At 67.8% G+C, this 56,837-nt stretch carries 53 protein-coding genes, 1 tRNA gene and 1 pseudogene (2 of these 55 cut by a window edge); 36 read left to right on the forward strand and 19 right to left on the reverse strand.

Features of this window, described 5'->3' with window-relative positions; all coding sequences use genetic code 11:
• The 3 genes from OHA70_RS23735 to OHA70_RS23745 form a co-directional block, all read left to right on the forward strand.
• Positions 1-834: the 3' portion of an alpha/beta hydrolase gene (locus OHA70_RS23735; protein WP_328321189.1), read on the forward strand. It extends 747 nt beyond the left edge of the window; only the last 834 of its 1,581 coding nucleotides appear in the window; its start codon lies beyond the left edge, outside the window; the stop codon is at positions 832-834.
• Between the two features lie 137 nt (positions 835-971).
• Positions 972-2,510 (forward strand): alkaline phosphatase D family protein, encoded by a 1,539-nt coding sequence (locus tag OHA70_RS23740; protein WP_328321191.1) that lies wholly within the window; start codon positions 972-974, stop codon positions 2,508-2,510.
• Positions 2,511-2,521: 11 nt separating this feature from the next.
• On the forward strand, positions 2,522-3,760 hold the full coding sequence (locus OHA70_RS23745) for a hypothetical protein (protein ID WP_328321193.1): 1,239 nt from the start codon (positions 2,522-2,524) through the stop codon (positions 3,758-3,760).
• Positions 3,761-3,808: 48 nt separating this feature from the next.
• Here the strand turns inward: OHA70_RS23745 and OHA70_RS23750 are convergent, their stop codons facing one another.
• Positions 3,809-5,110 (reverse strand): phosphodiester glycosidase family protein, encoded by a 1,302-nt coding sequence (locus OHA70_RS23750; RefSeq protein WP_328321195.1) that lies wholly within the window; start codon positions 5,108-5,110, stop codon positions 3,809-3,811.
• Positions 5,111-5,294: 184 nt separating this feature from the next.
• Between OHA70_RS23750 and OHA70_RS23755 the strand changes: the two genes are divergently transcribed.
• Complete coding sequence (locus OHA70_RS23755; protein ID WP_328321197.1) at positions 5,295-6,218, forward strand: AEC family transporter; 924 nt, start codon at positions 5,295-5,297, stop codon at positions 6,216-6,218.
• A 35-nt stretch (positions 6,219-6,253) separates the two neighbouring features.
• On the opposite strand, the gene OHA70_RS23760 is transcribed toward OHA70_RS23755, so the two are convergent.
• A complete protein-coding gene (locus OHA70_RS23760) occupies positions 6,254-6,754 on the reverse strand; it encodes a hypothetical protein (protein ID WP_328321199.1) in 501 nt (166 codons plus the stop codon).
• A 713-nt stretch (positions 6,755-7,467) separates the two neighbouring features.
• On the reverse strand, positions 7,468-10,008 hold the full coding sequence (valS, locus tag OHA70_RS23765) for a valine--tRNA ligase (protein WP_328321201.1): 2,541 nt from the start codon (positions 10,006-10,008) through the stop codon (positions 7,468-7,470).
• 71 nt (positions 10,009-10,079) lie between these two features.
• Here valS and OHA70_RS23770 point away from each other — a divergent pair, with 71 nt between their 5' ends.
• The 9 genes from OHA70_RS23770 to OHA70_RS23810 all read left to right on the forward strand — a co-directional run bounded on the left by OHA70_RS23770 (position 10,080) and on the right by OHA70_RS23810 (position 18,854).
• On the forward strand, positions 10,080-11,441 hold the full coding sequence (locus OHA70_RS23770) for a bifunctional folylpolyglutamate synthase/dihydrofolate synthase (protein WP_328321203.1): 1,362 nt from the start codon (positions 10,080-10,082) through the stop codon (positions 11,439-11,441).
• Positions 11,438-11,770 (forward strand): DUF4233 domain-containing protein, encoded by a 333-nt coding sequence (locus OHA70_RS23775; protein WP_328321205.1) that lies wholly within the window; start codon positions 11,438-11,440, stop codon positions 11,768-11,770. Before OHA70_RS23770 ends, OHA70_RS23775 begins: the two co-directional genes overlap by 4 nt.
• A 56-nt stretch (positions 11,771-11,826) precedes the next feature.
• Complete coding sequence (gene ndk / locus OHA70_RS23780) at positions 11,827-12,237, forward strand: nucleoside-diphosphate kinase (protein WP_328321207.1); 411 nt, start codon at positions 11,827-11,829, stop codon at positions 12,235-12,237.
• Between the two features lie 122 nt (positions 12,238-12,359).
• Complete coding sequence (locus OHA70_RS23785) at positions 12,360-13,385, forward strand: rod shape-determining protein (RefSeq protein ID WP_164603246.1); 1,026 nt, start codon at positions 12,360-12,362, stop codon at positions 13,383-13,385.
• 3 nt (positions 13,386-13,388) lie between these two features.
• Positions 13,389-14,315 (forward strand): rod shape-determining protein MreC, encoded by a 927-nt coding sequence (gene mreC / locus OHA70_RS23790; protein ID WP_328321209.1) that lies wholly within the window; start codon positions 13,389-13,391, stop codon positions 14,313-14,315.
• Position 14,316: 1 nt separating this feature from the next.
• On the forward strand, positions 14,317-14,850 hold the full coding sequence (mreD, locus tag OHA70_RS23795; protein ID WP_328321211.1) for a rod shape-determining protein MreD: 534 nt from the start codon (positions 14,317-14,319) through the stop codon (positions 14,848-14,850).
• Entirely contained in the window at positions 14,847-16,904 is a 2,058-nt protein-coding gene (mrdA, locus tag OHA70_RS23800) for a penicillin-binding protein 2 (protein WP_328321213.1), read from the forward strand. The genes mreD and mrdA overlap by 4 nt, the downstream gene beginning before the upstream one ends.
• Positions 16,901-18,067 (forward strand): rod shape-determining protein RodA, encoded by a 1,167-nt coding sequence (rodA, locus tag OHA70_RS23805; RefSeq protein WP_328321215.1) that lies wholly within the window; start codon positions 16,901-16,903, stop codon positions 18,065-18,067. Before mrdA ends, rodA begins: the two co-directional genes overlap by 4 nt.
• 49 nt (positions 18,068-18,116) lie before the next feature.
• On the forward strand, positions 18,117-18,854 hold the full coding sequence (locus tag OHA70_RS23810) for a hypothetical protein (RefSeq protein WP_328321217.1): 738 nt from the start codon (positions 18,117-18,119) through the stop codon (positions 18,852-18,854).
• A 9-nt stretch (positions 18,855-18,863) separates the two neighbouring features.
• Here the strand turns inward: OHA70_RS23810 and OHA70_RS23815 are convergent, their stop codons facing one another.
• The gene (locus OHA70_RS23815; RefSeq protein ID WP_328321219.1) at positions 18,864-19,322 is read right to left on the reverse strand and encodes an Lrp/AsnC family transcriptional regulator; all 459 of its coding nucleotides are present in this window, start codon (positions 19,320-19,322) and stop codon (positions 18,864-18,866) included.
• Positions 19,323-19,401: 79 nt separating this feature from the next.
• On the opposite strand from OHA70_RS23815, the gene OHA70_RS23820 reads away from it, so the two are divergent.
• Complete coding sequence (locus OHA70_RS23820) at positions 19,402-19,812, forward strand: DUF2000 domain-containing protein (RefSeq protein WP_328321221.1); 411 nt, start codon at positions 19,402-19,404, stop codon at positions 19,810-19,812.
• A gap of 5 nt (positions 19,813-19,817) precedes the next feature.
• On the opposite strand, the gene OHA70_RS23825 is transcribed toward OHA70_RS23820, so the two are convergent.
• Positions 19,818-20,783, reverse strand: a complete 966-nt coding sequence (locus tag OHA70_RS23825) for an asparaginase (protein ID WP_328321223.1) — start codon at positions 20,781-20,783, stop codon at positions 19,818-19,820.
• Positions 20,784-20,858: 75 nt separating this feature from the next.
• Here OHA70_RS23825 and pcaD point away from each other — a divergent pair, with 75 nt between their 5' ends.
• The 3 genes from pcaD to OHA70_RS23840 all read left to right on the forward strand — a co-directional run bounded on the left by pcaD (position 20,859) and on the right by OHA70_RS23840 (position 25,962).
• Positions 20,859-21,617: a 3-oxoadipate enol-lactonase gene (pcaD, locus tag OHA70_RS23830; protein WP_328321225.1), complete on the forward strand. Its 759-nt coding sequence runs from the start codon at positions 20,859-20,861 to the stop codon at positions 21,615-21,617.
• A 52-nt stretch (positions 21,618-21,669) separates the two neighbouring features.
• Positions 21,670-23,910, forward strand: a complete 2,241-nt coding sequence (locus tag OHA70_RS23835) for a KAP family P-loop NTPase fold protein (RefSeq protein WP_328321227.1) — start codon at positions 21,670-21,672, stop codon at positions 23,908-23,910.
• A 120-nt stretch (positions 23,911-24,030) separates the two neighbouring features.
• The gene (locus tag OHA70_RS23840) at positions 24,031-25,962 is read left to right on the forward strand and encodes a TIGR03960 family B12-binding radical SAM protein (protein ID WP_328321229.1); all 1,932 of its coding nucleotides are present in this window, start codon (positions 24,031-24,033) and stop codon (positions 25,960-25,962) included.
• On the opposite strand, the gene OHA70_RS23845 is transcribed toward OHA70_RS23840, so the two are convergent.
• The 5 genes from OHA70_RS23845 to OHA70_RS23865 form a co-directional block, all read right to left on the reverse strand.
• Entirely contained in the window at positions 25,951-26,385 is a 435-nt protein-coding gene (locus OHA70_RS23845) for a hypothetical protein (protein WP_328321231.1), read from the reverse strand. The two genes, OHA70_RS23840 and OHA70_RS23845, sit on opposite strands and share 12 nt — an antisense overlap.
• A gap of 119 nt (positions 26,386-26,504) precedes the next feature.
• Positions 26,505-27,863 carry an HAD-IA family hydrolase gene (locus OHA70_RS23850; protein ID WP_328321233.1) on the reverse strand — a complete coding sequence of 453 codons (1,359 nt, stop codon included), beginning with the start codon at positions 27,861-27,863 and terminating at the stop codon, positions 26,505-26,507.
• Positions 27,860-29,203, reverse strand: coding sequence for a M28 family metallopeptidase (locus tag OHA70_RS23855; protein ID WP_328321235.1), 1,344 nt, complete (start codon positions 29,201-29,203; stop codon positions 27,860-27,862). The genes OHA70_RS23850 and OHA70_RS23855 overlap by 4 nt, the downstream gene beginning before the upstream one ends.
• Position 29,204: 1 nt before the next feature.
• Positions 29,205-29,435 carry a hypothetical protein gene (locus tag OHA70_RS23860; RefSeq protein ID WP_328321237.1) on the reverse strand — a complete coding sequence of 77 codons (231 nt, stop codon included), beginning with the start codon at positions 29,433-29,435 and terminating at the stop codon, positions 29,205-29,207.
• Positions 29,436-29,491: 56 nt separating this feature from the next.
• Positions 29,492-31,591, reverse strand: a complete 2,100-nt coding sequence (locus OHA70_RS23865) for a M43 family zinc metalloprotease (RefSeq protein WP_328321239.1) — start codon at positions 31,589-31,591, stop codon at positions 29,492-29,494.
• Positions 31,592-31,765: 174 nt separating this feature from the next.
• On the opposite strand from OHA70_RS23865, the gene OHA70_RS23870 reads away from it, so the two are divergent.
• Positions 31,766-32,305 (forward strand): hypothetical protein, encoded by a 540-nt coding sequence (locus tag OHA70_RS23870; RefSeq protein WP_328321241.1) that lies wholly within the window; start codon positions 31,766-31,768, stop codon positions 32,303-32,305.
• Here the strand turns inward: OHA70_RS23870 and OHA70_RS23875 are convergent.
• Genes OHA70_RS23875 through OHA70_RS23885 form a run of 3 tightly spaced genes read right to left on the reverse strand, consistent with a single transcriptional unit; the run spans position 32,302 to position 35,049 of the window.
• On the reverse strand, positions 32,302-33,285 hold the full coding sequence (locus OHA70_RS23875; RefSeq protein WP_328321243.1) for a GNAT family N-acetyltransferase: 984 nt from the start codon (positions 33,283-33,285) through the stop codon (positions 32,302-32,304). The two genes, OHA70_RS23870 and OHA70_RS23875, sit on opposite strands and share 4 nt — an antisense overlap.
• 42 nt (positions 33,286-33,327) lie before the next feature.
• A complete protein-coding gene (locus OHA70_RS23880; RefSeq protein WP_328321245.1) occupies positions 33,328-34,206 on the reverse strand; it encodes a prephenate dehydratase in 879 nt (292 codons plus the stop codon).
• Positions 34,207-34,245: 39 nt separating this feature from the next.
• Positions 34,246-35,049: a lysophospholipid acyltransferase family protein gene (locus OHA70_RS23885; RefSeq protein WP_328321247.1), complete on the reverse strand. Its 804-nt coding sequence runs from the start codon at positions 35,047-35,049 to the stop codon at positions 34,246-34,248.
• 186 nt (positions 35,050-35,235) lie between these two features.
• Here OHA70_RS23885 and OHA70_RS23890 point away from each other — a divergent pair, with 186 nt between their 5' ends.
• Positions 35,236-37,554 (forward strand): M64 family metallopeptidase, encoded by a 2,319-nt coding sequence (locus tag OHA70_RS23890; protein WP_328321249.1) that lies wholly within the window; start codon positions 35,236-35,238, stop codon positions 37,552-37,554.
• On the opposite strand, the gene OHA70_RS23895 is transcribed toward OHA70_RS23890, so the two are convergent.
• Positions 37,549-38,547 carry a quinone oxidoreductase family protein gene (locus OHA70_RS23895; protein WP_328321250.1) on the reverse strand — a complete coding sequence of 333 codons (999 nt, stop codon included), beginning with the start codon at positions 38,545-38,547 and terminating at the stop codon, positions 37,549-37,551. The genes OHA70_RS23890 and OHA70_RS23895 overlap by 6 nt on opposite strands.
• Positions 38,548-38,626: 79 nt before the next feature.
• Here OHA70_RS23895 and OHA70_RS23900 point away from each other — a divergent pair, with 79 nt between their 5' ends.
• The 8 genes from OHA70_RS23900 to OHA70_RS23935 all read left to right on the forward strand — a co-directional run bounded on the left by OHA70_RS23900 (position 38,627) and on the right by OHA70_RS23935 (position 48,156).
• Positions 38,627-38,950: an ArsR/SmtB family transcription factor gene (locus tag OHA70_RS23900; RefSeq protein WP_328321253.1), complete on the forward strand. Its 324-nt coding sequence runs from the start codon at positions 38,627-38,629 to the stop codon at positions 38,948-38,950.
• Positions 38,951-39,010: 60 nt separating this feature from the next.
• Positions 39,011-39,838, forward strand: a complete 828-nt coding sequence (locus tag OHA70_RS23905; protein ID WP_328335200.1) for a TIGR03936 family radical SAM-associated protein — start codon at positions 39,011-39,013, stop codon at positions 39,836-39,838.
• Positions 39,839-39,984: 146 nt separating this feature from the next.
• Entirely contained in the window at positions 39,985-43,197 is a 3,213-nt protein-coding gene (locus OHA70_RS23910; protein WP_328321255.1) for an Rne/Rng family ribonuclease, read from the forward strand.
• Positions 43,198-43,333: 136 nt separating this feature from the next.
• Positions 43,334-43,651 (forward strand): 50S ribosomal protein L21, encoded by a 318-nt coding sequence (gene rplU / locus OHA70_RS23915; protein ID WP_328335202.1) that lies wholly within the window; start codon positions 43,334-43,336, stop codon positions 43,649-43,651.
• Positions 43,652-43,663: 12 nt separating this feature from the next.
• Positions 43,664-43,924 carry a 50S ribosomal protein L27 gene (gene rpmA, locus OHA70_RS23920; protein WP_020388387.1) on the forward strand — a complete coding sequence of 87 codons (261 nt, stop codon included), beginning with the start codon at positions 43,664-43,666 and terminating at the stop codon, positions 43,922-43,924.
• Between the two features lie 119 nt (positions 43,925-44,043).
• Positions 44,044-45,678: a GTPase ObgE gene (gene obgE, locus OHA70_RS23925; protein WP_328321259.1), complete on the forward strand. Its 1,635-nt coding sequence runs from the start codon at positions 44,044-44,046 to the stop codon at positions 45,676-45,678.
• 60 nt (positions 45,679-45,738) lie between these two features.
• The gene (gene proB / locus OHA70_RS23930; protein WP_328321261.1) at positions 45,739-46,851 is read left to right on the forward strand and encodes a glutamate 5-kinase; all 1,113 of its coding nucleotides are present in this window, start codon (positions 45,739-45,741) and stop codon (positions 46,849-46,851) included.
• Positions 46,852-46,911: 60 nt separating this feature from the next.
• Positions 46,912-48,156, forward strand: coding sequence for a glutamate-5-semialdehyde dehydrogenase (locus OHA70_RS23935; RefSeq protein ID WP_328321264.1), 1,245 nt, complete (start codon positions 46,912-46,914; stop codon positions 48,154-48,156).
• On the opposite strand, the gene OHA70_RS23940 is transcribed toward OHA70_RS23935, so the two are convergent.
• Positions 48,146-48,835 carry a 4'-phosphopantetheinyl transferase family protein gene (locus tag OHA70_RS23940; protein WP_328321266.1) on the reverse strand — a complete coding sequence of 230 codons (690 nt, stop codon included), beginning with the start codon at positions 48,833-48,835 and terminating at the stop codon, positions 48,146-48,148. The genes OHA70_RS23935 and OHA70_RS23940 overlap by 11 nt on opposite strands.
• Entirely contained in the window at positions 48,832-49,704 is an 873-nt protein-coding gene (locus OHA70_RS23945) for a winged helix-turn-helix transcriptional regulator (RefSeq protein WP_328321268.1), read from the reverse strand. Before OHA70_RS23945 ends, OHA70_RS23940 begins: the two co-directional genes overlap by 4 nt.
• Positions 49,705-49,783: 79 nt before the next feature.
• Between OHA70_RS23945 and OHA70_RS23950 the strand changes: the two genes are divergently transcribed.
• A complete protein-coding gene (locus OHA70_RS23950; protein WP_328321270.1) occupies positions 49,784-51,010 on the forward strand; it encodes an MFS transporter in 1,227 nt (408 codons plus the stop codon).
• On the opposite strand, the gene OHA70_RS23955 is transcribed toward OHA70_RS23950, so the two are convergent.
• Positions 50,946-51,398, reverse strand: coding sequence for an Lrp/AsnC family transcriptional regulator (locus OHA70_RS23955; RefSeq protein ID WP_328321272.1), 453 nt, complete (start codon positions 51,396-51,398; stop codon positions 50,946-50,948). The two genes, OHA70_RS23950 and OHA70_RS23955, sit on opposite strands and share 65 nt — an antisense overlap.
• 129 nt (positions 51,399-51,527) lie before the next feature.
• Between OHA70_RS23955 and OHA70_RS23960 the strand changes: the two genes are divergently transcribed.
• The 6 genes and pseudogenes from OHA70_RS23960 (at position 51,528) to OHA70_RS23985 (ending at position 54,372) form a co-directional block, all read left to right on the forward strand.
• Positions 51,528-51,656, forward strand: a complete 129-nt coding sequence (locus OHA70_RS23960; protein ID WP_328321274.1) for a hypothetical protein — start codon at positions 51,528-51,530, stop codon at positions 51,654-51,656.
• Positions 51,657-51,735: 79 nt separating this feature from the next.
• Positions 51,736-51,891, forward strand: a complete 156-nt coding sequence (locus tag OHA70_RS23965; protein WP_328321276.1) for a hypothetical protein — start codon at positions 51,736-51,738, stop codon at positions 51,889-51,891.
• An 18-nt stretch (positions 51,892-51,909) separates the two neighbouring features.
• On the forward strand, positions 51,910-52,527 hold the full coding sequence (gene nadD, locus OHA70_RS23970) for a nicotinate-nucleotide adenylyltransferase (RefSeq protein WP_328321278.1): 618 nt from the start codon (positions 51,910-51,912) through the stop codon (positions 52,525-52,527).
• Between the two features lie 10 nt (positions 52,528-52,537).
• A pseudogene (rsfS, locus tag OHA70_RS23975) lies at positions 52,538-52,888 on the forward strand (ribosome silencing factor); the annotation flags it as partial.
• Positions 52,889-53,034: 146 nt separating this feature from the next.
• On the forward strand, positions 53,035-53,679 hold the full coding sequence (locus OHA70_RS23980; RefSeq protein ID WP_328321282.1) for a histidine phosphatase family protein: 645 nt from the start codon (positions 53,035-53,037) through the stop codon (positions 53,677-53,679).
• A 620-nt stretch (positions 53,680-54,299) separates the two neighbouring features.
• Positions 54,300-54,372 (forward strand) — tRNA-Ala (locus tag OHA70_RS23985).
• Positions 54,373-54,699: 327 nt separating this feature from the next.
• On the opposite strand, the gene OHA70_RS23990 is transcribed toward OHA70_RS23985, so the two are convergent.
• The gene (locus OHA70_RS23990; RefSeq protein ID WP_328321284.1) at positions 54,700-55,023 is read right to left on the reverse strand and encodes a hypothetical protein; all 324 of its coding nucleotides are present in this window, start codon (positions 55,021-55,023) and stop codon (positions 54,700-54,702) included.
• An 85-nt stretch (positions 55,024-55,108) separates the two neighbouring features.
• A complete protein-coding gene (locus OHA70_RS23995) occupies positions 55,109-55,924 on the reverse strand; it encodes a hypothetical protein (protein WP_328321285.1) in 816 nt (271 codons plus the stop codon).
• A 128-nt stretch (positions 55,925-56,052) separates the two neighbouring features.
• Between OHA70_RS23995 and OHA70_RS24000 the strand changes: the two genes are divergently transcribed.
• Together OHA70_RS24000 and OHA70_RS24005 are read left to right on the forward strand one after the other, a co-directional pair.
• Positions 56,053-56,403 carry a DUF2200 domain-containing protein gene (locus OHA70_RS24000; protein ID WP_328321286.1) on the forward strand — a complete coding sequence of 117 codons (351 nt, stop codon included), beginning with the start codon at positions 56,053-56,055 and terminating at the stop codon, positions 56,401-56,403.
• 128 nt (positions 56,404-56,531) lie between these two features.
• Positions 56,532-56,837: the 5' portion of a GNAT family N-acetyltransferase gene (locus tag OHA70_RS24005; protein WP_328321288.1), read on the forward strand. Its footprint extends 177 nt past the window's final position; 306 of the gene's 483 nt are visible here — the first part of the coding sequence; the start codon lies at positions 56,532-56,534; the stop codon falls past the right edge of the window.

Consider the following 56,837-nt stretch of genomic DNA (forward strand, 5'->3'; position numbering starts at 1 on the left):
CGCCCGTTCGGCGTACGGATCGCTCAAGGCGACGGAGCTGCTGGGACCTTCGCGCAGTTCAAGGCTGAGTGCAAGAAGGCCGGGCCGGACAAGTGCTCGCTGGCCAAGCTCGGTGATCCGTCGACTGTCGTCGAGAATCTCTTCGAGCGGCTCAAGACCCACCCGGTCGTCGTGACGCTGCCCGATGGGACCACGACGACCGTGACCTACCAGATCGCTGTGGTGGTTGGCTTCCAGCACATGTACGACCCGGCCGGCTGGTCTGAGCTCGCCGACCTGTACAGCCAACTCGCGGCTCCCACCAAGAGCAAAAGCACAAAGGCGCCGGCCGCTCTGGTCGAGTGGACCAGGCACAAGGAGCTGTATCCCTCGCTCGCGCAGGGCATGCAGCCCTGCATCGAGACTGCGAAGGCGGGTCGTCCCTTCGACTACCCGGCGTACGCCGGTGCCGCCGACAAGACTGGTCCGCACTTCGGCCGCTTCCGTACCTGGGTCGGCCAGCCGTGCGAGTCCATGCCCGTCAAGGACACCGACGCGTTCAAGGGTCCGTGGCCGAACAAGGTGAAGCCGCCGGTACTGGTCATCGGCACCCGGTACGACCCGGCGACGCCGTACGCGGCCACCCGCCCGTACGCCGACCTCTTCCCGGACGCTCGGCTGCTCACGGTCGAGGGCTACGGCCATACGACGCTCTTCAAGAGCAGTTGCGCCGACTCCCGCATCACCAAGTACCTGACGACCCTGACCGCTCCGGCCGACGGAACGACCTGCGGGCAGGACTACAAGCCCTTCGATCCGGTACAGGCCGGGAGAAAGCGGGTCGTTGTCCAGTAGGACAAGGTGTAGGAAAGTTACCAAATCTTCGGGAGTATGGGCACGAACCGCCCCGATCGCTAGGTTCTCCGGACGGATCCGTCGTATTCATCCGTCCGGGGGGCCCTGCGCCATGTGCACCTCGGAAGGTGACGCCCATGAAACCCATCAGTCGTCGAACCCTTGTCCTCGGCGGACTGGCGGCGGCAGGTGCTACCGCACTGCCCGCCCGTTCCAGCATCATCACCGCCACTGCAGCTGTCCCCTACCCGTTCCAGCTAGGGGTTGCCTCCGGTGAGCCCGACGCGAGCAGCGTCGTGCTCTGGACCCGCCTGGCGCCGTCCCCGCTGAACGCCGACGGCCAGGGCGGCATGGCCAACGCCAATGTCGCCGTGGACTGGCAGGTCTCGACCACCGAGTCCTTCGCCACCCTGGTCACCTCGGGCACCGTCACTGCGACGTATGGAGCCGCCCACTCCGTCCACGCCATCGCCAACGGCCTCAACCCCGACTCGGACTACTTCTACCGCTTCCGCGCCCAGGGCCACGTCTCACCCGTCGGCCGGACCCGTACCGCACCAGCGGCCGGCACCAATGGCCGCGACCTCGTCATGGCGTTCACCTCCTGCGCACACTACGAGGAGGGCTACTACACGGCGTACCGGCGAATGGCTGAGGACAATCCGGGGCTCATCCTGTTCCTGGGCGACTACATCTACGAGTACCCGGCTACTGCAGGCCGGACGCGACTGCACCTGGGTGCTACCGAGATCACGACGCTGGCTGACTACCGGCGTCGCTATGCGCAGTACAAGGCGGACCCGGACCTGCAGGCGGCGCATGCGGTCGCGCCGTGGATCGTAGTACCGGACGACCATGAGGTGGAGAACAACTACGCCAACATGACTCGTGCGGACAGCACCCCGGCGCTGACGACTGCGCAGTGGACTGCCCGGCGTACCGCGGCCTACCAGGCGTACTACGAGAACATGCCGCTGCGGCCGGCACAGGCCAGCAACGGCAACTCCATCCAGCTGTACCGGCGGCTGCCGTGGGGCAAGCTCGCCACCTTCCACATGCTCGACACGAGGCAGTACCGCAACGACCAGGCGTGTGGTGACGGCTGGAAGATCTGCTCGGACGCAGACCTGGCCACCCGCAGCCTGCCCGGCAACGCCCAGGAGACCTGGTTGCTCAACGGCCTTGCCGAGAAGGCAGCCACCTGGGACATCATCGGGCAGCAGGTGTTCTTCGCCCGCCGCTTCAACTCCACCGGGGCGAGCATGGACTCCTGGGACGGGTACCGCGCGTCGCGGGCCCGGATCCAGCAGGGCTGGACCGACCGCGGTGTCGTCAACCCGGTAGTGCTCACCGGAGACGTACACCGGGCCTGGGGCAACAACCTGATGGCCGACTACAACAACGCGAACTCGGCCATCATCGGCACCGAACTCGTCACCAGCTCGGCCACCTCCACCGGTGACGGCGACGCGACCACGGCGATTCCGGATGTCGGGACCAACCCGTGGCTGAAGTTCTACAGCAACCGCCGCGGCTACATCCGCGCGACGGTGTCGCCGACGCAGATGAAGGCGGATTTCCGCGGCGTGGCGAAGGTGTCCGAGCACGACGCGCCGGTGTCGACCCTGAAGTCGTTCGTCATCCAAGAGGGCCAGCCCGGCCTTCAGGCAGTCTGAGGGGACCGGCTATGAAGAAGAAGCTTTTCGCCCTGGCGGTCGCCGTTCCCTCACTGCTGTTCACGATTCCCGCGCAGGCAGCGGTTGCGGCGCCGGTCTGGAGTACTGCGAACAGCGCGTCAACCGGCGATCAGGACACGGCCGCGATCGCGACCAACCGCAGCGGGTACGTGGCTGTCGTGTGGGAAGACGATCGGGATACGACCGATGCCGCCGACAACGCGCACAGCGAGATCTTCCTGCGGCTGTATCGCAACGGTACGGCCCTCTACGAGAAGAAACTGTCCGCAGCCGGCAGCAGTGGCGTCACCAACTGGCGCCACCTGCACCCGGATGTCGGCCTGGACGACAAGGGCAATGCCGTTGTCGTGTGGGCCGATGACCCGGACGGCAACGGCTACTACAACATCCCCTACCGCGTGGTGAACACGGCCGGGACGGTGACGGCCTCGGCCAACGCGAACACGTCGGCCGATGGTCAGCAGATCAACCCGCGCGTGGCAGTCGACCCGGATGGCGCGCCGTCGACTGCGGCGGTTGCCTTCACGGTGGTGTGGGAGGACATCCAGACAGGTACTCCGGCGACGGTGAAGGCGGCTGGATTCACTGGCCCGACGACTCGCGGCTATGAGGTGACCGCTTCGACGACGACGGGTCAGCACCACAATCCAGATGTGGCGGTGTCGGCCTCGGGCGACGCGGTCGTGGTCTGGGATGACGGGTCGACCGACGCGTCGTACAACGTCGGGCTGGTGGGGCTGGCCCGGACTAATGGCGCGGTCACGCTGTCCCGGCGTACGGCGAATGCCACCACCGCTGGGGCGCAGTTGCATGCTTCGGTCGCCGCCAACTTCAACGGCGACTTCGCGGTCGCGTGGGAGTCGGGTGCGGGGGTTTGGGCCCGCGGCTTCACCGGTACGGGCGCCGCGCGCACAGCCGATCTGGAAGTAGTTGCTAGTGGCAAGAATCCCTCGATCGGGATCGATGACCAGGCGAGCAGCGTGGTCGGCTGGACCGCGCAGGCCACGGACCTCGACGTGTGGGTGCGCGGCTTCAGCTCAGCCGGTACTACGGACGCGCCGCGGCTGTCGGCTCAGCAGTTGAGCCAGGTGCCGGCCGGGCGGCAGGAGCAGTTGGTGGTTGCCGTGTCGCCGTGGTCCGAGGTGGCGGTCGCGTACACGGACGACAACGACGGGAACACCTACGACCAGGTGATTCTCGGGCAGGGCATTTCGAACAACAACTTCTAAGTAGTGAAGGGCCCGGGACGTCCCGGGCCCTTCGTCGTTCTTGGCGTACTACTTCTTCGGGACCCAGATGAGCGCGTCGCCGACGGCCCGCTCGGCGCCGTTGGTGCCGCTCGGGTGGCTGACCAGGGCGCCGTTCACGGCCATCGCGGTCGAGCCGCCGCCGTCGAGGTTGATCGAGTCGTGCAGGCCGAGGGACTTGGCGACCGCGGCCGTCTCGTCCATCGTCGTACCGACGCTGGTGGTCTGCCGGCCGTCGAGCGCCGCCAGGGTGAGCTTGCCGTCGCTGGTGGTACCGACGATCGTGCGCGGGTTGCGGTCGAAGAAGCTGCCGGTACCGGCCGGGACGACGACCTCGCCGTTGGCTGTCAGACGGTACCGGCCCGTTACGGCGTACAGGTCCTTCTTCAGGCCGAGGCTGGTGCCGTTCTCGTCGGTGACGGCGACGTCGGTCTTCAAGCAGGTGTGCGAGACCATGCCGAGGAGTGCGTTCGAGTCGCTGCCGGTGGCCTGCAACGAGGTCTGGTTCTTCGTCAGGGTCGTACCGCGGGTGGCGGCGACCCGCTCGACGCAGCCGTCCCGGTCGAGGACGACCTCGATGCCCGCGCCGGCCGGGGTGGTGGCCGCGAACTCGGGGGTGAACAGCGTGACGTCGCCGGGGACAGTGCAGGCGGTCTGTGCCGGGAGGGTGGCGCAGGCGGTCGGGATCACCGGCGGGTGGTTGACGAATTCGAGCGGCAGGGTCGCGCCAGTCTTCGGGTTCTTGACCGAGCCGGTCCAGCGGAGGTGGCCCATCACGGCCTTGTTGGTCTTGGCGTTGACGATGAAGTTGGCCTCGGCCGGGTCGGTGAGCGGTTCGCTGAGTAGCTTGCCGTCGAAGATGCCGAGGCCGACCGGGTCGCCGGGGTAGAGGGCGCTGGCGGTGAAGGTGAAGAACGACGCGTTGACGCCGGCCAGGGCTCCCGAAGTACGGACCAGGTCGCTGGTCTTCTCGACCTTGGCGAGATCGGGTCCGTACGTCGTCCGCAGTTCGCCCCTCGCCTTGCGCGGGTCGATGGTGAGGACGTTGACGACCCAGGGGCCGCGGGTGGTGGTGTTGATCTGGTCCGCCGGGGCGGGGTCGGTGCCGCGGACGATGCGGGTCAGGGTGACGCCTTCGGCGAGGGTGGTGGAGGTGCGGGTCTCGGCGAGGTCCGCGTCGCCGAGGGGGAGGACGCCCGCGGCGTACTGGATCGGCGTGGGCTGCTGTTCGGGGTTGGGCTCGGCGGCGGTGGCGGTCGGGGCGACGAGCAGGGTCGCGAGCGCGGCCAGCGAGGCGGCTGCGGCGAGTTTGGAGCGGACGGGAGAGTTCATGGTTGCCATCCTTTGGGGTTTTGGTGGAATCTTTCCAGTCGGATGGCTGGCTGGTCAGTAACTTGCAGATGAAACGTTTCGTCTACGATCGCTGGCGTGATGACGATCCCGGGCCGGCCCGAGCGCGACGACGGCAAGCGGCGCCGACGGCGAGCAACCGCTGCGGCTGCCGGGTAGCTGACGCGTGTCCGCTGTCGTCGCCGCTTTCGTCGCCCTCGTCTCGGTCGCTGTGCTCGGGTACCTGGTCGGGCTGGCCGGCGTACTGCGGGCCGAGGACGAGCTGGTGTTGTCGCGGCTGGCGTTCTTCGTCGCGACGCCGGCGTTGCTGTTCACCACGGTTGCGCGGGCCGATCTCCATGCGATCTTCTCGCCGGTGCTGCTGACGAATCTGGCTGGGCTGTTCGTCGTACAGGTGCTGTATCTCGGCGTCGCGGTGCTGATCTGGCGCCGGAGTCGGGCGCAGGCGACGATCGGAGTACTGGCCGCGTCGTATGTGAACGCAGGCAATCTGGGGGTGCCGGTCGCCGCGTATGTGCTGGGCGACGGGGCGTTGGTGGCGCCGATCGTGTTGTTCCAGCTGCTGGTGATGGCGCCGGTGGCGTTCGCAGTACTGGATGCGGATCGGCACGGGGCCGGGCGGCGGGTGCCGTTGCGGGTGCTGCTGACGCGGCCGTTGCGGAATCCGTTGACGGTGGCGTCGCTGCTCGGGTTGCTCTTCGCGGCTGCTGGAATCGAGTTGCCGTCGTTGCTGATGCGGCCGATCGATCTCGTTGCTGCGGCGGCGGTACCGGTCGCTTTGATCGCGTACGGATTGAGCCTCGGCGGCGCGAAGGACTCGATCAGCCTCGACCGCGACGCAGTACTGGCCGTCCTGCTGAAAACCCTCGTCCAACCGCTCGTCGCATACTCCGTCGGCCGCTGGCTCTTAGACCTCTCGGGTCCCGCCTTGCTCGCCCCGGTCCTACTAGCCGCGTTGCCGACTGCCCAGAACGTCTACGTCTACGCCGTCCAGTACCGCGCGTCGCGGCGGCTTGCCCGAAGCGCAGTACTGCTCAGCACCCTGCTCTCAATCCCGATCATGATCGCCCTCAGCGGCCTACTCGCCTGACCCACTGCCCCTGCAGGTGAACGCTCCGCGAGCAGCTACTTCATCGCGTTGAACGCTTCGTCGGCCAGTGCGCCGACATCGTCGACGCCGACACCGTCGTTGGCCGCTTGCGCGATCACGGTGAGCGTGTTCGACCCGCGATAGCACTGCGTCGGAAGATTGCCGGCCGACTCCACGCAGGTGGACTGCCCAACCTTCTTCACCTGCTCCGGCGTCGCACCCGAATCCTTGATCGTCTTGTCGATATCCACCTTGCCGCGCAACGCGATCACCACATACAGCCGCTTCCCATCGAGATTCCCGTACGCCTCGACAGTCGCCTGCTTCCCGTCATTGATCCGGCTCAACGCAGCCCGCGTCTCCTCCAACTTCAACTGCTCCCGGATCTGAGCATCCGTCACCCGATCCAACCCTCCGAGCTTCGCCGGCGGCGTGATATCCCTCGCGGTGTTCAGCCGACTCATCGGCCCCAACCCGGCGAAGTACCCCACAGCAGCCACCACCACCAACGCCAAAACAACCCCACCCACAGTCACCCAAGGATTCCGCCGCCACTTAACCCTCTTAAGCCCCCGCCAAGCCCCCTTCCACCAAGCCGCCTTGCTCTCACCCGGGCTTGAATGCGTCGGCGTATCCGTAACAGTCCCGCCGGCAGTACCCGCCGAGCCGGCGCTCGCGCCGGGCGAAGAGCCGGCGGGGTTGCTCTTTCCGGACGGGTTGAGGCCGGCCGTCGAACCGGCGGGATTGCTCGTTCCGGACGGGTTGATGCCGGGCGTCGAACCGGCGGGGGTGCTCGTTCCGGGGGCGCCAGCGCCGCTGGGGGTGCTAGCGCCGGTTGTGCTCGTTCCGGGCGAGGTAGCTGCGGGGGAGCCTGTTCCTGGGGTACTCCCCGCGGCGGGGGTGCTTGCCGGGGAGTTCGCTGGAGCGTTTGTGGGGCTGGTGCTTGGCCGGCCGCCGGTACGGGCAGGCGGCTCGGACGGGGTGGGGCGGGGGGTCTGCTTGGGGCGGTCGTCCGGGCCGGGGGTGGTGGGGGTGCTCATGGGTGCTCCTCGGGGCGCGCGGACGGGGTCGCCGGGGGTTCGGGCTGGGGCTGTCCCGATCGTTTCATATCTGGACAAGGTGTTCCCGCCGACGGACAGCAGACCGGTTGAACCCGCAGGGTAGTCGGTCGGGTGAAAGCAGTAGCGCCCGCCTCCGAAGAAGCGGGCGCTACCGGTGCGCGTGGTCAGGCGCTACAAGTGCGGGTTGTTCAGAGGGCCGCGATGACGGAGACCTCAGTGGACTCGTCGGGGCTCCAGAGGATTTCGCCGGTGATTCGGCCAGCGGCTCGGAGGTCAACTTCGGCCTGGGCTGCCAGGGTCAGGCGGGCGGCGGGGCCGCTGACCTCGACCTTGGAGACCTCGGTCTTCATCGATACCTGAGCCGTCGACTTGGCGCCGCGGATGCCTGCGAGGACCTCGGCGACCGCGTCGAGGACCGCGGGGTCCTGCTCAGCAGAAGCGACATCGACAGACGGGACCGGCCAGGACGTTTGGTGGATCGAGCCTTCCTGCCACCAGGACCAGACCTCTTCGGTCGCGAATGGCAGGTACGGCGCGAGCAGCCGCAGCTGAACAGACAGCGCGACAGCGAGTGCCGCCTTTGCCGAGACAGCGCCCTCCTCGCCGTGCCCGCCGTACGCCCGCTCCTTGACCAGCTCGACGTAGTCGTCGCAGAAGCTCCAGAAGAACCGCTCGGCGATCTCCAGCGCACCGGTGTAGTCGTACCGCTCGAAAGCAGCCGTCGCCTCGTCGATGACCTGCCGCAGCTGCGCCAGCATCGCCAGGTCGACCGGCTCGGTGACAGCGCCTGCATCAACCGACGTCGCGCCGAAGGACAGAACGAACTTCGAAGCGTTCAGGACCTTGATCGCCAGTCGCCGGCCGACCTTCATCTGCGACTCGTCGAACGGTGAGTCCATCCCCGGTCGCGCCATCGCGGCCCGCCAGCGAACGGCGTCGGAGCCGAACTTCTCCAGGATCTCCGACGGGACGACCGCGTTGCCCTTGGACTTCGACATCTTCTTGCGGTCCGGGTCGACGACGAAGCCGGAGATCATCGACCGCGCCCACGGCAGCGTGCCGTTCTCGTAGTGCGCCCGGACGACGCGGGAGAACAGCCAGGTGCGGATGATCTCGTGCGCGTGCGTGTTCAGGTCCATCGGGAAGGTCCGCTGGAACAGGTCGTCGTCGCGCTCCCAGCCGCAGACGATGTGCGGAGTCAGCGACGAGGTCGCCCAGGTGTCCATCACATCCGGATCCGCGACGAAGCCGCCCGGCTTGCCGCGCTGGGACTCGTCGTACCCACCCGGGACCTGCGAGGTCGGGTCGATCGGCAGATCGGCCTCGCGCGGCATCAAGGGGTGCGCGTAGTCGGGCTCGCCCTCGTGGTCGAGTGGGTACCAGACCGGGAACGGGACGCCGAAGAAGCGCTGCCGGGAGATCAGCCAGTCGCCGTTCAGCCCGTCGACCCAGTTCTGGTAGCGGTGGTGCATGAACTCGGGAACCCACTCGAGCTCGTTTCCGCGCTCGAGGAACTCGGCCTTCAGCTCCTCGTCCCGGCCGCCGTTGCGGATGTACCACTGCCGGGTGGAGACGATCTCGAGCGGCTTGTCGCCCTTCTCGAAGAAGTTCGCCTTCCGCTGCGTCGGCTTCGGCTCGCCGTCCAGATCGCCGCTCTCGCGCAGCTTGGCGACAGTCAGCTCCCGTGCGCTGAAGGTGGTCTTGCCGGCCAGCTCGGCGTACAGCTCGGAACCTTCGAGCCACGGCGGGGTGTCGCGGAGCAGACGGCCGTCGCGCCCGATGACGGTCCGGACGGGGAGTTGCAGCTCGCGCCACCAGATGACGTCGGTCAGGTCACCGAAGGTGCAACACATCGCGATGCCCGCACCCTTGTCGGGCTCGGCCGCCTCGTGCGCCAGGACCGGGATCTCGACGTCGAACAGCGGCGAGCGGACCGTAGTACCGAACAGGTGCTTGTACCGCTCGTCGGACGGATGCGCGATCAGCGCGACACAGGCCGGCAGCAGCTCGGGACGTGTGGTCTCGATGTAGATCGGGCCATCGGCGCCGTGGAAGGCGATCTTGTGGAATGCGCCCGGGTAGTCCCGAGCCTCGAGCTCAGCTTGCGCGACAGCGGTCTGGAAGGTGACGTCCCAGAGTGTCGGAGCCTCGGACAGGTACGCCTCGCCGCGCGCGAAGTTGCGCAGGAAGGCGCGCTGCGACGTCCGGCGGGAGTCCTCGGAGATGGTCGTGTAGAGGTAGTTCCAGTCGACGCTCAGGCCGACCTGGCGCCACATCGCCTCGAACGCCTGCTCGTCGATGTGGGTCAGCTCGCCGCACAGGTCGACGAAGTTCTGCCGCGAGATCGGGATCTGCTTCTTCGGGTCAGGCTTCGCCGGCGGCTCGAAGGCAGGGTCGAAGGGCAGCGTCGGGTCGCACTTGACGCCGTAGTAGTTCTGGACCCGGCGCTCGGTCGGCAGGCCGTTGTCGTCCCAGCCGATCGGGTAGAAGACCTTCTTGCCCCGCATCCGCTGGAAGCGCGCGACCAGGTCGGTATGCGTGTAGCTGAAGATGTGTCCGACGTGCAGCGACCCGGAGACGGTCGGCGGCGGGGTGTCGATCGAGTAGACGTCGGCGCGCTCCGCAGTACGGTCGAACGCGTAGGTCTGTTGTTCCTTCCATACGGCAGCCCACTTCTCCTCAAGGCCATCGAGGGTGGGCTTGTCAGGAACACGGGACGCTTCGCTCATACGGCAATCCTAGTGGTTGTCAAGGGGTGCTCACGACGGGTTATCCACAGCCCACCTAGACTGGCGGTCTGATGAGCGCACTCTCTTATGCCGAGGTATCGGCGAAGCTTCAGGCCCGTTGGCCGGAGAACAAGATCGATCCCACGCTGGACCGGGTCCGGCGGCTCGTCGAGCTGCTCGGGGATCCGCAGAAGACCTACCCGGTCGTCCACCTGACCGGTACCAACGGCAAGACCTCCACCGCGCGGATGGTCGATGCCCTGCTGCGCGAGGCCGGACTGCGCACTGGGCGGTTCACCAGCCCGCATCTGGAGTCCGTCCGCGAGCGGATCACGCTGAACGGCGAGCCGATCGACGAGCAGCGGTTCGTCGAGGTCTATACCGAGATCGAGCCGTACGTCGATGTCGTCGACTCCGAGAACGAGCACCCGCTGTCGTTCTTCGAGGTGATGACCGCGATGGCGTTCGCCGCCTTCGCGGACTCGCCCGTCGACGTCGCGGTGGTCGAGGTCGGCCTCGGCGGCACCTGGGACTCCACCAACGTCGCCGACGGCACGGTCGCGGTGATCACCCCGGTCGCCGTCGATCACGCGCACATCCTCGGCGCCGATCCGGTCACCATCGCCCGGGACAAGTCCGGCATCATCAAGCCCGGCAGCACCGCGGTGATCTCGCAGCAGAGCCTCGACGTTGCCGAGGTCCTGGTACGCCGGGCCGCCGAGGTCGGCGCCCAGGTTGCCCGTGAGGGACTCGAGTTCGGAGTCCTCAGCCGTTCGGTCGCGGTCGGCGGCCAGCTGATCTCGTTCAAGGGTCTCGGCGGCGAGTACGAGGACATCTTCTTGCCGCTGCACGGTGAGTATCAAGCCCACAACGCCTCCACCGCGCTGGCGGCCGTCGAGGCGCTGCTCGGGGCGAGCGGGCAGAACGAGGGCCAGCGGATGACCCGCGAACTGGTCGAGGCAGCGTTCGCCGAGGTGACCAGCCCCGGCCGGATGGAGGTCGTCCGGACCAGCCCGACGGTCATCGTCGACGCGGCGCACAACCCGCACGGCGCGCAGGCGACCGCCGAGACGGTGTCCGAGGCCTTCGCGTTCCAGCCGCTGATCGGCGTACTGGGCTGTATGAAGGACAAGGACGTGTACGGCGTGCTCGAGGCGTTCGAGCCGATCATGGAGACCGTCGTCTGCACCCGGAACTCGTTCGAGCGGTCGATGCCGGCCGAGGAGCTCGGCGAGATCGCGGCCGAGATCTTCGGCGAGGACCGGGTGCTGGTCCGGCCCAAGCTGCTCGACGCGATCGACGACGCGATCCGGCTGGCCGAGGAGAACGCGCTCGCGATGGGCACCGGCGGCGTCCTGATCACCGGCTCGGTGATCACCGCGGGCGAGGCCCGGACCCTGCTGGTCCGCAAGCCGGCCGGGGAGAAGCGGTGAGATCGCTCGCCGGTATCGTCCTCGGCTTCGAGTTCATCGTGCTGGCGCTCGTCACGCCGGTGATGATCTCGGTCGCCGACGTGAAACCCGGTACTGCGATCCCGCTCTGCCTCGGCCTGGCGGTCCTCGCACTGGTTGCCGCCGGACTCCTGCGCAACCAACTCGGGTACATCCTGGGCTCGGTCATCCAGGTCGCCGCAGTCGGTCTCGGCTTCGTCGTACCGGTGATGTTCGTGCTCGGACTGGCCTTCGCCGCGTTCTGGGTGATGGCGATCGTGCTCGGCCGCCGGATCGACGAAGCCAAGGCCGCCCAAGCAGCCCAAGCCTGACAAACCACTAGGCTCAACCGCAGTACACCCGCCACAGCATCGGAGAGAGAACAGACATGTCGCAGCGCACCCTCGTCCTGCTCAAGCCCGACACGGTACGCCGTGGCCTGGTCGGGGAGGTCCTCGGACGGTTCGAGGCGAAGGGCCTCGCCGTCGTCGCGATGGACCTGCGCACGATCGACGGCGAGCTGGCTGACCAGCACTACGCCGAGCACGTCGAGCGGGACTTCTACCCGCCGCTGCGCGAGTTCGTCACCAGCGGCCCGCTGGTCGCGCTGGTGCTCGAGGGCGACGAGGCGGTCGAGGTGGTCCGCGCGCTGAACGGCGCCACCGACGGCCGCAAGGCCGCCCCGGGCACGATCCGCGGCGACCTTTCGCTGTCCAACCGGGAGAACCTCGTGCACGGTTCGGACTCGCCGGAGTCGGCCGACCGTGAGATCAAGATCTGGTTCCCGGACCTGCCTTAGTCGCTGTGTGAGTGGACCGATACGATGCGTCGTGGGCAGGCGGGACGTGTCGGTCCCCGGCTGGCGGTGGGTCCGCGCCTAGCCTGAGAACTCCGGGACCCGAGCAGGTGGAGGGCGCCGCAGTGGCGAACAGCATGCTGGGCCGCGATATGGCGGTCGACCTCGGTACAGCCAACACTCTCGTGTACGTGCGTGGACGTGGGGTCGTGCTCAACGAGCCGTCGGTGGTCGCGATCCGCACCGACGAGCCGCGCGAGGCCGTCGCGTTCGGCGCCGAGGCCAAGAAGATGATCGGCCGTACGCCCGGCAACATCACCGCCATCCGGCCGCTCAAGGACGGCGTGATCGCCGACTTCGACGCCGCCGAGCAGATGCTCCGGTACTTCATCCAGCGCGTGCACCGCCGCCGGTACTTCGCCAAGCCGCGCATCGTCGTCTGCGTCCCGTCGGGCATCACCGCCGTCGAGCAGCGCGCCGTCCGCGACGCCGGGTACATGGCCGGCGCCCGCAAGGTCTACATCATCGAGGAGCCGATGGCCGCCGCACTCGGCTCGAACCTCGAGGTCCGCGACGCGACCGGCAACATGGTGGTCGACATCGGCGGTGGTACGACCGAGGTGGCGGTGATCTCGTTCGGCGGGATCGTCACCAGCCAGTCGATCCGGGTGGCCGGCGACGCGATCGACAAGGCGGTCGTGAACTACTGCAAGAAGGAGTACTCGCTGATGCTCGGCGAGGCCACCTCCGAGCAGATCAAGATGACGATCGGCTCGGCTTTCCCGACCTCGGACGGGCCGGACTCGGAGATCCGCGGCCGGGACATGGTCTCCGGGCTGCCGCGCACCGTGAAGGTCTCGTCGGCGAGTATCCGGCAGGCGATCGAGGAGCCGATCACCGCGATCGTCGACGCGGTCAAGGCCACCCTGGACAAGACGCCGCCCGAGCTGGCCGGCGACATCGTCGACCGGGGCATCGTGCTGACCGGTGGTGGCGCGCTGCTGAAGGGCATGGACGAGCGGCTGCGGCACGAGACGGGGATCCCGATCCACGTCGCGGAGAACCCGCTGGACGCCGTCGTGCTCGGCGCGGGCAAGTGCGTCGACAACATCGAGACGCTGAACCGCATCCTCGTCACCGACCGCCGCTGACCGATGCTGAAAGATCTTGGTACGCCGGCGCGCGGGCTGGTCCGCTCGGCCGGGCTGCCCCGGGAGATCCGCCGCCGCCGGACCATCCTGGTGCTCGTCATCCTGGCCTCCTTCACCTTGATCGTGCTGGACGCGCGACGCTCGGCGGGCTCACCCGTCGAGCCGCTGCGGCATGCGGCGGCGACCGTCTTCGGCCCGCTGGAGTCGACGGCGACGAACGCCCGACAGCCTGTGGACAACCTTCGGGACCGGTTCGCCGAAGTGGATACATTGAAGGCAGAGAACGAAAAACTCCAAGCAGAGAACGAGAAACTCACCAGCGAGCTGCGGACCACGGACTACGCCCGCAATCGCGCCGACGAGCTGGACCGCCTGTTGAAGGTGGCTCCGACCTACACGGTGACGCCGGCCCGGGTGATCGGCCTGGGCAGCGCGCAGAGCTTCAACCACACAGTGACCATCGATGCCGGAACGGCGGACGGAGTGCGACCGGACATGACAGTACTGACTGGCGACGGGCTGGTGGGCCGCGTCGTGCGGACCACCCAAGCCACCGCCACGGTGCTGCTGATCGGCGACCGCAACTCGACCGTCGGCGGCCGGCTGAACTCGACGATGGCGCTCGGGTTCGTGTCCGGCCGGGGCGAGGTCGGCTCGTCGGCCGCGCTCGACTACAAGCTCGTCGACCTGAAGGCGCGGCCGAAGGCGGGCGACCGGATCGTCACCTGGGGTTCGAGCGGCAACGCGCCGTACGTGCCCGGGGTGCCGATCGGCGAGGTCACCTCGGTGACGTCGGTCCAAGGCGCGCTCGGCTCGACCGCGCTGGTGAAGCCGTTCGTCGACCCGAGTCGACTCGACCTGGTCGGCGTCGTCACCGGGCCGCCCGCGCGAGCGCCGCGTACCGCCGTGTCGCCGGAGAAGGGCCGCTGAGATGCCGGCGATCCGGATCGGGCTGGCCGCGCTCTTCCTGATGCTCGCGGTGACTCTGCAGACGTCCGTGCTGCCGCAGATCGCTGTCGCCGGGGTCACCTGCGACCTGGTGATGATCGTGGTGGTCGCGCTGGCGTTGTCCCGAGGCGCTGAGTGGGGTGCGATCGCGGGCTTCCTCGGCGGGCTGTTGCTCGACGTGGTGCCGCCTGCCGATCACACTGCTGGCCGCTGGGCTTTGGCGCTGGCGTTGTCGGGGTACGTCGCTGGCCTGGTCCGGCGGGAGACGTCGGCGGGTCCGGTTGGTCCACTTGGGGTCGCGCTGACCGTAGTACTGGGTGCGGCGCTGTCGCTGACTGTGTACTCCGCGACCGGGTCGCTGCTGCATGATCCAGCCGTCGACTGGGGCGAGTTCGGCGTTCGGCTCGGCATCGCCGCCGGGTACGACGTAGTTGCCGCGATCGTGGTCATCCCGCTGGTGATGTGGGTGATGGGACGCGTCGTCCCGGCGCGGGAGCGGCGGCGGGTGCTGCCATGAGCTTCGACAGCTTCAACCCGGCGCCGCTGAAGCCGCGGTTGCGCCTGTTCGTGATCCAGGTGCTCGTCTTCTCGCTGATGTTCACCTTGATCGCCCGGCTCTGGTACATGCAGGTGATGTCGTCCGACGACTACTCACAGGCCGCCACTCAGAACCACACCCGCGAGGTGCTCGTCCCGGCGCCGCGCGGCACGATCGTCGACGCCGCCGGCCGGACCCTGGTCGGCAACCGGGTCTCCTTGGTGATCACCGTCGACCGCTCGGTGCTCGCGAAGCTGCCCGACGGTCAGCAGCAGGCAGTGCTGGCCCGGCTGGCGAAGGTGCTCGGCCAGAAGCCGAAGGACCTGACCGCGCGGACCATGCTCTGCGGCGAGCCCGGTGCCTCCAAACCGCCGGCCTGCTGGAACGGAACGCCCTACCAGCCGATCCCGGTCGCGAAGGACGTCAGCGAGCAGGTCGCGATCGAGGTGATGGAACGCCGCGAGGACTTCCCGGGCGTGGCCGCCGAATCCCAGACGCTGCGCGCCTATCCGGCACCGTTCAAGGTGAACGCGGCCCACATCCTCGGCTACCTCTCGCCGATCACCACCAACGAGCTGGACGACCTCGACAAGGCCGGACAGGACTCGGTGCCGCACCGCTCGGACCTGGTCGGCCGGGCCGGTGTCGAGCGCACCTACGACCAACTGCTGCGCGGGACGCCGGGCGTCAAGAACGTCATCGTCGACGCCGTCGGCTACACCACCGGCCTGCAGAGCCAGACCGCGCCGGTGCCGGGCTCGACCCTGATGACGAGCATCGACGCGCGGATCCAGGCCTCGGTGGAGGCACAACTGCGCGGCGCGATCATGACGGCGCGCAAGCAGTACGACAAGATCACCCATCGCAATTACGTAGCCGACTCCGGCGCGGCCGTCGTGATGGATACCAAGACCGGCCAGATCGTCGCGATGGCGAGCTACCCGAGCTACGACCCGGGCGTCTGGGTCGGCGGCATCTCGCAACGCGAGCTCGACGAGCTGTACTCCACGAAGGCCGGCACGCCACTGGTGTCGCGGGCGATTCAGGGCCAGCTCGCCCCCGGTTCGACCTTCAAGCCGATCACCACCGCGGCCTCGTTCGCCAACGGGTACGGGCCGAAGACCCGGCTGGACTGCTCGTCGTACTTCGAGGTCGGCGACCGCCGGTTCAAGAACTACGAGTCCGCCTCCTACGGGATGATCGGTTTCGACCAGGCGCTCGCCATCTCCTGTGACACCTTCTTCTACCGGATCGCCTACGCGCTGTGGCTCAAAGAGGGTGGCAACTCCGGCGACATCACCGCCGCCGATCCGATGGTCCAGATGGCGAAGGGCTTCGGCCTCGGCAAGCCGACCGGTATCGATCTGCCCGGTGAGGTATCCGGCCGGATCGCCGACCGGAAGTGGAAGAAGGAGTACTACGACGCGCAGAAGGATTACTACTGCAAGCTCGCCGACAACCCACCGGCCGGCACGTCGGCGTTCCTGAAGCAGTTCTCCCGCGAGTTCTGCGCGGACGGCTACCGCTACCGGGCCGGTGACGCGGTCAACTTCGCCATCGGCCAGGGCGACACCACGGTCACTCCGTTGCAGATGGCAACGGCCTACTCGGCGCTGTCGAACGGCGGCACGCTCTGGCAGCCGCGGGTGGCGAAGGCGGTGATCGCCCCGAACGGCAAGCTTCGGCCGGTGCCGTCGAAGGTCGCGGCCAAGCTGCCGGTGCCGGCCTCGACGCTGCGCTACATCGACCGGTCGCTCAAGGAGACCGCAAAAACGGGTACGGCGGCCTGGAAGTTCAACGGCTTCCCGCTCGACAAGATCCCCGTCCGGGTCAAGACCGGAACGGCCGAGGTCTACGGCAAGCAGACCACGTCCTGGATGGCCAGCTACACCGATCGCTACGCCGTCGTGATGATGATCAGCCAGGCCGGTACCGGCTCGGGCGCCTCCGGTACGGCGGTTCGCAACATCTACGAGACGCTCTACAACGTGAAGCCGCCGGTCGCACCGCCGGGGAAGAAGGCCGACCGATGAGCCTGCTCACGCCGATCCGGCAGTCCCGACCCCGGGCCGATCGGCGCTCGACGCTCTGGCAGGTCGATTGGGTGCTGGTGATCGGCGTGCTCGCGCTCTCGGCGATCGGATCGCTGCTGATCTGGTCGGCGACGTACAACCGCACGGCGCTCACCGACGGCAACCAGCACGCCTTCCTGCTCCGGCATGCGATGAACTTCGCCATCGGTCTCGTCCTCGCCGTGCTCGCTGCCGTCAGCGATCACCGCCGACTCCGCATCCTCGCCCCAGTCCTGTACGCCGCGTCGGTGGTCGGGCTGATTCTCGTCCTGGTCCCCGGTGTCGGCGCGGTGATCAACGGGTCGCGCTCGTGGATCCAGGTGCCCGGGATGTCGATCCAGCCGAGCGAGTTCGCCAAGCTCGCGGTGATCGTCGGGATGGCGCTGCTGATCGCGGAGAAGGGCGAGACGAACCACCGTGAGGCGCGCACGATCGACATCGCCCAGGCGATCGCGGTCGCGGCGATCCCGGTGCTGCTGGTGATGCTGCAACCCGACCTCGGCACGGTGATGGTGCTCGGCTCGATCGTCTTCGGCATCGTTGCGGTCTCCGGTGTGCCGAAGCGCTGGATGCTCGGCATCGTCACCGCGGCGACGGTGATCGCGGTGCTCGCGATCCAGTTCAACGTGCTGAAGAAGTACCAGCTGGCCCGGTTCACGGCGTTCGCGGATCCGGCGTCGGACCCGCAGGGCATCGGCTACAACGTGAATCAGGCGCGGATCGCGATCGGCAACGGCGGCGTCTTCGGGCAAGGCCTGTTCCATGGTTCGCAGACGCAGAACGGGTTCGTGCCCGAGCAACACACCGACTTCGTCTTCACCGTCGCGGGGGAGGAGCTCGGTCTGGTGGGCGCGGGTGCGATCATCTGCCTGTTCGTGCTGATCCTGTGGCGCGGACTGCGGATCGCAGTCAACGCCCGGGACGCGTTCGGCCGGCTGATCGCCACCGGCGTGGTCTGCTGGTTCGCCTTCCAGGCCTTCGAAAACATCGGCATGACGCTCGGAATCATGCCGGTCACCGGACTGCCGCTGCCCTTCGTCTCCTACGGCGGTTCCTCGATGCTCGCCGGGCTGCTGGCAGTCGGGCTCCTACAGAACATCCACCTGCGATCCCACCAGGTGTGAGTCGGGTACGCTTCAGCTTCCCTGCGCTCTCGACGGTTCTGGATGGGTCATGAAGCTCGCGTCGTCGTTCCCGCTCGCCGTTGCCGCCGTCCTCTCGTTGTCGCTCACCGCCTGTGGTGACGACAAGCCCAGTGGAGCCTCCACCCCGACCCCGACACCCTCGGTGACGGCGACTCCGACGGAGAGTACGCCGACCGAGACCGGTCCGGTCAAACGCTCGAAAACCGAGCTCACCAAGGCCCTTCTCGAGTTGAAGGAGCTGCCGAGCGGCTTCTCCGAGGAGGAGGACGACCCGGCTGAGGGCAGTACGCCGTTCTCCGCGCCGACCAGCAAATGCAAGCCACTGGTCAAGCTGCTCAACGCCGACGAGGCCCCGGACTCCAAGCGGAGCGTGCATCGCTCGTTCTCGGGCAGCCAGGAAGGCCCGTACATCGACTTCTCGCTCGACTCGATGAGCACCTCGAAGGCGGTCCGCGAACTGCAGACGTCGTACAAGGAAGCCGTCGCGTCCTGCAAGAAGGTCACCATGCGGATGGAGGGCGCGGGCTCCACCCAGATGGAGGTCGTGGAGACGGCTGCTCCTCAGTTCGGCGACGAGCCCTTCGCCTTCAAGCTGACCGGCGTCAGCGGGCCCAAGGAAGGCCTCGAGTTCGACGCTGCCATCACCGGCATCGGCGACGTCATCCTCGCTGTGGGCGTCCTGGCCGGCCAGCCAGGTGAACTGGACGGCGCTACCGAGGCGGCGGTCGAAAAGGCCCGCACCACCCTCACCAAGACCGGCGGCTGACCTGCCGGTTCAGCGGTCGGGGAGGGGGAGGACTGTGGTTCGGCGGTGGTGTTCGAAGACCACGGAGCTGCGGATGTCGGCGATCTCCTGGCGTTTGGCGAGGTCGAGGACGAAGTCCCGCAGCGCCTGGGTGTCCTTGACAGCGACGTGGGCCAGGAAGTCGGAGGCGCCGGAGACCATGAACATCGCCAAGGTCTGCGGGAGTTTCTGGACATAGGTCTGGAAGGTGGTGGCCGTCGCCATCGCTTGCGGGCGCAGCTTGATCGAGATGATCGCCTGGGTCGAGCGATCGATCGCCTGCAGGTCGACCTCCGCGTGGTAGCCGCTGATGACACCGCGGTCGCGCAGCCCTCTGATCCGCTCCAGACACGTGGACGGCGCGATCCCCAGTTCGGCGGCCATCTCCCGATTGGTCCTCCGCGCGTCGTTCTGCAGCATCCGCAGCAGTGCCGTATCAAGTTCGTCCATAGCTGGCAGTTTCGCAGATCCGCCGAACATCGTTCGGTACTGGCGTCCGCCAGCCGTTCAGCGGGCTAACGTCGGTGCCGTGTTGGCGAACAAGATCGTCGTAGTCATCGACGCAGATGCACCAATCGGAGTAGCACTCAACGCAGCCGCGCTGGTCGGGGTAGCCGTCGGCTCGCACGTGCCCGACATGGTCGGCGCGGATGCCCAGGACGCAGCCGGCAACCCGCACCCCGGCATGTGTGTCCATCCGATCCCCGTCCTGAAGGCGGCAGCCGACCGCCTCACCCAACTACGCGAGGCTGCGGCTGCCCACCCCGAGGTCGTCGTCCACGACGTCAACCAGGTCGCCCGGATGTCCCGCACCTACGACCAGTACCAAGCCACGATGGCCGGCACGAAACCCGAAGACCTCGACTACACAGCCCTGGCAATCCACGGCCCCCGCCAAGCAGTCGACTCCCTAACCGGCGCCCTACCCCTCTACCGCTAGCCCGGCTAGAGCACCGAGCGGATCTCGCCGACTGGGCGGCCGCCGCCGAGGACTGGGAGGGCGAGTAGGTCGGCGGCGGGGGAGGTGTCGACGCCGCACTTGCCCAGCAGGGTGAGGGCTAGGGCGGTGGTGGCTCGGGGGTTGCCGTCGATGACTTTGATGGCTACCGCGTGGCCGTCGGGGGTGGCCATGGCGATTACACCTTCGGCGCCGCCCTTGGCGATGATGCCGGGGAGTAGTCGCATGACTTCGGTGTTCTGGTGGCCTTTGCCGCCGACGAACTCTGGGTACTGGCGCATCGCGGCCGAGACCTGGCCTTCCGGAGTACCGGCTGGGGCTGTTGCCAGGCGGGAGAAGGCGAGGGCTAGACCGGAGAGGGGCATGCCGAGTAGGGGAGTGCCGCAGCCGTCGACGGTGAGGACTCCGGTGGAGGACGCGGTCAGACGCTCGATCTCGGTGGTGATCGTGCGCTGGACCGGCGACTGAGGATCGAGGTAGGTGGCAGGGTTGTTGCCTTGGGCGACGGTTGCCAGGAGCATTGCGGCGTGTTTGCCGGAGCAGTTCATCCGGACGGCTGAGGGTTCGATGCCTTCGGCAATCAAACGGAAGCGGGTCGGCTCGTCCTCCGGGCGGTCCGGCGGACAACCCAGAGCCGATCGGTCCAGGCCGGCCGCAGCCAGCAGGCGGTCCACCACCGCGACGTGCCGATCCTCGCCGGTATGACTCCCGGCGCCGATCGCAGCCTCCTCATTGACGAGCTCGGCCCCGGCGACGATGCACCCCACCGCTTGCAACGGCTTCGCAGTCGACCGCGGCAGTACGACAGCATCGACGTCCCCGGCCGCGAATAAGACCTTCCCATCCGGATCGAGCGCCACCGCCAGCCCGAAATGCCGGCTCTCGACGAACCCGCTCCGCACCACCTCGGCCAGCTCGACCACATTTCCCAACCCCGGGACACCCTTGATCATGGCCCGACGTTAGCGCCTCCATCGTTCAAGCACTCGCCCTTCCGAGGCGCTAGCAACGTTCGTACTGTGGGCTCCATGCGACTCAACTACGAGACGACCGGTCCTGACGATGCGCCTGTGCTGCTGCTCGGGTCGTCGCTCGGTACGACGCACGCGATGTGGGCGCCGCAGCTCGACGTACTGTCCCAGCGGTTCCGGGTGATCGCGTTCGACCATCGCGGGCACGGCGACTCCGAGGCGCCCGACGGTCCGTACACGATCGAGGACCTCGGCGGCGACGTCATCGAGTTGCTCAACGACCAGCTGATCGAGCGGGCGTCGTACGTCGGCATCTCGCTCGGTGGCGCGGTCGGCCTCTGGCTGGCCGAGAACGCGCCCGACCGGTTTCACCGTTTCGCGATCCTCTGCCCGCCGGCGTACCCGGCCGCCGGCGCCCAGATGTGGACCGACCGAGCCGCCCAGGTGCGCGCCGAAGGCACCAAGGCAATCACCGAGGCGACGCTCAGCCGCTGGTTCCTCCCCGAGTACGCCGATGCGCACGCCGCCGACGTCGACACCATCCGCCAGCAACTCCTCACCACCTCCCCCGAGGGCTACGCCTCCTGCTGCGAGGCCCTGGGCGCCATGGACCTCCGCCCCGCCCTAGCAGACATCACGGCCCCCGTCCTTCTCATCACCACAGAGTCAGACACCTCAATCCCACCCGAGACCGTTATCCCCCTGGCCGGCCAAATCCCCGGCGCCCACCTCGAGATCCTCGAGAACGCCGCGCATCTGGTCACCTACTCCCACGCCGACCAGATCAACAAGCTCCTACTCACCCACCTGACCTGACCATTGTCCGTAGCCACCGCTCAGCCACTACCCTGCGTCAGGGGAGGGGTGCATGGCTGAGCAGCAGGAACACCTTGTGGTGAACGTCGACGGGCATCGGGTCGAGGTCTTTCTCCGCAATCTCTTCGACAGCGACGCCCGGGTGCTGGTCGTGCCCTGCAGTACCAGCGGCAGTATCGCGCCAGACTTCGCGGTACGGCTGGATGCCCTCGGCATCATGCGGCCGAAGCGCGAACTCGCGCCAGGTGAGGTCGTCGAGTTGCCATCGGCCGACGGGCGCCAGACGATCCTGCTCGCGGCCGTGGTCGCGACGAACGAGCCGACAGAACAGCTGGTACTGGAAGCCGCGCGCCGGGTGGGCGAGATCGCTGTCCGCATCGATGATGCCGCCGTCCGGCCCGGCGGCACGGTGTTCCCACTGCTCGGCAGTGGTGCCGGCCTGCTGACGCCGGAGGATTCGCTGAGTGCGATAGCGGTCGGTTTCGGCACCGCAGATCCCAGCATGGCTCCATACATCCATGTGCTCGACAAGGCGATCTTCGACCGTCTCCGCAAGCTGAGCCTGAGCAGCACCGACGCCCCGGAGCCGTCCAGCAGTAGCAGCACGGCCGATCCGGCAGGTCAGCGGTCCAGTCGAGCACCGGAGCAGGCCGCAACGACTGCCTCCCCGGTGACCGCCTCCACGGGGACCTCTCGTGAGCGGCGCTCGGAGGAGTTGGTTCCTACTCATACGGATGGGCCGGCGTACGTCGATGAGCTCGGGCGGCAGGGGTTTGCCCGGGTACTGGCCAAGCGGATTCGGGATGCGCGGAAGGAAGAGGCGAGGAACAGCCGGCAGGCGGAGGCTTCGCGGGGTGCGGCGTTCATCGTCCATCTGCACGCGCCCTGGGGTGCGGGCAAGACCTCCGTGCTCAACTTCCTCGCCGACGAGCTGCGGAAGGCAGACGACGAGGCTGACGAGAAGCGTTGTGTCGTGGTCGAGTTCAACGCCTGGCGGCATCAGCGGATCGAGCCGCCGTGGTGGTGGTTGATGACGGCGCTGTACTCCGGTGCCGTCAGGGAGCTCTGGAAGTTCGACAAGCCACGGGCGATCCGCCTCTGGGTCCGCGAGCGGGTCTGGCGGGCGAAGGGTGGCTGGCCCGGGTACGTGGCTCTGCTGCTCGTCGCGGGAGCGGTCATGTGGGCCTGGCAGGCTGGCTGGTTCACAGCCCCAGGCAAGGACGAGCCACCCTCGCCGAACACGTTCAAGGACTATGTAGTCGCAGCAGCGGCGATCATCACTCCCGCGCTGACCGTCTGGGGGCTCCTGCATGCGATGGGCCGGTGGGTCTTCACCACCTCGGCCAGGGGCGCCAGACGGTTCATGGCGAATACCAGTGACCCGATGCGGACGGTGCAGGATCACCTGGCTGACCTGACCAAGTGGATCCACCACGACGTCGTGGTGATGATCGACGATCTCGATCGCTGCAAGGGCCCGTACGTGGTGGAGTTGCTCGAGGGCATCCAGACGCTGTTCCGCGACGTACCGGTGACGTACGTGATCGCAGCGGATCGTGACTGGCTGGCGGACAGCTACGCTGCGGAGTACGCCGGGTTCGTGAGCGGTACAGGCGAGGTCGGTCGGCCGGTCGGATACCTCTTCCTGGAGAAGACGTTCCAGATCTCGACCGGTTTGCCGCAGGCAGGTGCCCGGCTCGCTGCGTTCTGGGGGCGCATCCTGCGGTCGCCGCGAGTACCGGAGCAGGCCGACCTAGCTGAGGCCAGTGTTGAGGCGGGCGGTGACCTGGTACCTCCGAACGTCGCCGCCGCCGTCGCGAAGGGCCTTGCGCGACCGGACCAGTCCGTGGCCGAGGTGTACGGCCAATGGGAAGAGAAAGCCGTCGGCATGGTCAGCGAACGCGCCCAGCCGCAACTCCAGCACACCCTCGAGCCGTTCCGCCACCTGCTCGGCCGGGACCCGAACCCCCGCGCAATGAAGCGCCTCGTCAACGCGTACGGCATCGCCCGCGGCATCGAGACGCTGCAGGGTGTGAACCTCGAGGAGAACCCCGTCCGCGAGCAGGAAACCGCCCTCTGGACCATCCTCACCCTCCGCTGGCCCAAACTCGCCGGCCACCTGGCCCGCTACCCAGAACACCTCGAGTACGTCGGTACCGCCGACCCACCCACCACCATCCCGGCCGACCTCCGCCCCCTCTTCACCGACCCAGAACTCCACGACGTAGTCCACGGCAAAAACGTAGAAGCCGAACTGACCCGCGAAATCCTCGAAGCCACCACCCTCCGCTGACCGCCCTTGACTTGACCCGACCACCGTCCGTAGCAGGGGGAAAGTGGTGAGGGATGCGGGGTCGGGCGGGGTGCGGCGTTAGGCTGGTAGGCGCTCTGACCTCTGACTGGAAGTTCTGTGATGACTGCTGAGTCCTTGTTCTCCCGCCTGGAGCCGCTGCTGCCGACGGTGCAGAAGCCGATCCAGTATGTCGGTGGTGAGCTGAATTCGGTCAGTAAGGACTGGGACTCGGCGAGTGTGCGGTGGGCGTTGATGTATCCGGACGCCTACGAGGTCGGGCTGCCGAACCAGGGCGTGCAGATCCTGTACGAGGTGCTGAACGAGCGGGAGCACACGCTCGCGGAGCGGACGTACTCGGTCTGGCCGGACATGGAGCAGGTGATGCGGGACAACGCGATCCCGCAGTTCACGCTGGACAGTCACCGGCCGGTCCGGGCCTTCGACGTGTTCGGGCTGTCGTTCTCGACCGAGCTCGGCTACACCAACATGCTGACCGCGCTCGATCTGGCCGGGATCCCGCTGCACGCCGTCGACCGGACCGATGAGGACCCGATCGTGCTGGCCGGTGGGCATGCCGCGTTCAACCCGGAGCCGATCGGCGACTTCATCGACGCGGCGGTGCTCGGTGACGGTGAGGAGATCGTGCTCGCGATCTCCGACGTGATCCGGGAGTGGAAGGAAGAGGGCAGCCCGGGTGGGCGCGACGAGGTGCTGCACCGGCTCGCCTCCACCGGCGGCGTCTACATCCCGAAGTTCTTCACCGTCGACTACCTCGACGACGGCCGGATCAAGCGGATCGCCCCGAACCGCCCCGGCGTGCCCTTCCGGACCGCCAAGCACACCGTGATGGACCTGGACGCCTGGCCGTACCCGAAGAAGCCGCTGGTACCACTCGCTGAGACCGTCCATGAGCGGTTCTCGGTCGAGATCTTCCGCGGCTGCACGCGTGGCTGCCGGTTCTGCCAGGCCGGGATGATCACCCGCCCGGTCCGCGAGCGCAGCATCACCACGATCGGCGACATGGTCGAGAACGGCCTCAAGCAGACCGGCTTCGAGGAGGTCGGGCTGCTCAGCCTGTCCTCGGCCGACCACACCGAGATCGCCGAGGTCGCCAAGGGCCTGGGCGACCGGTACGAGGGCAGCAACGTCTCGCTGTCGTTGCCCTCGACAAGGGTCGACGCGTTCAACATCACGCTGGCCAACGAGTTCTCCCGCAACGGCCGGCGCAGCGGTCTGACCTTCGCCCCCGAGGGCGGTTCGGAACGGCTGCGCAAGGTGATCAACAAGATGGTCACCGAGGAAGATCTGATCCGTACCGTCGCAGCGGCGTACAGCCATGGCTGGCGGCAGGTGAAGCTGTACTTCATGTGCGGGCTGCCGACCGAGACCGACGAGGATGTGCTCGCGATCGCCGACCTGGCCAAGCGGGTGATCCAGACCGGTCGTGAGGTGTCCGGCCGCAACGACATCCGCTGCACGGTGTCGATCGGCGGGTTCGTGCCGAAGCCGCACACGCCGTTCCAGTGGGCCTCGCAGCTCGGGGTCGAGGAGACCGACGCCCGGCTGGCCAAGCTGAACGCGGCGATCCGGTCGGACAAGAAGTACGCCAAGGCGATCGGCTTCCGGTACCACGACGGCAAGCCGGGCATCATCGAGGGACTGCTGTCGCGCGGCGACCGCCGGGTCGGCCGGATCATCGAGCAGGTCTGGCGCGACGGCGGCCGGTTCGACGGCTGGAGCGAGCACTTCTCGTACGACCGCTGGATCGCCGCCACCGAGAAGGCACTGGCCGACACCCCGGTCGACCTCGCCTGGTACACGACGCGCGAGCGCGAGTACGCCGAGGTGCTGCCGTGGGACCACCTGGACTCCGGGCTGGACCGCGACTGGCTGTGGGAGGACTGGCAGGACGCGCTCGAGGAGGACGGCGCGATCGAGGTCGAGGACTGCCGCTGGACGCCGTGCTTCGACTGTGGCGTCTGCCCGCAGATGAACACCGAGATCCAGATCGGCCCCACCGGCAAGAAGCTCTTGCCACTCTCAGTCCTCTAGGAGATCCCGGCGCTTGAGATAGCGCCGGGCCGCGAAATGACCGTTCTCGGCGGCCATCCGGTACCACCCGTCGCTGGCATCGATTCCATCGCGCCGCTCGACGAGCCGGCCCAGTTCCCACATCGAGTCGACATCGCCGTGGTCGATCGCGACCAGCAGCAGCCGTTCCGCCCGGGCGTCGTCGCCGGTGCTCAGGGCATCCATCGCGAGCGCCCGGATCGCCCGTGGGTTGCCCGCCTCGGCGGCTGCCCGCGCGGCTTCCGGAGTACGGAATCCTTGCCGGCGTGGGCCGGTCCACAGCCACAGGGCGGAGAGCACGCCGACGGCCCAGATGCCGAGCCCGACGTACAGCATCGCCTTGTTGTCGGTGATGACCGCGGCCAGGGTGAATCCGGCCGCGGCGGCGAACAGAAACAGCGTCATCGCAGGATCCTCTCCCCAGCGCTGCCCGCCCCCCAGCGGTCCCACTTAGCCTCAAGGTAACCGAAGCGCGGGTCCAGCACCTCCTGCAACAGCGTGCCGCTGACCCTTCAAACGCAGGGTCAAACGCTCGAAGCAGCCAGCAACGCGTCGCTCAGCGACAGTTCGCCGGCACTGCTCAGCACCAGATCAGCGCTCAACGCAACGACATACGGGTTGGGGATGGCAACGGTCGCCATACCCGCCGCGCGGGCTGCGGCGACGCCGTGCTGGGTGTCCTCGACCGCGGCAGTCGAAGTACCAGGCAGTCCGAGGCGGTCCAGCGCGAGCTGATACACCGCTGGATCAGGCTTGTGCGCGGAGACCTCGTCCCCGGCAGCGATCACGTCGAAGAGTTCGAGCGCGCCGACTCGCTCCAGATGTCCAACCACCCACGACCGCTCCGAACTACTGGCAATCGCAAGTCGCAGACCAAGCTCGCGGGCCTCCAGCAACCATGCGTGGATGCCCGGCCGGAAGTCGAGGTCCTCATGCAGCCGATCCCGGTACGCCGTACGCCGCGCATGACTCACCTCGCGATCAAAGTCCGGCACCAAAGCAGCCAACTGGGCGTACCGAGCCTCCTTCGTATCCCCACCGTGCCCCGGCCAGAAGTCGTCGTCCAGCACCAACTCGAGCCCATGCTGCGCCCACTCGAATTCCCAGCTCTTCACCAGCGTCGTCTCGGTGTCCATCAGCAGCCCGTCGAAGTCGAACACCACCGCCTCGATCGGTGCCCCCACCAACCGCATCGCCAGCCGATGGATCTCGGCCCCGGTCAACCCACACAGCTCCAGATAGCTCCGCACCCCGCCGTACCGCGCATCGACATGATCCAAAGAATCCAGAATCGTCTCCGGCAGCGTCCGCGACAGCACCTCCGCCGCAGCGCGTTCCTCGACCGGCAGCTCGGCGATCCGGGCGAGTACCCCGAGGCGGTCCTCGCTGATCGCGTAGTCGGCTGCGATCTCCTCCCGCGGCACCCCGACCAGATCGAGCAGCAAAGCGACCAGCAGCCCGGTCCGATCCTTGCCCGACTTGCAATGCACGACGACCGGCAGCTCCGCGGGCGCATCCGCCAGCGCCTGCAGAGCGGCGCCGATCTGTCCCTGGTTGCGATCGAGACTGCCGCGATAGATGTCCGCCATCAGCGGCTCGTCGGCGGGCACCCGTTCCTTCTCCCGGACCGGATCGATCCACGGAATCCGCCGGTACTCCGCGACGCCCGCCAGCGGATGCGTCTGCGTCATCTCCCAATCCGAGCGCAGGTCAAGCACCAACCCAGCCCCGACAGCGACCAGCGCCTCCCGCCCGACAGCGTCGAGCTTGTCGGGGGAGTCCGTCCGGATCATCGTCCCGCCCCGCGTCACCCCGCCGTACCGGGTCGAAAACCCGCCCAGATCACGCGTGTTCAGGCAACCACTCCACGAAAGGTCCGTCACCCGGAGGAGCCTATGACACCTCCCAACGACTCGAAATCATGCCAAGTCCCGCCGTCCCAGTAGAGATGATGCAGAGCGGAGTCGCTGCCGCGAACGAAGATGTCGAGCCGGCCCGGCCCCCAGGAAACCGCCGACCCCGCCGGTTGCGGACGCGGCGCCTCAGCCGCACCGACCAGGCCGAGCCAGCCGGCGAGCGCGGCGATGTTCATCCGCAGGATCTCGGACGCCAAGGCCCAGTCAAGGAACTCGAGCTTGTCGTCAGCCGAGTGGATGTGCCCGTTCGCACTGTCCGCGCCCTCGATCGTCAGCACCGCCGGCACACCCGCGTTGATGAACGGCACATGGTCACTGGCAAAGGGATTCAGCGACGTCTCGACCCTCAGCCCCGTGTACGTCGCGGCCGCCGCCGCAAGGTCATCCATCTGCCCCGACGACACCGGCGCCCCCTCCAGCAGGACGGTCGGCAGTACCGTGTTCTTCGACGCGATCATGTCCATGTTGAGCACCGCGCGAATCCGCGCCCGCTCCCCAGCCGGCAGCGCAGCGACGTACTGCTTGCTCCCGAACAACCCCTCTTCCTCACCACCGAAGAGGATCAGCCGGACATCGTGTTCCCACTTGCGACTCGCGATCAGCCGCCCGAGCTCCAGTACGCCGGCCGCCCCGCTCCCGTTGTCGTCAGCACCCGGCGCGTTCCCACCAGGCCCACCCGCAAGATTGATCGAGTCGAGGTGCGCCGTGATCACCACCAGCCCGCGAGTACCAGCTCCCGACCCCAAACGATCGCCGATCAGGTTCTCCGAATGACCTGCCCCGACGGTGATCGGAGTACGCGTGACGCTGTAGCCGAGGGCAACCATCCGGGCCGCCACGAACTCCACCGCCGTGGTGAACGACGCGCTGAGCGAATGCCTGGTCGGCAGTGATGCCAGCCAGGTCAGATCCGCCTGGTACGACGCCGGCGCGAGCTCACCGACCAGCCCGGCAACCACAGGGTCGGCGCGCCGGGCCGACCGGACCGGCACGTCGACGACCGTCATACCGGGCTTCAACGCCTCGACCCGCCAGCAGTGGTTGGAGCGCCTCCGGGGTTTGTCAGCGGCCGAGATCACCAGATGGCGACCGTGGTCGAGCAGCGGCGTGACGTCCGGATACTCGTCCTGGAAGCTCCGTCCGACCTGCGTCACGAGCACCAGGCCGGGCACGGTCCGGGAGGCCCGGCCGAGTTTCTGGTCGGCGGGTCCCCACAGGATCGTCTTGTCGCCGAACCGCGCCGACTTGGCGCCGTCGGCCGCATCCGCGGTCGGCACCACCAGGTACCGAACAGGCGAACCGGTCATCTCACTCCTTCCAACGAATCTCCAGCCGATCCGGTGCCGCCGCCACGATCGATCCGGCGGAGCCTGTACTACGGCTGATCTCGCCGCCCGCCGACCAGCGGCCGCCATGCCCCTCCGGCGCGTCGCCGCGGCCGATCAGCCAGTCGGTGAAGCTGCCGTCGGCGTGGAACTCCACCCCCCGCCGGCCGCGAGCCGGCGGGAAGGCGAAGTCGTCGCGGCGGTAGACGGTCACGCCGTCGTGGTCCTCCTCGAAGGAGTGCGTCCACCGCCCGACCAACTGCTGGCTGTTCAGTTCAGCACCGCCTGCTCGGTGGTGGCGCCGTTCGGCAACAGGTCCGGCGCCGGCTGATCCAGCTTGAAGTCGCTGATCACACCGCCGAGCGCCTCGTACCCGGTGATGGACGGTCCCCAGGCCGTTCCGTCCCACCACTTGTGGTACATCCCGCCGTCCGTTCCGACGACGAAGACGTCCAGTCGATCGGGTCCCCACGAGGTCACACGCGGCTCGTCGGTGCAGATGCCGCCGAGCGACTCGAACCCGGACCACGACGTGCCGTCCCACCACTGGTGGTACAGCGCCGAGTCGGTACCGAGCACGAAGACGTCCAGCCGGTTCGCGCCCCACGAGACCACGGTCGGCGCGCTCGTGCAGATGCCGCCGAGGTTCTCCCAGTCCGCCGACCACGCCGTACCGTCGTACCACTTGTGGTAGAGCGCGGAGTCGGTACCGATGACGAACAGGTCGAGCCGGTTCGGACCCCAGGCCACCGCGGTCGGGGGAGAGGCGCAGACGCCGCCGAGCGACTCGAAGCCGCCCCACGCCGTGCCGTCCCACCACTTGTGGTAGATCGCGTTGTCCGTGCCGAGCACGAAGACATCGAGCCGATCGGGGCCCCAGGCAACTACTTCGGGCGGGCTCATGCAGATGCCGCCGAGGTTCTCGAAGTCGTTCCAGGCCGTGCCGTCCCACCACTTGTGGTAGAGCGCGCGGTCGGTCCCGAGCACGAAGACGTCCAGCCGGTTCTCGGCCCACGAGGCCACCCGCGGCGGGCTCATGCAGATGCCGCCGAGCGCTTCGTAGCCCGTCTCCGACGGTCCCCAGGTGGTCCCGTCCCACCACTTGTGGTAGACCCCGTGGTCGGTTCCGAGCACGAAAGCGTCGAGCCGGTTCGGCCCCCAGGACGCCACTTCGGGAGCACTCACGCACACACCACCCAGGTATTCGTAGCCGCTGACGGACGGTCCCCACGCGGCTCCGTCCCACCATTTGTGGTACGTCGCACGGTCGGTACCGAGCACGAACGCGTCGATCCGGTTGTCGTCCCACGACACAACCGGCCCGGCGGGAGTCGGCTGTGCGGTACCGGAGACCGAAGCCTGGTTGAGGTCCTTCCGGATGGTGTCCAGACAGGCCTCCATCCGGGCCACCTGGTCGGTGGTGAACATGACCATGCCGCGGTCGTCGGTGTAGTCCATGTAGTTGACGAACAGGTCGCCGTTCGGCCCGTTGCTGCAGGACAGCTTCGGGAACGTCGGTACGCCGAAGTTCGGGCCGCCCTGGTTGGGGGTGTCCGCGACCTCGTCGCTACCGCTGCAACCGGTGCCGTCGTCGCCCCAGATGTGGAACAGGTTGAGGTAGTGGCCGATCTCGTGCGTCGTGGTGCGACCGAGATCGAACGGCGCAGCCGCGGTCCCGTTGGTGCCGAACCCGCTCTGCAGGATGACGACGCCGTCGGTCTCTGCCGGGCCGCCGGGGAACTGCGCGTAGCCGAGCAGACCGCCACCGAGCTGGCCGACCCAGATGTTCAGGTACCGATCGGCCGGCCAGGGATCGATGCCACCGGTCGCCGACGACTTGATCTTGTCGTCCGTGCTGAACCCGGTCTGCGTCGTCTGGGTCCGGGTGACGCCCGTCGTCGGGTTGCCGCTCGGGTCCGTCGTCGCCAGCGCGAACTCGATCCGCGCGTCGGCGACCAGCCCGGTGAACGGCGCCGGGACGATGCCGACGTCTGTGTTGGCCGCTCGGAAGTCGCGGTTCAGCACCTCGATCTGGCTGTCGATCTGGGCCTGCGAGATGTTCTGCGCGGCCGTGTTCCAGACGACGTGCACCACGACCGGGATGTGCGCGGTCCCGCTGAACCGCTGCTGACTCGCGACGTACTGCGTGGTCGCGTTCTCCAGGTAGGAACGCGCCGCCACGTACTCCGCCGACGTGGACAGCAACCGCCGGTGCACATCCATCACGCCACACTGCCGCCGGCTGGGCGGCTGACTGTCACGCCCCATCCCCGCGCCGCTGCTACCGCCGGTCCCCATCATTCCACCGGGCATCTGGTTCCCGGTGTCCTGTTCGTTCTTGTCCGCTCTCCCGTTGGCCTTCCTCGGCATTTCTTCCCCCTAGTACGTGCGGGGGCAAGGAAAGGAGCTTGAACAGGATGCCCCCCAAGACGCTGCTCTTTTTCAGCGTGCTCCCGGCACCGCCGGTGCACAAGACCGGGAGCCCCGGTAGTCAATTTCACCGTTTCCCTTGCGTACGTTGGAGAATGGCGTCAGGAGGGGTGAATGAGACGAGAGCTGTCCGTTCCGTTCGAGGTCCGCGGTCAACGCGGACTGATCAATATCCGCGTACTGGCCAACGACGATCCCTATGCCTCCGGGCACGGGTTGGTCGTGCCAGGCCTGGACGCGAAGTCCTACCGCAACTTCCCGATCTGTACTGCGACGCTGCGCTACCACGGTCAGGGCATCAACGCGATCATGGGCTGGATCCAGCTCGTCACGCGAGCCGGCACCGTCACGGTGGACGCGCCGGCCTTCACCGCCGACGCCAGCCCACTGTCCGCGTACGGCTTCCTGCCGACCTTCTTCGACGCCCCCGCGCATCCGGAAGATCCCGACGGTGTCTGGCGCGCGGACACGTTCCTGGTGATCGTGCCCGACGTGATCCACACCCGCGTCGTCGAGCCGGTCGCCGCCTTCACCTGGGGCTACCGACTCCACGGTGGCTACGCCGACCCGCTCGACCCAGCCCGCCGTTCAGCCGACTGGCAAGACCACCGCGCCACCCTCGCCGCGCGCTACCCGTATTGGATGTTCCTCTAGATCTCCAGCTCCCAGTCGGTCCGTTGCGCGACCGGGCGGAAGCCGAGATGCACGTTGACGGCGATCATCGGAGCGTTCGTCGTCGCGTTCCAGGTGTGCAGGACGGCCGGGCGGTCGAGCCCGGCCTGCAGCGACCGGAAGTTGGGAACCTTCACGGCGAGCCCGAGCCGCCGACCGCGATGCTCGGGCCGGACGAACGTGTCCCACTGGTAGAGGCGCCCGGGGTCGCTGGTCGCGCCACCCATCTGCGTGTAGGCCGCCAGCTGACCGTCCTTGTCGACCGCGACCGTGGTGTGGCAGAAGCGCCCTTGCTTGAGCCTGCGCGCCTCGGCCTCACGCAACCGCTCCGGCGTCCACCGGGCCGGTTCCTGATCGAGGTCTCCGGTCGGTACGTCGGTCGACATCGCGCTCAGCGCATCGGCGAACTGCTCGACCCATTCGTCCGGGGTGTGCTCCCGCCACTGGACGATCTCGTACCCGTCGACCGGCTGGTCCAACTCGGCCAGCCGTTCCTCCGACAGCGGCAACTCGAGCACTTGATGCAGCTCGACGAGTTTGCGGACGAACCCGTGCTTGGTGGCGAACGCAGTACCGGCGCTCTCGCCGGTCTCCGCGTCGCCCAGGATCATGCCCGCGAGCAGTCGGCGGTCGTCCTGCTTGGCGCGCTCGATGACCGCGTCGAGAAGTTTGGTGCCCACGCCTGTACGCCGGTACGGCGCGGCAACCGCGATCTCGACCTCGACGAGATGGGTGTTCTCCTGCAATGGCCAGTCGAACCAGGCGATCCCGAGCCACGTGTCGCCGTCGACCAGCCCGAGTCCGTCGGCTCGCATGTCGGAGTGCTGGTCGGCCATCAGGACCCGCGCCTCCTCCAGTCCGAGGCCAGACGGGAACTCGGCTTCCCGGCGTACCGCGTCTCGGAGGTTGTAGAACTGCTCGAAGGTCTCGCGGTCCCGGCCGTCCACTGTCACGAATTCCATCTCGCGACCCTATGGGGTGCGGCCGGGGGAGCGCGCTTGGTTTTAGTGGTGGGGCCGGAGGGTGCGGTTGGCGGCCGGTTCGGCGATCTGCTCGCGGAAGGGGTGGGCCGGGTAGACGCCGAGGATCCGGACCTCGACCGAGAAGAAGGCGAGCTCCTCCAGGGCGAGGGCGACGTGCGGGTCCTCGGGGTGGCCCTCGACATCGGCGTAGAACTGGGTAGCGAAGAACGAGCCGCCGAGCTGGTAGCTCTCCAGCTTGGTCATGTTGACGCCGTTGGTCGCGAAACCGCCCATCGCCTTGTAGAGCGCGGCAGGCACGTTGCGGACCCGGTAGACGAAGCTGGTGATCGTCGGCGCCGACCCCACCGCGGGCACCTGCGGCTCGCGCGACAGCACCAGGAACCGGGTCGTGTTGTGGTGCTCGTCCTCGACGTCCTCGGCCAGGATGTCCAGCCCGTAGAGGCCGGCCGCGGCGACGGGGGAGAGGGCGGCGACGGTCGGGTCGTTCAGCTCGGAGACCTCGCGTGCGGCCCCGGCGGTGTCGTCGGCGACGACGGTCGCCCAGCCGTGCTCGCGGATGATCTTGCGGCACTGGCCGAGCGCGTGGACGTGGCTGCGGACCGTCTTGATCGACTCGATCGGCGTACCGGGCGTGGCCAGCAGCTGGAAGTGGATCGGCAGGAAGAACTCGCCGATGATGTGCAGCCCGGAGTCCGGCAGCAGGTGGTGGATGTCGGCCACCCGGCCGGCGATCGAGTTGTCGACCGGGATCATCGCCAGCCCGGCGCGGCCGGTGTTCACCGCCTCGAGGGCGTCCTCGAAGGTGGTACAGGGCAGCTGTTCGCGGCCGGGAAACATCTCGGTGCACGCCATCGCCGAATTGGCTCCTGGCTCACCCTGGTACGCGATCGGTCCGCTCACGGTTTCCCAGCCTAGTGCCACCCTGTCTCACCCCTTGACTCAGGTGTCCGACTTGCGGACCTTCTTGGGTGCGCCGGTGGGTGCCCGGCCCTCCAGCTGCTTGGCCTTGGTGGCGTACATGTCGACGTACTCCTGGCCGGACAGCTCCATGATCTTGTACATGATCTCGTCGGTGACGGCGCGCAGGATCAAGCGGTCGCTCTCCATCCCGTCGTACCGGGAGAAGTCCAGCGGCTCGCCGAACTTGACCGTCGGGGAGGCGAACGAGGCGACCACCTTGCCGGGCGGCGCGACCACGTCGGTGCCGATCACGCCACACGGGATCACCGGTACCTTCGCCTCGAGCGCGAGCCGGGCGACGCCGGTCCGGCCCTTGTAGAGCTTGCCGTCGTGCGAGCGGGTGCCCTCGGGGTAGATGCCGAACAGATCGCCGCGCTCGAGCACCTTCAGGCCGGCCTTGATCGCGCCCTCGGACGCCGAGCCGCCGGACCGGTCGATGGGGACCTGGCCGGTGCCCTTGAAGAAGCCGCGCTGGAACGTGCCCTTGAGTCCGGCGCCGGTGAAGTAGTCCGACTTGGCGACGAAGGTCACCCGGCGGCGCAGTACCAGCGGCATGAAGATCCAGTCCGCGTAGGACAGGTGGTTGCTCGCGATGATCGCCGGCCCGATGTCGGGGATGTTCTCGGCGCCCTCCACCTTCGGGCGGAAGATGCGCTTGACCGGCGGGCCGACCACGACGTTCTTCAGCACCCAGTAGATGCCCTTGCCATCGCCGTCACCGGCGTCGTCGACCGGACGCTCAGGCTCCGGCTCGAACCGCGGCGACTGTGCCGGTTCCGTCATCGATGTCCTTTCCTCACGTTTCCCCGAGCCCTCATGATGCCGTACGCCGCCCCGGGCCGCTCCTGGCTACTGGCAAGTTCGCCGCGCGGGAACCGCTGACAAGGCCGCCGCGATCTCCGTAGGCTTCTCACGGCGGGCTCGCCACGAGCCGGACCGGGGCGCCGGAACTTGGGGGAGGGCCGGGTTGTGAGGACTCGATTCAAGGCCGGACGTCTGACCGCCCTGCTGGGCGTCGCCGCGGCAGCCTTCGCGGGAGTGCCGCTGGCCGCCAGCGCTGGAGTGCCCCTCGCAGTGACCGAGGCTGCGGCGCCGGTCGGGACCGTGGTGCCGTTGCAGGTGACCGGGCCGGCGTCCTCGCGCTTCAACCTGGTGGTGATGGGGGACGGGTATACCGCCGGTGAGCTGCCGAAGTTCCGGGAGCAGGTGGACAAGCACTTGAATGTGCTCTGGAGCATCGAGCCGTTCAAGACCTACCGCAACTACATCAACGTGTACGCCGTCGAGATCCCCTCACCCGAGAGCGGCGTCGACTGCGACCCCAGCCTGACCTCGCCCATGGTCGACACCCCGCTCCAGATGGGCTTCTGGGGTGGCTGCGACCCGGACTCGGTCCAGCGGCTACTCACGGTCAGCGACTCCGCCGCGAGGAAGTACGCCAACCTGGTCCCCGGCACGACCGCGTCCAACCGGCAGATTCTTGCTATCGGCAACAGCGACACGTACGGCGGCGCCGGCGGCGCCTACGCGACCGCGTCCGGCGGCAACGCGCTGTCCGCACTGATCACGCCCCACGAGCTCGGTCACTCGCTCGGCGGTCTCCAGGACGAGTACGACTACTACGCCCGCGGTGAGCGCGGAGCGCCGTGGTCGGATCCGGAGCCGACCTCGATCCACCACACCCTGCTGACCGAGAAACAGATGATCAACAGGGAGCGGAAGTGGTTCCGCTGGCTGGGCGAGCCGTCCGAGTCCGGCGGTCTGATCGGCCGCTACGAGTCGGGCATGTACGCCGGCAGCGGTATCTGGCGGCCGAGCAAGCACTCCATGATGAAGGTCCTCGGCTATTACTTCGACCAGGTCGCCCGCGAACGGATGACCCAGCGAATCTCCGCCCGGGCAACCCTCATCCAGTCCAGCACCCCGGCCGGCCCGGTAACGCCCACCCAGCTCGTCTGGCTCCAGACCCTCCACCCCGCCACCCACGAACTAACCGTCAGCTGGCTCCTCGACGACACCCCGCTCCCCACCGGCAACCAACGCTTCGTGGATCTGAGTTCGCTGTCTCTCACCCCGGGCCCCCACACCCTGACCGCCAAAATCGTCGACCCCACCGACTTCGTCCGGAACCCCGCGATCAGAGATTCGGACGCCCTCACCGCAACCCGCACCTGGACTTTCACCGGAGACCAAGCCCAGCCCCGACCTTCAATCCCCACCCAGGCCCAGCCGACCTTCACCACCTCGACCTCCACCGAGCACCCGGTGAATGCGGATGAAGTGGTTTACGTGGAGACCACCCAGAACGACACTGAGCAACCTGCGGTCGAGTGGCGGGTTGACGGAGTTGTGACCCCCAACCCCGGCAACGACCGAGACTTCCCACTCGCACCGCTGGGCCTGTCCGGCAGCCACATGCTGACGGCCCGGGTAGGAAGCAGCGAGCTGACCTGGCAGGTCGACGGAGCAGAGCCGACAGTCACCTCCACCCTGTCCAAGCCGCTCCTCAAGATCTCCAAGCCCAGCGGACCGGAGTACATCTACAACGACGCCTTCACGATGGGCCTCGCGGCGACGGACGACAGCGCCGGCTACGTCGTACCGGAGTTCCGCGTCGACGGTGACGGTTGGTACAACTACTACGGCTGGCCCACCGACGCCGACGCGCCCTTCAAGTTCACCGCGGAGGGTACCGAGATCGACCACCTCGTCTTCGGCAAGCTCGGCGTCGCCCGAGTGGTCCCGTGGGACGACGTTCCACCGGGCTACGGCCGCCACCAGGTCGAGTACCGCGCAATCGATGCCCCTGGCAACATCGCGGCCCCCGGCCGGTTCGCTGTCACCTTGTTGCGCCCGGCACCGACCTGCGTCACCACCATCACCGGCACCTACAACGGTCCGCTCACAGTGACTTCCGGCGTGACCTGCTTGACGAACGCGACCGTCAACGGCCCGGTGGAGATCCGCGAAGGCGCCTCACTGGTGGCCACCGACAGCATTGTGTCCGGCCCGGTCCGCGCCATCGATGCCGCAGACCTTCACCTACTCCGTACTACGGTCAGCGGTCCGGTCACCCTCGATGGCACGACCCGGAGCGCAGTGCTGGTGGGCACCACCGTCAGCGGTCCGGTCACCGTGACCAGGGCAAGTACGGAAGAGCGTGTAGTGCTGGCCGGCAACACCATCGACGGACCGCTGACCTGCTCCGCCAACGCCGCCAAACCGCGCAACCTGCAAGCTCCCAACCACGTCTCCGGCCCCCGCTCCGGCCAGTGCAGCGGTCTATGACAGGTCAGCGCCTAGCCGTACGACGTACTTTCCCTCGCCACGCCCTTCCGCCAAGGCCTGCTGGGCTTCCGCCGCATGCTCGAGTCCGTCGACGACAGTCGGCTCGACCCTCAACTCACCACGACTGAGCCTCTGCAGTACTTCGGTCAGCGCCTCAGCCACCATCCACGGCGCCTTCGCCGCGTACCCCCTGATGCTGAAGCCACCGATAGCCGCATTCCCACCGAACAGCTTCCCGGCGGCAGGCAGCGACGCCAGGGGAGTCCCGCCCGCGTTGCCGAACAGTACGATCCGCCCGCCGGCAGCGACGAGCTCCAGATCCGTGTCGATCCAGTCGGTCCCCTGCGGATCGAGGATCAGGTCGACACCTCGCCCACCCGTCAATTCCCTAACCCTGTCGACGATTCCGTCACCACGCACGACGACAGCGTCGTAGCCCGCCTTCTCGGCCGCAGCAGCTCTCCCCGCGCCACCCACAGTCCCCAGCAACAAGCCAGCGCCGTACAGCCGAGCAAGCGAAGCCAGTGCCTGCCCCACACCACCAGCAGCCGAGTGAACGAGCACACTGTCGCCCTCGCGCAACCGCCCAGTCGGTCCAAGCAGTAGCGCTGCCGTAGTGAGCGTGCCCGGAGCCACTGCAGCCTGCTCAAACGACAGCCCAGCAGGGATTTCCACCACAAGCTCACCCCGTACTACGGCCACCTCAGCCAGCCCACCCGTCGCAGTGAACGCCGCCACCGGCGTACCCACCGCAGGCCCACTCACTCCGGTACCGAGCGCCCGCACCGTCCCAGCAACCTCCAGCCCCGGTACGAACGGCCAGCCGGTCGCATAGCCCGGATCCCCACGCCGGGCCATCACGTCGATGAAGTTCACCCCAGCCGCCCGGACGTCGATCGCCACCTCGCCAGGCCCCGGCTCCGGAGTGGCAACCTCGCCCACTCGGGTCGTGCTGGTGTCGGCGGCGGGCTGATCGAAGAGCAGGGCGCGCATCATCGGATTCCTTTCGACGTTCGTCGTACATCGAAACCAAAGCTACACTCAGTTTCGACGATCGTCGAAAGGAATCTGGATGGCGCACGCTCGCAGGCCGGCCCTGGTCCACCCCGAGGCGGCCGACCTGAACCTGTATGCCGTCCTGCACGCGCTGGCCGACCCAACCCGGCTGACCATCGTGCGCACGCTCAGAAGCGACCTCGAGCGCGCCTGCGGCACCTTCCCCGTGTCGGTCGCGCCGTCCACCCTCACCCATCACTTCCGGGTCCTCCGGGAAGCCGGTGTGATCCACCAGCGCGAGGACGGCAACCGCCGCTGGACCACCTTGCGCTACGACGACCTACAAGCCCTTTTCCCCGGTGTCATCGACACCGTCCTGCAGGCGGAGCAGGCTTCCTGACGACCGGTCCGGCCGGCGTCCTGGCGAGGTGACGGTGGCGAAGCTGCGAGAATGGCGCTCGTGGCACCAGTACAGGCTCCGCCGTCCCAGCAGCTTCCCGCGGTCCAGAAGTTGCGGATCCGCTTCGCCAAGCGCGGGCGGCTGCGATTCACCTCGCACCGCGACTTCCAGCGTGCGTTCGAGCGGGCGGTCCGGCGCGCCGGGCTCCCGGTGGCGTTCTCGCACGGCTTCAGCCCGCACCCGAAGATCTCGTACGCCGGTGCCGCGCCGACCGGAGCCGCCTCGGAGGCGGAGTACTTGGAGATCTCGCTCACACACGAGCGGGACCCCGAGCAGGTCCGGGCCGACCTCGACGAGGCGCTCCCGCCCGGGCTGGACGTGCTCGAGGTGGTCGTCGCCGGACCGGGCTCGCTGGCCGACCAGCTGGAGGCGAGTGAGTGGCTGATCGCGCTGCCAGGCGTGGATCCGGCCGAGGCCGAGCCGGCTGTCGCCGCGTTCCTCGCCCGGGAGGAAATTCTGGTCGAGCGCATGACCAAACGGGGGCTTCGCTCGTTTGACTGCCGGGAAGCCGTCCTCCGACTCACCGTCGGTAGTGACCCGGCGACGGTTGAGACGTGTGCGATACTGCAAGTGGTGTTACGGCTCGGAACCCCGGCCGTGAGACCCGACGACGTTCTCGCCGGCGTGCTAGAGGTAGCGACGCTTCCGGTGACGGGCCCGGCTCTTCTGACCAGGCTCGCCCAGGGCCCGCTTATCGCGGCCACCGGCACTGTGGACGATCCGCTCGCTCGTGACCGCGACGCCACCCAGGCGACCGCGACCGGCCAGGCGGTCGACCACCAGACGCATGTAGCGGAGGGCGACGCCGCCGCTCCAGCTGTGCCCTGACGGCACTGCACGGAGCGGATCCAGAAGGCTTCCGCCGCACCGGATTTGCACCCCGGGAGTGGCGAACCGTGACCGCCAGCTGGCAGCGCCGGACCTGTGACAGGGGCCGCAAGGTGCGCCGGATGGCCTGAGGAGACCCGCACCGCATGCTCGACAACGAGCCGAACGACACCGAGGCAGCCGACGTGGCCGCCACCGCCCCCGCAGCCAAGCGCGCTGCCAGACAACCGGCCGCCAAGAAGGCGACCACGACGCGCAAGCGCACGGCCAAGAAGGCCGCCGCCGTGCCCGCCGAGGCCGCCGCGGTCAGCACCCAGGACGACGGTGCGACCGCCGACCCGGCCCCCGCGCCGGTCAAGAAGGCCGCCGCCAAGCGCACGGTCAAGAAGACCGCCGCCAAGCGCCCCGCCAAGAAGGCCGCCGCCACCGCCCAGGACAGCCTCCTGGACACCGACGCCGCCGACGAAGCCTCCACCGAGGTGGCCCCGGCCGCCGCTGCTGAGCAGGCTGCTCCGGCGCGTGCCGCGAAGAAGACCACCACCCGCAAGCGCACCAGCAAGAAGGCCGCGGCCCCCCAGCCCGACCTCCTCTCCGAGGACACCCCGCTCACCGACGGCCCCGTAGCCGCCGCAGAGCTCCCCGAGGAGCAGCTGACCGAGGAAGAGCTGGCCGCCGCCGAAGCAGCAGCCGCCGAGCTCGCCGCGAAGGAAGCCGCACTCCTGGCCGCCGCCGAGGCTCCGGCCCGCCGTTCGCGCCGCCGTGCGCCCGCGGCTGCCGCCGTACTGTTCCAGGCTCCGACCGAGGTCCCCGCGCAGGCCGCGGCCACCAGCGCAGTCGAGGCCACCCCGGAAGCAGCCACGCCGGAAGCAGCCCCCGAGGCCGCGCCCGCCACCGGCCGCCGTACCCGCCGTCGTTCGACCGCCGCCGAGCGTGCGGCCGAAGCAGCCGCGACCACCGAGGCCGAGGCGCCTCAGGTTGAGGTAGAGGCCGCCGAGGTGGCTGACGAGCAGGGGAGCACGAGCACGGGGACGGGCAGCACCCGCCGTCGCCGGAGCCGTCGCAGCCGCGACGCCGAAGAGGTCGCTGCCGACCGCGCCGAGCCCGTACTCGAGCAGGCCCGCGAGACCGAGGCCGACGACGAGACCGACGAGGGTCACGACGCCGAGGCCGACGAGAACGACGACGACCAGCCCAGCACCACCCGCCGTCGCCGTCGCCGTGGTGGCCGTCGCCGCCGCAAGGCCGGCGATTCGGACTCCGAGGACAACGCCGACGAGCAGGACGAGTCGGACGAGGACCAGCAGGACGACGACGCCGAGGACGCTGACCAGGCCGCCGCCGAGTCCGACGACGACCAGGACGGCTCCGGCACTTCGTCACGCCGCCGCCGTCGCCGTCGTCGCCGCAAGGGCGAGGAGACCGGCACCGCCGCCGACGACCCGGACGAGACCGTCGTCCGCGTTCGCGAGCCGCGCAGCAAGACCGTCAACAACGAGATCACCGCGGTCGAGGGCTCGACCCGCCTGGAGGCGAAGAAGCAGCGCCGCCGTGAGGGCCGTGCCGCCGGTCGCCGCCGCGCGCCGATCGTCACCGAGGCCGAGTTCCTGGCCCGGCGCGAGTCGGTCGAGCGGACGATGGTGATCCGGTCCCGCGAGGACCTGACCCAGATCGCGGTCTCCGAGGACAACGTCCTGGTCGAGCACTACGTGACGACGGCCGAGCAGAGCTCGCTGATCGGCAACGTGTACCTCGGCCGCGTGCAGAACGTGCTGCCCAGCATGGAGGCCGCGTTCATCGACATCGGCAAGGGCCGCAACGCGGTCCTGTACGCCGGTGAGGTGGACTGGGCGACCCTCGGTGGCGCCAACGGCCCGCGCAAGATCGAGCAGGTGCTCAAGTCCGGTCAGGCGGTCCTGGTCCAGGTGACCAAGGACCCGATCGGCCACAAGGGCGCCCGGCTCACCAACCAGATCAGCCTGCCCGGCCGGTACGTCGTGTACGTACCGCGCGGCGGCAACGGCGGGATCAGCCGCAAGCTGCCCGACACCGAGCGGAACCGGCTCAAGGGCATCCTCAAGGACATCGTCCCGGACGAGGCGGGCGTGATCGTGCGTACCGCCGCCGAGGGCGCGACCGAGGAGGAGCTGACCTCGGACGTCAGCCGGCTGCAGTCGTACTGGACCGAGATCGACAAGAAGTCGAAGGGTGGCCAGGCGCCGGCCCTGCTGCACGGCGAGCCCGACCTGCTCATCCGGGTCGTCCGCGACCTGTTCACCGAGGACTTCTCCAAGCTCGTCATCTCCGGTGACGACGCCTACGACCAGGTCAAGGAGTACGTCTCGTACGTCGCTCCGCACCTGGCCGACCGGGTGGAGAAGTGGGACTACAACACGTCCGGCGACGTGTTCTCGAACTACCGGATCGACGAGCAGATCAAGAAGGCGCTGGACCGCAAGGTCTGGCTGCCCTCGGGTGGCTCGCTGATCATCGACCGGACCGAGGCGATGACGGTCGTCGACGTCAACACCGGCAAGTTCACCGGCTCCGGGGGCAACCTCGAGGAGACGGTCACCAAGAACAACCTGGAAGCGGCCGAGGAGATCGTCCGCCAGCTCCGGCTGCGCGACATCGGCGGCATCATCGTGATCGACTTCATCGACATGGTGCTGGAGCTCAACCGCGACCTGGTACTGCGCCGGCTGGTCGAGTGCCTGGGCCGTGACCGGACCAAGCACCAGGTGGCCGAGGTGACGTCGCTCGGGTTGGTCCAGATGACGCGGAAGCGGATCGGGACGGGCCTGCTGGAGGCGTTCAGCGAGAACTGCGACCACTGCGGTGGCCGCGGGCTGATCCTGCACGACGAGCCGAAGGAGTCCCGCCGTCGCGACAACGACGGGCGTGGCCGCGGCCAGCAACAGCAGCAGCACTCGCACGACCAGAAGCCCGAGGGCGAAGCCGCCAAGAAGACGACGACCCGCAGCCGCAACCGTGGCAAGGGCCGTCGCGACGACGAGCAGCCTGAGGCTGAGCACCACAGCAACGGCAACGGCGACGCGGCCCAGCACCTGGCCCAGATCGCGGCAGCCTCGGCCGCCGCCAATGGCGAGCAGACCGCTGCACACCACGAGACGCCTGCCCACGACGACCACTCGCAGCCCGAGCAGGGCCACGACGAGCCGTCGCAGACCGAAGACGCTGACAAGGCTCAGCAGAACGGTTCCGGGCGGAACGGCAGTACCAGGCGCCGGCGCAGCAGCCGGAGCCGCAGCAAGGCCGCGGACAGCGGTGACAGTGATTCAGGTAACAACGGATCCGACACCGGAGTGAGCACTCCGGAGCTGGCGTCCACCCCAGTTTGACCCGCTCGTGGCGCGCGCCGTATTCTTGTCATTCGGCGCGCGTCATGCGTGCCTCCTTTGTGTGGGCCGCGGTAGGCAGTACACATGCAGGCCCCGCAGTTCTAAGACTTCCGAACAATAGAGAGTGAGATCCACGGTGTACGCGATCGTGCGCAGTGGCGGCACCCAGCAGAAGGTCGCCGTCGGCGATGTCATCGAGATCGACAGCCTGACGGACCAGGTCGGCGACACGGTTTCGCTGACCGCAGTCCTCGTCGTCGATGGCGACACCGTGACGACCGATGCCGCCGCTTTGTCCAAGGTGGCCGTCTCGGCTGAGGTTCTGGGCCGTACCAAGGGCCCGAAGATCCACATCCTCAAGTACAAGAACAAGACCGGTTACCGCAAGCGCCAGGGGCACCGTCAGCACTACACCCAGGTCAAGGTCACCGCGATCGACGCCAAGAAGAAGTGAGCTGAATAAAACATGGCACACAAAAAGGGAGCAGCGTCGACCCGTAACGGTCGCGACTCCAACGCGCAGCGGCTCGGCGTGAAGCGCTTCGGCGGCCAGCTGGTCAACGCCGGCGAGATCATCGTTCGCCAGCGGGGCACCCACTTCCACCCGGGCACCCTGGTCGGCCGTGGCGGCGACGACACCCTGTTCGCGCTCGCCGAGGGCAAGGTCGAGTTCGGAGTCCGTCGCGGACGCCGCGTCGTCAACATCGTCCCGGCCCCGGCGGAGTAGTACCGCCACCCGGTTCGAGTAACACAGCCTTTTCGAAGGGCGGGTCCGCGGAATAGCGCGGCCCGCCCTTCGGCTATGTACAGAGAGTTTCTTTTCCCAGCAGGAAGTTGAGTACCCCGATGGCGATCCCCAGCTTTGTCGACCGGGTCACGGTGCACGTCGCCGGTGGCAACGGCGGAAACGGCTGCGCCTCGGTGCACAGCGAGAAGTTCAAGCCCCTCGGCGGTCCGGACGGCGGCAACGGCGGTGACGGCGGCAGCATCATCCTGCGCGTCGACCTCGACCAGACCACGCTGGTCGATTACCACCGCTCTTCCCATCGTTCGGCGACGAACGGTATGCAGGGCAAGGGCGATCACCAGGCAGGCAGCCGGGGCGCGGACATCATCCTGCCGGTGCCGGACGGTACGGTCATCAGCACGCCCGAGGGCGAGGTGCTGGCCGACCTGGTCGGCCACGGTTCGGAGTACGTCGCGGCCGCCGGCGGCAAGGGCGGCCTGGGGAACGCGGCCCTGGCCAGCTCCAGCCGCAAGGCTCCCGGCTTCGCCCTGCTCGGCGAGGACGGCGAAGAGCGCACGATCGTGCTCGAGCTCAAGGTCGTCGCGGACATCGGCCTGGTCGGCTTCCCGAGCGCGGGCAAGTCGTCGCTGATCGCCTCGATCAGCCGGGCCCGTCCGAAGATCGCGGACTACCCCTTCACCACCCTGATCCCCAACCTGGGCGTCGTCGTCGCCGGTGAGCACGTCTTCACCGTGGCCGATGTGCCGGGCCTGATCGAGGGTGCGAGCGAGGGACGCGGTCTCGGCCACGACTTCCTGCGCCACGTCGAGCGCTGTGCCGCGCTGGTGCACGTGATCGACTGCGCGACGTACGAGCCCGGTCGGGACCCGCTGAGCGACCTCGACACGATCGAGGCGGAGCTGAAGGCCCATGGCGGGCTGGAGGGCCGGCCGCGGCTGATCGCCCTGAACAAGGTCGATGTCCCGGACGCCAAGGAGATCGCCGAGATGGTGACGGCCGAGCTCGAGGGGCGCGGCTACAAGGTGTTCTCGATCTCGACCGCGAGCCACGAAGGCCTGGACGGGCTGAAGTTCGCGATGGCCGAGATCGTCGCCAAGCGTCGCGCCGAGGAGGAGAAGCCGGACAACACCCGGATCATCCTGCGGCCGCGCGCGACCGGCGGACCGGAGTTCAAGGTCAAGAAGACCCCGGACGGCGGCTGGCTGATCCAGGGCGAGAAGCCCGAGCGCTGGATCCGGCAGACCGACTTCACCAACGCCGAGGCGACGGGATACCTGGCCGACCGGCTGAACCGGCTCGGCGTCGAGCGGCAACTGCTCGAACTGGGCGCGGTGGCCGGCGACGAGGTGACCATCGGCGACGCCCCGAACTCGGTCGTCTTCGACTTCGCTCCCGAAGTACAGGCCGGCGCGGAGTTGCTGTCGCGACGCGGTGAGGACCAGCGACTGGACGAGGACCGTCCGGCCGCGCAGCGCCGCAAGGACAAGGATTACCAGTACCACTCCTTGCGGGAGGGCGAGATCGAGCGCCCGAAGGACCTGTCGGAGTACGGCAAGGGCTGGGTCGAGGACGAGGTCGACCTGACCCCGGCGGAGGCGAAGGCGGCCCAGAAGGCTGCCGAGAAGCTGGCGCGCAAACAAGAGCGCGAGCGGGCCGCCGCGGAGGAGCTGGAGGCCGAGCGCCTTTACGCACTGGGTGAGACCATCGACATAGATGCCGAGAGCAACAACTAGTACTCGGAGGCCGTCGACGACGCCGGTCCACTGATTGCTCCCACTGAGTCAGGAAAACTGATGAAGCAACGGGTTGAGGTCGTCAAGGCTGGGCGGATCGTCGTGAAGGTCGGTTCGTCGTCGCTCACCCAGCGCGGCCGGATCGACCTCGAACGCCTGCGCCTGCTGGTGGATGCGATCGCCGCGCGCCGGGTCGAAGGTACCGAGGTCGTGCTCGTCTCGTCCGGCGCGATCGCGGCCGGCCTTGCGCCGATGGGCTTGCGCTCGCGTCCAAAGGACCTCGCCACCCAGCAGGCGGCCGCATCGGTCGGCCAAGGCCTGCTGATGGCGCGGTACAGCGACGCCTTCGCTGCCCACGGACTCCGCGTCGGCCAGGTGCTGCTGACCGTCGACGATGTGACCCGTCGAAGTCATTACCGCAACGCCTATCGCACGTTCGCGCGGCTGTTGGAGCTCGGCGTCGTCCCGATCGTCAACGAGAACGACACCGTCGCGACCACCGAGATCCGCTTCGGCGACAACGACCGGCTGGCCGCGCTGACCAGCCACCTCGTCCACACCGACCTGCTCGTCCTGCTCTCCGACGTCGACGGCCTGTACGACGGCGACCCGCGCAAACCCGGTACGACGATGCTCACCGATGTCCGCGGTCCCGGCGACCTGTTGCCACTCCAGATCGGCCGGACCGGCAGCTCCGGCGTCGGTACCGGCGGCATGCAGACCAAGGTCGAAGCAGCCGCAATCGCCACCGAGGCAGGGATTCCGGTCGTCCTCACCTCCGCCGCCCGAGTCGGCGAAGCCCTCCGGGGCGACCCCGTAGGCACTCTCTTCCACCCCACCGGCCGCCGCCGCAAAACCCGCTTGCTCTGGCTAGCCCACGCCACCTCAGGCCTAGGCCAACTGGTACTCGACGAAGGCGCAGTCCGAGCAGTAACCGAACGCCGCAGCTCCTTGCTCCCGGCCGGCATCACCGCAGTAGAAGGCAATTTCTCCGCCGGCGACCCAGTAGACCTACTCTCACCCGCAGGCGTCGTCATAGCCCGAGGCCTGGTCAACTACGACGCCACCGAACTCCCAGGTCTACTAGGCCGCTCAACCCGAGACCTGGCCCGCGAGCTAGGCCCGACGTACGAACGAGAGGTCGTCCACCGCGACGACCTCGTCCTGCTGTAAATGAATGCGGAGGCTGAGATGACTGCGCGGGGCGGTGGGGGAGCGTCCTACGATGGGACGGTGAGCGAGATCATTGAGTTGTGCCGGAACGCGCGTGAGGCTTCTTATGCGCTGGCTGCGGCGTCGCGGGCTACCAAAGATGCTGCGCTGAGGGCTATGGCGGCGGCGTTGCGGGCGGGGACTGACGGGATCGTGGCGGCCAATGCGAAGGATGTGGCGGCCGCGCGGGAGGCCGGTACGCCGGAATCGACCGTTGACCGTCTTGCGCTGGACCCGCAGCGGGTGGACGCGATGGCGGCGGGGCTCGAGCAGCTTGCTGGCCTGGTCGACCCGGTCGGTGAGGTTGTCCGCGGGTACACGCTGCCCAACGGGCTTGAGCTTCGTCAGGTACGGGTGCCGTTCGGTGTTGTCGGGATCATCTACGAGGCCCGGCCCAACGTCACGGCCGACGCCGCCGGCATCTGCCTGAAGTCCGGCAACGCGGTGTTGCTGCGCGGCTCCTCGTCGGCGGCCTCATCGAATGAAGCGATCATCGCGGTACTGCGCTCCGCCGTGGTCGAAGCCGGATTGCCGGCTGACGTGATCCAGGGCGTGCCCGGTGACCGCGCGGCCGTGAAGGAACTCATGCAGGCGCGCGGGCTGGTCGACGTACTGATTCCGCGTGGTGGCGCCGGGCTGATCCAGACCGTCGTCTCGGAGTCGACCGTGCCGGTGATCGAGACGGGCGTCGGCAACTGTCACGTGTACGTCGATGCCGAGGCGGACCTCGAGCTCGCCCTCACGATCCTGCTCAACTCCAAGACCCAGCGCCCGAGCGTCTGCAACGCGGCCGAATCCCTGCTCGTGCATGCGGACGTCGCGGACGAGTTCCTCGCGAAGGCATTGCCTGCGCTGGCCGAGGCCGGCGTGACGGTGCACGGTGATCCGGCAATTGTTGCTGCTGGCAAGGATATTGTCGCGGCGACCGATGAGGACTACGGCACGGAGTACAGCTCACTGGATCTTTCGGCGGCTGTCGTGCCTGACCTGGAGGCGGCGGTCCAGCACATCCGCAAGTACAGCTCGGCGCACACCGACGCGATCATCACCCGGTCGCAGGCGGCGGCGCGGCGGTTCGTGCAGGCGGTCGACTCGGCGGCGGTCGTGGTCAACGCGAGCACGCGATTCACCGACGGCGGCGAGTACGGGTTCGGCGCGGAGATCGGGATCTCGACGCAGAAGCTGCACGCGCGCGGGCCGATGGGACTGCCGGAGATGACGTCCACGAAGTACGTGGTGATCGGCGAGGGCCAGATCAGGACCTGAGCAGTGGGGCGGCGTCGAAGGAACGGACCTCAAAGCTCTCTTCCGACAGCGTCGCCAGCGCTGCGGCGTACTCGACACCGGCTGGTAAATCGACCAGCTGCATCGGTCCGTCGTACCCGGCCCACTCCCGCAACGCGGCCGGTTGATCCGGCGCGCTGACGATCACCTTGCGCAGGTCCGCGGCGATCCCGTCCCCGGTCGCCTTCACAACGGCTTCCTTGCGAGTCCAGTACTGCGTGAACGCCCGAGCGCGAGCATCTTCCGGGAAAGCCGCCAGCTCCTCCGCCTCCAGATCGGAAAGGCTCACCGTAGCGAGCGACGCGGTGTCGATCGCCGGATTGATCAGCTCGACATCCACCCCCACCGCCGCCGACGGATGGAACGCGACGACGATCCGGTCACCCGAGTGCGACACAGACACCTCCATGCCCTCGGCAACGACCTTGCCATGCTGGCGACCGCAATCGCGGCAGGTCCGGTCAAGCACGACATCCGCGGGGGAGACCTCCAACTTGCCCGCCAGCACCCGCCGCACGATGGTGGCGCCGACCAGGAAGCGGCTCTTGTCCTCGTCACGCGCGTAGGCGGCCATGCGCTCGCGCTCGACTGCGTTCAGCTCGCCGACCAGCCCGGGCCGCGCGTCCGCAGTACGGCCCCACCAGATCTCGACCGCCGTCACAGCTGCCCAGCCGTTGAGTAGGCCCAGTCGATCGCCGCCGGGATGTCGGTGATCGGGTACTGGACAGCCTTGATCTCCCGGGTCGGTGCGACGATCAGCATCAGGCGCTTGAGGCGTTCGTAACCGCCGGCCCGGAAGGTGGGCAGGCGGAGGGCGGCGGTCAGGGTGAGTTCGGTGTCGGACAGCAGCACGTGGGGGATGTTCTCCAGTTCGGCGAAGGTCTGTTGCTCGTCGGAGCGCTGGGTGCTCACGCCGTGGACGGCGATCCCGGCAGCAGTGAAGTCCGTGGCGCGCTCGGCGAAGAGCTTGTTCTCCAGCGTGCATCCTGCCGTGCCTGCGATGTCGCCCCAGCCCTCCGGCAACTTGCTCGGTCTGCCAGTCGCCGGATAGCCGAAGAGCACGGTCGCTTGAGCGGTCTCGTCGACCACGTCCCTGGGCTGTTCGCCGGACGGCAGCAGGAGGTCGGCGGGGATGCGGCGGCCGACCAGCTCGTGGATGCGGTGGGCCGGGGCTTCGTCGGGTGCGTTGGTGCCGGTGAGTTCGCCGTCGCCGAGGAGCCAGCGATCGCCCCAGTCCTGGAGGGCGACCAGTACGGGGAGCAGGGCGCGTCCGCGAGGGGTCAGCTTGTAGGCGTACCGCGTTGGTCGCTCCTGGTACGCCACACGCTCGACGACGCCGCTGTCGAGCAGGCTGTTGAGCCGCTCCGTCAGCACCTTGCGTGAGATCCGCAGCGACTCGGCCAGCAGTTCGAACCGGTCCAGCCCGCGGGCCAGGTCCCGGACGATCAGCAACTCCCACCCGTCACCGACCACCCCGAGCGACTGGGCGATCGCACAGTCGGGCTCGGGGGAGTAGCTACTACGCCGCACGACAGCCTCCTCCGCTTGCTCTTACGCTATCCGCCCTTGTAAGTTCCCTTTAGGAACTGACTGTACTCCGGGAGGCACGATGTACTGGCGACGCGTGGCAGACCTCCCGGGGTGGCTCAAAGCGGTGATGCTCGGGCAACTCGTCAGCTCGGCGGGGTCGCTCGCGTGGATCTACTTCACGCTGTACCTGGTCGAGGACCGCGGGATGTCGCCGCAGGACGCCGGCTTTGCGGCAGCGGCGTACGGGGTGGGGCTGTTGCTCGGGAACCTGTCCGGTGGCTGGTTCGGCGACCGTTTCGGGTTGCGCGGCGCGGCCGTCGCCAGTCAGCTCACCTGGGCTCTCGCCTGCCTCGCGATGCCTGTCGTGCCTCTTGGTGGGCTAGCGGTGCTAGCGGCTGTCGCTGGTCTCTGCGGCGGTGCGAGTCGTCCCAACCTGAGCGCCCTCGTTGCGCTGGCGCTCCCCGCCGAGCGTCGGCGCGAGGGGATCGCCCTGTCGCGCTCCGCCAGCAACGCCGGCTTCGCGATCGGCCCACCACTCGGCGGGCTGCTGGCCGCTTACGACTTCAAGCTGGTCTTCGTGCTGGATGCGCTCTCCAGCGTCGTCCTCGCTGCAGTCATCTGGCGGTACGTCCCCAGCGCGACCCGGGTGGCGGCCACTGCGCGCGTATCTGGCGTCTGGCGTGCCCTACGCGCTGATAAGTCGGTCCTGGTGCTGCTCGGGTCGATCGTGGTCATCGACACCGTCTACCGGCAGCTCTACTCGACTCTGCCGCTGGTACTGCACGATGCGGGCTCACCTGCGGTCGCGTACGGAGTACTGCTCGGCCTGAGCTCGGTCGTGATCGTGCTGCTGGAGGCGCCGTTGGCCATCCGACTCCGTAACCACCATGCGTCTCGTGTCATCGCTGTCGGCTTTGCTCTGGTTGCCGCCGGCCTAGCGGCCCTGGGCGTCTGGCCCTTCCTACTGGGCGCTGGGTTGGCGGTAGCGCTCATCACCGCAGGGGAGATGCTCTACAAGCCCACTGCCACCGCCCAGGCGGTCGACGCGGCCCCGGATGGCATGACCGGCCGCTTCTCCAGCCTGTACGCCGCAGCCTCGATCTCCGGCATGACACTGGCTCCTGCGCTGGGCGGTACCACCTACCAGCACCACCCCCAGCTGCTCTACCCGCTGGCGGCTGCTCTGGCGTTGGCCGCCGCGGCAACCACTTACTTGGCCGGCCGGCGGCCCGTAGTACCGGCTATGCCTCCGGTAGAGGCGCTGGACGGGCCTCCCAGCGAGTTGAGAGCACCACGGTCGTCCTAGTGCGCACCACCCCGTTGACCCGGCGCAGGCTGCCCACTACCGCCTCGAGCTGAGTCACGTCGGCCACCCGCACCTTCACCACCAGCTCCTGATCGCCGGCGACAAACCAGCAGTCCTCCACCGCGGCGATCTCGCGAACCCCCGCGACGATCTCATCGGTCTCGACGTCGTCCCGCTGGAACAGCCCCACCAGGGCGCTGGTCCCGAGTCCGACCCGATCCGGTGCCACCACCGCGCGGTACCCGAGCAGCACACCGCGCTCCTCGAGCCGCTTCACCCGCTCCTGGACACTCGGCCCCGAGAGGCCGACCACACGGCCCAGTTCGGCCCAGCTCGATCGCCCGTTGGCGCGCAGCGCCTCGACCAGCTGCCGATCGATCGCGTCCATGCCATCCTCCGTTTACCGCAGATTCGTAGGAAGATCGACTGATCTGCCTTCAATTCGTTTGAGTCTTAGCAGTTTTCGACGTACAATTTCAACTACAGAAGCCCGTTGGTACTACCTTGTGAAGGAAACATGATCACCCCCGAAGTTGCCCGTGCCCACATCGACGAGATGCGCCGTGTCGCCGCGATCCACCAGCGCGACTTCACCGGTCCGTCCGCCTGGCGCCGGCTGCTGACCCGCTACATCCGGCACAGCTGACCCACCTCCCGCGCGACCGGCAGGGCTTCGGGCCCACCGGTCGCGCTCGCACAGGTGGGCAAGAGATAGGCTTCGCCTCATGCATGCCCTCCTCCTGCCGCTGTCCGCGGCCGCTGAAGAAGCCTCCGAGGCTTCGCACATCTCGCCGTACTGGTACGGCGGGTTCGCCCTGTTCGTCCTGGTCGTGATGCTGCTCGTCACCGTCATCATGGGCAAGGGCCGGCCGCACAGCTGAGCGGCCTGGTGAGCTGACGTGGATTCGGAGAGGGTGCGTCCTGGCCGCCGGCTAGGCGTGATGGGCGGTACGTTCGACCCGATCCACCACGGACACTTGGTGGCGGCGAGCGAAGTACAGGCGTACTTCGACCTCGACGAGGTGATCTTCGTACCGACCGGGCAACCCTGGCAGAAGCTGGACCGCGCGGTGTCGCCACCCGAGGACCGGTACCTGATGACGGTCATCGCGACCGCCTCCAACCCGCGGTTCTCGGTCAGCCGGGTCGACATCGACCGGCCCGGGCCGACGTACACGATCGACACCCTGCGCGACCTGGCCCGGCTCTATCCCGATGCGGAGCTGTTCTTCATCACCGGCGCCGACGCGCTGGCCCAGATCCTGACCTGGCGCGACGTCGACGAGATGTTCAAGCTGGCCCAGTTCGTCGGCTGTACCCGGCCCGGGTACTCGTCGCAGGAGCTGCCTTTGGACAAGCTCCCGATGGAGCGGATCACGCTGCTCGAAGTACCGGCACTGGCGATCTCGTCGACCGAGTGCCGGCAACGCGTCGCGAAGGGCAACCCGACCTGGTACCTGGTGCCCGACGGGATCGTCCAGTACATCGCCAAGCGCGACCTCTACACCAACCATTAGTTAGGGAACTATGCCTGCCACCGAACGCGCCATCGAGCTGCTCACCGCGGCCGCCGAGGCGGCCCACGACAAGAAGGCCGAGAACGTTCTCGCGTTCGACGTCTCCGAGCAGCTCGCCATCACTGACGCGTTCCTGGTCGCCTCCGCCTCCAACGACCGCCAGGTCCGCGCGATCGTCGACGCGATCGAGGAGAAGCTCCGGGTCGACTTCGACGCCAAGCCGGTACGCCGCGAAGGCGCCCGTGAGGGCCGCTGGGTGCTGCTCGACTACCTGGAGATCGTGGTCCACGTCCAGCACGACGAGGAGCGCAACTTCTACTCCCTCGAGCGGCTGTGGCGGGACTGCCCGATCATCCCGCTGCCGGGCGCGGACGGGACTATCGCAGTACCGGTGATCCCCGACCGCACCGCCGACGAGGACCCGACCCCGTCCTCCTCCGCTGACGCCGACTCTGCTGGTGCCGGCTCCGCCTCGTCCTCCGCCGCCGAGTCCTCCTCCGCGGCCGAATGACCGCGGGCAGGCTGATCGTCTGGCGCCACGGCCGGACCGAGTGGAACCTCCAGGACAAGATCCAGGGCCAGGCTGACATCCCCCTGGACGACGTCGGCATCGCCCAGGCCCGGGCCGCCGCCGCACGCCTGGCCTCCCTCGCTCCGACCCGCCTCTTCTCCAGCGACCTCCAACGCGCCGCCGCGACGGCCGGTGAGCTCGCGTCCCTCACCGGCCTCAAGGTCGAGTACGACGAAGCCCTCCGCGAAATCAACGTGGACGACTGGGCCGGCATGACCATGGACGAACTGGCAGCCATCCACCCGGAAGCAGCCGCCCGCATCCGCTCCGGCGAACCCCAACGCCGAGGCACCGCCGGCGAAACCGTCGAAGAGGTAGCCGAACGCTTCGCCCCCGCCCTAGCCCGAGCGATCGAACACGGCGAACCCTCCGACACCGTCGTAGTAGCCACGCACGGCCTGGCTGCCCGAGTAGGCATCTGCCTCTTCCTAGGCATCCCCAAAGCCCACTGGCCTGCCTTCGGAGGCCTCTCCAACTGCAACTGGGTCTCTTTGCTCCCCGGCCGCCACGGCTGGCGAATCGAAGAATGGAACGCCGGCTCCCTCCCCGAACCAGTCATGAGCGACGACCAACAACGCTAGGCAAGACCCCCACGCGTCCCGCCGCCGATCGCTCCTGCGTCGCGCCCAGCTCTGGGGCGCTCCCGCCCGCCCTTCGGTTAAAGCCGCTCCTACGTTCGCGCGACGCGACCACACCGGTGGCGGGCCGGGCGGCTCGGCAGCACCTGGTGGAGTGTTCCCCACGCGCCCGCCGCCGTCCGCTCCCATGTCGCTCTGGGCGCTCCCGCCCACCCTGCGCTCTGCGGCGCTCCTACGTCGCGCGGTGGCGCTCCTGCGTCGCGGTGGGTACCCCGGACGGGCTTGCAGCCTGCCGTGAGCGTGGACTCCCAACGCGCCGGCCAGCGACCGACCTGGCGCTGCCCCCTTCCGTGGCATGGAAGAGGTCGGCGTACGGGCCAAGCCGCGTCCGACCCGATGGAGCGCAGAGGACTCTCGGCTGCCAGACGGAGCCTCCTGGCAGTCGCCTTCGCTGCTCGAACTGCGCACCCCTGGAACCTCGGCGAACTATCACCAACCGCCCTCCCCAACCCGCTGCAAACCACCCTTCCCCGGCGTGCTCTTCCTCACCTCCCCGCCCGCTCCACCCGATTTTTCTTTGCGGCCCCCCATCCGCTAAACTTCCGGAGTCCGCAAGACACCGCGGGGCTTTGGCGCAGTTGGTAGCGCGCTTCCATGGCATGGAAGAGGTCAGGGGTTCGAATCCCCTAAGCTCCACCGCGAGTCAGAGGCCCTTTCCCGGGTAGGGAAAGGGCCTCTTTTCATGACCTCAGTGTCTAACTGAGTGACTACCGGTTCTGAGGCAACAGTCTCTCCATCGCTTCGGCTCCCTTCATCAGCACCGGCCGCAGTTCGTGGCGATAGACGATCTCCGTCACCTGCGTGCTCTTCTGGCTGACCAACAGCGAGATCTTCTCGATGAAGTGGATCTGTGGTCAGGTTGCTGGGCGCTGTCCCGTCGATGTGCCCGGCACGACTTTCTCGGGGCGAGGTCGCTGTCGAGGTAGCGCTGCGGCGCCTCGGATAAGTGCGGGCTCCTGCTGGTCAGGTGGGGTCGGTGTACGAGATTGGTTTGCCGGTGGTGCGGGCGTAGGCGATCTCTCTGCTGGTGGACTCGCCGATGTAGCCGCCGGGGTTGACGACTAGGACGCGGTCGGCCAGGTCGATCTTGCGCAGGTGGAGGGCGCCTAGCGCGGTCTGCTGCTCGTTGGTGATGAGCTCGTTTGCGTCATCATCCTCGGTACGCGGGAAGACGCCGGGCGCGACGACGATGATGCCGGCGAAGGTCAGGTCGCGGTTTGCCGCGTGCATCTCGTCCACGAACCGGGCAGAGCCACAGATGCAGACAATCTCAGGTCGGTCAGGCACGGCTCAGTCCTACGGGTCGAACGCCTGTCAGTGCGCGCGTTGAGTCACGGACAAGAACACGAGCCGACAGCTTACGCAATACGGCTTAGGGGGCGGGGGCCTTGATGCAGCCTCCGATGAAGTAGAGGAGGCCGAAGGTGACGTCTCCGCCGTCGGGGTGGGTGAGGACGTTGGCGCCGTCGTGGGTCAGGGTGTAGGCCTTCTTTCTGAGGCCGTCGGCGTAGTCCTGCCAGGCGAGGGCGTAGGAGAAGCGGCTTCGTGCGGCGCCGGCGATTGCGTTGAGGAAGATGGTTGTTGTCATGTCTTCCTGGTCCTGGATGCGGTTGAGGTAGGACAGTTGGACGGTGCCGGTGTTGAGTTGACCGGCGACGGCGTCTCGCTCGTTCTGCCGCATGTAGTACTTCCAGGCGAGTTCGCAGGCTGTTTCCTGCAGGACGTCCTTGCTGAAGTCCAGGAGGGCGTCCTTGGTCTCTTCGGTCAGCAGTTGTGTGCGCGTGGAGTCGATGAGTTGGGGGAGCTCCTGGGCGGCCGACACTCGTTGTTGCGCCATGGTGGTCGCCGCGGCGGTGGCGTCGTCGTAGAACTTGATCTGGGACCGGACTCTGGCCGCGGCCGCATTGATCTGGTTCTGAAGCTCCGGTGACACCTTGTTGATCTGATCAGGTGCCGGCAGTTCGTTGATCGTCTCGGTGAGTGACTTGTTCTGGTTGCGGAAGACGTCGTCGCCGCCTTTGAACGAACCACCCTTCAGCGGGTCGTCCAATTTATTGGCCTTGCCCAGCCATCCCTCCACGGCCGAGACCTCGGCCTTGGTGGGCTTCTGGCTGCACATGCTGAGTGGAAGCGCCGTCATCGTGAGCGTGATGAACAGCGACACCGGCTTCCTGCTGACTGAAAACACCTGAACCCACCCCTGCCCCCTGGAACTCTCCCCTTATCCGGAGAGTGATCCTCAGCCGTGCGGGCGTCCAGACCTGACGGGCGGCCGGGGGTGGATCGTTACGTTGAGCGATGGGCATACTGACGCTCGTGAAGCATCGGATTTATGGGACCAGTTTTGCGGGGGTCTATCCGCTGTACGTCGCCAAGGCGGAGCGGAAAGGGCGGACGAAGGCGGAGGTCGACGAGGTCATCCGGTGGTTGATGGGGTACAGCCAGGAGAGCCTGGAAGAGCAACTCGTCAAGCAGGTGGACTTCGAGACGTTCATTGCTGAGGCTCCAGAGTTGAATCCGTCGCGGGCGCTCGTCAAAGGGGTGGTCTGCGGGGTTCGGGTGGAGGAGATCGAGGAGCCGACGATGCGGGAGATCCGGTACCTGGACAGGTTGATCGATGAGCTGGCGCGGGGGAAAGCGATGGAGAAGATCCTTCGCCAGGGGTAGGGATCTACCATCGGGGGCATGCAGTGTTTTGCTGCCGGGCGTACCCGGTTCTGAAGGTGATGTGACGGCTCCGACGTGGCTGAAGCCCGTCGGAGGATTGTTCGTTCCTTCAGGCGGGAGAGTTGATCATGGAGTTGCGTCCTTTCGAGCAGGGTGATCTCGAGGAGATCGTTCAGCTGACCATTGATACGTTCGGTCCCTTTTACGAAGGCTCGTTTCGGGGGCTGGTGGGGGATCGGATCTTTGTTCATCAGCACGGCGACTGGGCCGGGGACTATCGGCGTACGGTGCCTGGGCTTCATGCGCCGCGGGACAACAAGTTCGTGGTGGTGGCGGAGGATTCCGGGCGGATCGTCGGGTACGTGGCCTGGGCAGTTGAGCCGGTCACGAAGCACGGGAGTGTTGAGTTGCTGGCGGTCTTGGGGGATAGCCGG

Origin of the sequence: Kribbella sp. NBC_00382, from assembly GCF_036067295.1 — a bacterium.
Lineage (GTDB): Bacteria > Actinomycetota > Actinomycetes > Propionibacteriales > Kribbellaceae > Kribbella.

Excerpts from the sequence above, each read along its gene's own strand:
- OHA70_RS23740 (WP_328321191.1), top strand. The coding sequence starts at position 972 with ATGAAACCCATCAGTCGTCGAACCCTTGTCCTCGGCGGACTGGCGGCG.
- OHA70_RS23745 (WP_328321193.1), top strand. The coding sequence starts at position 2,522 with ATGAAGAAGAAGCTTTTCGCCCTGGCGGTCGCCGTTCCCTCACTGCTG.
- OHA70_RS23750 (WP_328321195.1), bottom strand. The coding sequence starts at position 5,110 with ATGAACTCTCCCGTCCGCTCCAAACTCGCCGCAGCCGCCTCGCTGGCC.
- valS (WP_328321201.1), bottom strand. The coding sequence starts at position 10,008 with ATGAGCGAAGCGTCCCGTGTTCCTGACAAGCCCACCCTCGATGGCCTT.
- OHA70_RS23770 (WP_328321203.1), top strand. The coding sequence starts at position 10,080 with ATGAGCGCACTCTCTTATGCCGAGGTATCGGCGAAGCTTCAGGCCCGT.
- ndk (WP_328321207.1), top strand. The coding sequence starts at position 11,827 with ATGTCGCAGCGCACCCTCGTCCTGCTCAAGCCCGACACGGTACGCCGT.
- mreC (WP_328321209.1), top strand. The coding sequence starts at position 13,389 with ATGCTGAAAGATCTTGGTACGCCGGCGCGCGGGCTGGTCCGCTCGGCC.
- mreD (WP_328321211.1), top strand. The coding sequence starts at position 14,317 with ATGCCGGCGATCCGGATCGGGCTGGCCGCGCTCTTCCTGATGCTCGCG.
- mrdA (WP_328321213.1), top strand. The coding sequence starts at position 14,847 with ATGAGCTTCGACAGCTTCAACCCGGCGCCGCTGAAGCCGCGGTTGCGC.
- rodA (WP_328321215.1), top strand. The coding sequence starts at position 16,901 with ATGAGCCTGCTCACGCCGATCCGGCAGTCCCGACCCCGGGCCGATCGG.
- OHA70_RS23810 (WP_328321217.1), top strand. The coding sequence starts at position 18,117 with ATGAAGCTCGCGTCGTCGTTCCCGCTCGCCGTTGCCGCCGTCCTCTCG.
- OHA70_RS23815 (WP_328321219.1), bottom strand. The coding sequence starts at position 19,322 with ATGGACGAACTTGATACGGCACTGCTGCGGATGCTGCAGAACGACGCG.
- OHA70_RS23825 (WP_328321223.1), bottom strand. The coding sequence starts at position 20,783 with ATGATCAAGGGTGTCCCGGGGTTGGGAAATGTGGTCGAGCTGGCCGAG.
- pcaD (WP_328321225.1), top strand. The coding sequence starts at position 20,859 with ATGCGACTCAACTACGAGACGACCGGTCCTGACGATGCGCCTGTGCTG.
- OHA70_RS23835 (WP_328321227.1), top strand. The coding sequence starts at position 21,670 with ATGGCTGAGCAGCAGGAACACCTTGTGGTGAACGTCGACGGGCATCGG.
- OHA70_RS23840 (WP_328321229.1), top strand. The coding sequence starts at position 24,031 with ATGACTGCTGAGTCCTTGTTCTCCCGCCTGGAGCCGCTGCTGCCGACG.
- OHA70_RS23845 (WP_328321231.1), bottom strand. The coding sequence starts at position 26,385 with ATGACGCTGTTTCTGTTCGCCGCCGCGGCCGGATTCACCCTGGCCGCG.
- OHA70_RS23855 (WP_328321235.1), bottom strand. The coding sequence starts at position 29,203 with ATGACCGGTTCGCCTGTTCGGTACCTGGTGGTGCCGACCGCGGATGCG.
- OHA70_RS23865 (WP_328321239.1), bottom strand. The coding sequence starts at position 31,591 with ATGCCGAGGAAGGCCAACGGGAGAGCGGACAAGAACGAACAGGACACC.
- OHA70_RS23870 (WP_328321241.1), top strand. The coding sequence starts at position 31,766 with ATGAGACGAGAGCTGTCCGTTCCGTTCGAGGTCCGCGGTCAACGCGGA.
- OHA70_RS23875 (WP_328321243.1), bottom strand. The coding sequence starts at position 33,285 with ATGGAATTCGTGACAGTGGACGGCCGGGACCGCGAGACCTTCGAGCAG.
- OHA70_RS23885 (WP_328321247.1), bottom strand. The coding sequence starts at position 35,049 with ATGACGGAACCGGCACAGTCGCCGCGGTTCGAGCCGGAGCCTGAGCGT.
- OHA70_RS23895 (WP_328321250.1), bottom strand. The coding sequence starts at position 38,547 with ATGCGCGCCCTGCTCTTCGATCAGCCCGCCGCCGACACCAGCACGACC.
- OHA70_RS23900 (WP_328321253.1), top strand. The coding sequence starts at position 38,627 with ATGGCGCACGCTCGCAGGCCGGCCCTGGTCCACCCCGAGGCGGCCGAC.
- OHA70_RS23910 (WP_328321255.1), top strand. The coding sequence starts at position 39,985 with ATGCTCGACAACGAGCCGAACGACACCGAGGCAGCCGACGTGGCCGCC.
- rpmA (WP_020388387.1), top strand. The coding sequence starts at position 43,664 with ATGGCACACAAAAAGGGAGCAGCGTCGACCCGTAACGGTCGCGACTCC.
- obgE (WP_328321259.1), top strand. The coding sequence starts at position 44,044 with ATGGCGATCCCCAGCTTTGTCGACCGGGTCACGGTGCACGTCGCCGGT.
- proB (WP_328321261.1), top strand. The coding sequence starts at position 45,739 with ATGAAGCAACGGGTTGAGGTCGTCAAGGCTGGGCGGATCGTCGTGAAG.
- OHA70_RS23950 (WP_328321270.1), top strand. The coding sequence starts at position 49,784 with ATGTACTGGCGACGCGTGGCAGACCTCCCGGGGTGGCTCAAAGCGGTG.
- OHA70_RS23955 (WP_328321272.1), bottom strand. The coding sequence starts at position 51,398 with ATGGACGCGATCGATCGGCAGCTGGTCGAGGCGCTGCGCGCCAACGGG.
- OHA70_RS23960 (WP_328321274.1), top strand. The coding sequence starts at position 51,528 with ATGATCACCCCCGAAGTTGCCCGTGCCCACATCGACGAGATGCGCCGT.
- OHA70_RS23965 (WP_328321276.1), top strand. The coding sequence starts at position 51,736 with ATGCATGCCCTCCTCCTGCCGCTGTCCGCGGCCGCTGAAGAAGCCTCC.
- OHA70_RS23980 (WP_328321282.1), top strand. The coding sequence starts at position 53,035 with ATGACCGCGGGCAGGCTGATCGTCTGGCGCCACGGCCGGACCGAGTGG.